This is a genomic window from Maricaulis alexandrii, from assembly GCF_005871165.1.
GTDB classification, from domain to species: Bacteria; Pseudomonadota; Alphaproteobacteria; order Caulobacterales; family Maricaulaceae; genus Maricaulis; species Maricaulis alexandrii.
This window is the reverse complement of the sequence record NZ_SWKP01000009.1, coordinates 166659-222439: the sequence shown is the minus strand read 5'-3', so window position 1 is coordinate 222439 and position 55781 is coordinate 166659. Positions and strand designations below refer to the sequence as shown.

The 55781-nt window shown below is 63.4% G+C and carries 55 protein-coding genes and 1 other RNA gene (2 of these 56 cut by a window edge); 32 read left to right on the top strand and 24 right to left on the bottom strand.

Going from position 1 to position 55781, the window contains the following annotated elements; genetic code table 11:
* Window positions 1-217, bottom strand: partial view of a hypothetical protein gene (locus FCS99_RS13940; protein ID WP_138513601.1) — the start only. The gene continues 812 nt to the left of window position 1, outside the view; the window shows 217 of its 1029 coding nt (coding positions 1-217); its start codon is at window positions 215-217; its stop codon lies beyond the left edge, outside the window.
* 190 nt (window positions 218-407) lie between these two features.
* Between FCS99_RS13940 and FCS99_RS13935 the strand changes: the two genes are divergently transcribed.
* Window positions 408-2168, top strand: a complete 1761-nt coding sequence (locus tag FCS99_RS13935) for a sensor histidine kinase (RefSeq protein ID WP_138513598.1) — start codon at window positions 408-410, stop codon at window positions 2166-2168.
* Here FCS99_RS13935 and FCS99_RS13930 read toward each other — a convergent pair whose 3' ends face one another.
* A complete protein-coding gene (locus tag FCS99_RS13930) occupies window positions 2169-3065 on the bottom strand; it encodes a hypothetical protein (protein WP_138513596.1) in 897 nt (298 codons plus the stop codon).
* A 95-nt stretch (window positions 3066-3160) separates the two neighbouring features.
* Window positions 3161-4795: a hypothetical protein gene (locus FCS99_RS13925; RefSeq protein WP_171036390.1), complete on the bottom strand. Its 1635-nt coding sequence runs from the start codon at window positions 4793-4795 to the stop codon at window positions 3161-3163.
* A gap of 105 nt (window positions 4796-4900) precedes the next feature.
* Between FCS99_RS13925 and FCS99_RS13920 the strand changes: the two genes are divergently transcribed.
* The 4 genes from FCS99_RS13920 to FCS99_RS13905 are packed head-to-tail and all read left to right on the top strand — an operon-like array spanning window position 4901 to window position 8538.
* Window positions 4901-5236, top strand: coding sequence for a DUF1491 family protein (locus FCS99_RS13920; protein ID WP_138513592.1), 336 nt, complete (start codon window positions 4901-4903; stop codon window positions 5234-5236).
* Between the two features lie 56 nt (window positions 5237-5292).
* Window positions 5293-5715: a hypothetical protein gene (locus tag FCS99_RS13915; RefSeq protein ID WP_138513590.1), complete on the top strand. Its 423-nt coding sequence runs from the start codon at window positions 5293-5295 to the stop codon at window positions 5713-5715.
* A gap of 31 nt (window positions 5716-5746) precedes the next feature.
* Window positions 5747-7351: a peptide chain release factor 3 gene (locus FCS99_RS13910; protein ID WP_138513588.1), complete on the top strand. Its 1605-nt coding sequence runs from the start codon at window positions 5747-5749 to the stop codon at window positions 7349-7351.
* Window positions 7348-8538 carry a mechanosensitive ion channel family protein gene (locus FCS99_RS13905; protein WP_138513586.1) on the top strand — a complete coding sequence of 397 codons (1191 nt, stop codon included), beginning with the start codon at window positions 7348-7350 and terminating at the stop codon, window positions 8536-8538. Before FCS99_RS13910 ends, FCS99_RS13905 begins: the two co-directional genes overlap by 4 nt.
* Here the strand turns inward: FCS99_RS13905 and FCS99_RS13900 are convergent.
* The 4 genes from FCS99_RS13900 to FCS99_RS13885 all read right to left on the bottom strand — a co-directional run bounded on the left by FCS99_RS13900 (window position 8535) and on the right by FCS99_RS13885 (window position 12566).
* Window positions 8535-8978 (bottom strand): hypothetical protein, encoded by a 444-nt coding sequence (locus FCS99_RS13900; protein WP_138513584.1) that lies wholly within the window; start codon window positions 8976-8978, stop codon window positions 8535-8537. The genes FCS99_RS13905 and FCS99_RS13900 overlap by 4 nt on opposite strands.
* Before the next feature lie 61 nt (window positions 8979-9039).
* Window positions 9040-10122, bottom strand: coding sequence for a DUF2336 domain-containing protein (locus FCS99_RS13895; RefSeq protein ID WP_138513583.1), 1083 nt, complete (start codon window positions 10120-10122; stop codon window positions 9040-9042).
* A 93-nt stretch (window positions 10123-10215) separates the two neighbouring features.
* Entirely contained in the window at window positions 10216-10602 is a 387-nt protein-coding gene (locus tag FCS99_RS13890; protein WP_138513581.1) for a PAN domain-containing protein, read from the bottom strand.
* Complete coding sequence (locus tag FCS99_RS13885) at window positions 10602-12566, bottom strand: putative bifunctional diguanylate cyclase/phosphodiesterase (RefSeq protein WP_138513579.1); 1965 nt, start codon at window positions 12564-12566, stop codon at window positions 10602-10604. The genes FCS99_RS13890 and FCS99_RS13885 overlap by 1 nt, the downstream gene beginning before the upstream one ends.
* A gap of 204 nt (window positions 12567-12770) precedes the next feature.
* On the opposite strand from FCS99_RS13885, the gene FCS99_RS13880 reads away from it, so the two are divergent.
* The gene (locus tag FCS99_RS13880; protein WP_138513577.1) at window positions 12771-13601 is read left to right on the top strand and encodes an ion transporter; all 831 of its coding nucleotides are present in this window, start codon (window positions 12771-12773) and stop codon (window positions 13599-13601) included.
* Here the strand turns inward: FCS99_RS13880 and FCS99_RS13875 are convergent.
* Entirely contained in the window at window positions 13541-15505 is a 1965-nt protein-coding gene (locus FCS99_RS13875) for a transglycosylase domain-containing protein (RefSeq protein WP_138513575.1), read from the bottom strand. The two genes, FCS99_RS13880 and FCS99_RS13875, sit on opposite strands and share 61 nt — an antisense overlap.
* A gap of 83 nt (window positions 15506-15588) precedes the next feature.
* Between FCS99_RS13875 and FCS99_RS13870 the strand changes: the two genes are divergently transcribed.
* Window positions 15589-16044: a YcgN family cysteine cluster protein gene (locus FCS99_RS13870; RefSeq protein ID WP_138513573.1), complete on the top strand. Its 456-nt coding sequence runs from the start codon at window positions 15589-15591 to the stop codon at window positions 16042-16044.
* On the opposite strand, the gene FCS99_RS13865 is transcribed toward FCS99_RS13870, so the two are convergent.
* The 6 genes from FCS99_RS13865 to FCS99_RS13840 all read right to left on the bottom strand — a co-directional run bounded on the left by FCS99_RS13865 (window position 16041) and on the right by FCS99_RS13840 (window position 20505).
* The gene (locus FCS99_RS13865; protein ID WP_138513571.1) at window positions 16041-17258 is read right to left on the bottom strand and encodes an MFS transporter; all 1218 of its coding nucleotides are present in this window, start codon (window positions 17256-17258) and stop codon (window positions 16041-16043) included. The genes FCS99_RS13870 and FCS99_RS13865 overlap by 4 nt on opposite strands.
* Window positions 17258-17731 carry a PaaI family thioesterase gene (locus FCS99_RS13860; RefSeq protein WP_138513569.1) on the bottom strand — a complete coding sequence of 158 codons (474 nt, stop codon included), beginning with the start codon at window positions 17729-17731 and terminating at the stop codon, window positions 17258-17260. Before FCS99_RS13860 ends, FCS99_RS13865 begins: the two co-directional genes overlap by 1 nt.
* Before the next feature lie 17 nt (window positions 17732-17748).
* A complete protein-coding gene (locus FCS99_RS13855; RefSeq protein ID WP_138513567.1) occupies window positions 17749-18249 on the bottom strand; it encodes an SspB family protein in 501 nt (166 codons plus the stop codon).
* A 125-nt stretch (window positions 18250-18374) separates the two neighbouring features.
* Window positions 18375-18920 (bottom strand): hypothetical protein, encoded by a 546-nt coding sequence (locus FCS99_RS13850; RefSeq protein ID WP_138513565.1) that lies wholly within the window; start codon window positions 18918-18920, stop codon window positions 18375-18377.
* A gap of 196 nt (window positions 18921-19116) precedes the next feature.
* Window positions 19117-19477, bottom strand: a transfer-messenger RNA (tmRNA) gene (gene ssrA / locus FCS99_RS13845).
* Between the two features lie 113 nt (window positions 19478-19590).
* On the bottom strand, window positions 19591-20505 hold the full coding sequence (locus FCS99_RS13840) for a LysR family transcriptional regulator (RefSeq protein WP_233352840.1): 915 nt from the start codon (window positions 20503-20505) through the stop codon (window positions 19591-19593).
* 104 nt (window positions 20506-20609) lie between these two features.
* Between FCS99_RS13840 and FCS99_RS13835 the strand changes: the two genes are divergently transcribed.
* Entirely contained in the window at window positions 20610-21284 is a 675-nt protein-coding gene (locus FCS99_RS13835) for a YceI family protein (RefSeq protein WP_138513562.1), read from the top strand.
* A 24-nt stretch (window positions 21285-21308) separates the two neighbouring features.
* A complete protein-coding gene (locus FCS99_RS13830) occupies window positions 21309-22082 on the top strand; it encodes an SDR family oxidoreductase (RefSeq protein WP_138513560.1) in 774 nt (257 codons plus the stop codon).
* 27 nt (window positions 22083-22109) lie between these two features.
* Here the strand turns inward: FCS99_RS13830 and FCS99_RS13825 are convergent, their stop codons facing one another.
* From FCS99_RS13825 to FCS99_RS13810, 4 genes are all read right to left on the bottom strand, one after another.
* A complete protein-coding gene (locus FCS99_RS13825; protein WP_138513558.1) occupies window positions 22110-23156 on the bottom strand; it encodes a DUF3667 domain-containing protein in 1047 nt (348 codons plus the stop codon).
* 101 nt (window positions 23157-23257) lie between these two features.
* The gene (locus FCS99_RS13820) at window positions 23258-24847 is read right to left on the bottom strand and encodes a hypothetical protein (protein ID WP_233352839.1); all 1590 of its coding nucleotides are present in this window, start codon (window positions 24845-24847) and stop codon (window positions 23258-23260) included.
* 174 nt (window positions 24848-25021) lie between these two features.
* Complete coding sequence (locus FCS99_RS13815; protein WP_138513556.1) at window positions 25022-25888, bottom strand: SDR family NAD(P)-dependent oxidoreductase; 867 nt, start codon at window positions 25886-25888, stop codon at window positions 25022-25024.
* Window positions 25889-25983: 95 nt separating this feature from the next.
* Window positions 25984-27447, bottom strand: coding sequence for a serine hydrolase domain-containing protein (locus FCS99_RS13810; protein ID WP_138513554.1), 1464 nt, complete (start codon window positions 27445-27447; stop codon window positions 25984-25986).
* Window positions 27448-27543: 96 nt separating this feature from the next.
* On the opposite strand from FCS99_RS13810, the gene FCS99_RS13805 reads away from it, so the two are divergent.
* Complete coding sequence (locus tag FCS99_RS13805; protein WP_138513552.1) at window positions 27544-28047, top strand: MarR family winged helix-turn-helix transcriptional regulator; 504 nt, start codon at window positions 27544-27546, stop codon at window positions 28045-28047.
* 7 nt (window positions 28048-28054) lie between these two features.
* On the opposite strand, the gene FCS99_RS13800 is transcribed toward FCS99_RS13805, so the two are convergent.
* The 3 genes from FCS99_RS13800 to FCS99_RS13790 all read right to left on the bottom strand — a co-directional run bounded on the left by FCS99_RS13800 (window position 28055) and on the right by FCS99_RS13790 (window position 32821).
* On the bottom strand, window positions 28055-30109 hold the full coding sequence (locus FCS99_RS13800; protein ID WP_233352838.1) for a DEAD/DEAH box helicase: 2055 nt from the start codon (window positions 30107-30109) through the stop codon (window positions 28055-28057).
* A gap of 399 nt (window positions 30110-30508) precedes the next feature.
* Window positions 30509-32092 (bottom strand): ABC-F family ATP-binding cassette domain-containing protein, encoded by a 1584-nt coding sequence (locus FCS99_RS13795; protein WP_138513550.1) that lies wholly within the window; start codon window positions 32090-32092, stop codon window positions 30509-30511.
* Between the two features lie 360 nt (window positions 32093-32452).
* Window positions 32453-32821, bottom strand: coding sequence for a VOC family protein (locus FCS99_RS13790; protein ID WP_138513548.1), 369 nt, complete (start codon window positions 32819-32821; stop codon window positions 32453-32455).
* Window positions 32822-34368: 1547 nt separating this feature from the next.
* On the opposite strand from FCS99_RS13790, the gene FCS99_RS13785 reads away from it, so the two are divergent.
* Entirely contained in the window at window positions 34369-35046 is a 678-nt protein-coding gene (locus FCS99_RS13785; protein WP_138513546.1) for a transposase, read from the top strand.
* Between the two features lie 58 nt (window positions 35047-35104).
* The gene (locus FCS99_RS13780; protein ID WP_138513544.1) at window positions 35105-35578 is read left to right on the top strand and encodes a hypothetical protein; all 474 of its coding nucleotides are present in this window, start codon (window positions 35105-35107) and stop codon (window positions 35576-35578) included.
* A gap of 391 nt (window positions 35579-35969) precedes the next feature.
* On the opposite strand, the gene FCS99_RS13775 is transcribed toward FCS99_RS13780, so the two are convergent.
* Window positions 35970-36206, bottom strand: coding sequence for a hypothetical protein (locus FCS99_RS13775; protein ID WP_138513542.1), 237 nt, complete (start codon window positions 36204-36206; stop codon window positions 35970-35972).
* A gap of 417 nt (window positions 36207-36623) precedes the next feature.
* Here FCS99_RS13775 and FCS99_RS13770 point away from each other — a divergent pair, with 417 nt between their 5' ends.
* Window positions 36624-37028: a hypothetical protein gene (locus FCS99_RS13770; RefSeq protein ID WP_138513540.1), complete on the top strand. Its 405-nt coding sequence runs from the start codon at window positions 36624-36626 to the stop codon at window positions 37026-37028.
* 284 nt (window positions 37029-37312) lie between these two features.
* On the opposite strand, the gene FCS99_RS13765 is transcribed toward FCS99_RS13770, so the two are convergent.
* Window positions 37313-37684, bottom strand: a complete 372-nt coding sequence (locus tag FCS99_RS13765; RefSeq protein ID WP_138513538.1) for a hypothetical protein — start codon at window positions 37682-37684, stop codon at window positions 37313-37315.
* Between the two features lie 269 nt (window positions 37685-37953).
* Here FCS99_RS13765 and FCS99_RS13760 point away from each other — a divergent pair, with 269 nt between their 5' ends.
* From FCS99_RS13760 to FCS99_RS13675, 18 genes are all read left to right on the top strand, one after another.
* Window positions 37954-38826 carry a thymidylate synthase gene (locus tag FCS99_RS13760; RefSeq protein WP_233352837.1) on the top strand — a complete coding sequence of 291 codons (873 nt, stop codon included), beginning with the start codon at window positions 37954-37956 and terminating at the stop codon, window positions 38824-38826.
* On the top strand, window positions 38823-39143 hold the full coding sequence (locus FCS99_RS13755; protein WP_138513536.1) for a nucleoside triphosphate pyrophosphohydrolase family protein: 321 nt from the start codon (window positions 38823-38825) through the stop codon (window positions 39141-39143). The genes FCS99_RS13760 and FCS99_RS13755 overlap by 4 nt, the downstream gene beginning before the upstream one ends.
* Window positions 39140-39673, top strand: coding sequence for a dihydrofolate reductase (locus FCS99_RS13750; protein WP_233352836.1), 534 nt, complete (start codon window positions 39140-39142; stop codon window positions 39671-39673). The genes FCS99_RS13755 and FCS99_RS13750 overlap by 4 nt, the downstream gene beginning before the upstream one ends.
* A gap of 113 nt (window positions 39674-39786) precedes the next feature.
* Window positions 39787-40956, top strand: coding sequence for an FtsH protease activity modulator HflK (gene hflK / locus FCS99_RS13745; RefSeq protein WP_138513534.1), 1170 nt, complete (start codon window positions 39787-39789; stop codon window positions 40954-40956).
* Window positions 40953-41831 carry a protease modulator HflC gene (hflC, locus tag FCS99_RS13740; RefSeq protein WP_138513532.1) on the top strand — a complete coding sequence of 293 codons (879 nt, stop codon included), beginning with the start codon at window positions 40953-40955 and terminating at the stop codon, window positions 41829-41831. The genes hflK and hflC overlap by 4 nt, the downstream gene beginning before the upstream one ends.
* A complete protein-coding gene (locus FCS99_RS13735; RefSeq protein ID WP_233352834.1) occupies window positions 41831-42019 on the top strand; it encodes a DUF2065 domain-containing protein in 189 nt (62 codons plus the stop codon). The genes hflC and FCS99_RS13735 overlap by 1 nt, the downstream gene beginning before the upstream one ends.
* An 89-nt stretch (window positions 42020-42108) precedes the next feature.
* Window positions 42109-43494: a Do family serine endopeptidase gene (locus FCS99_RS13730; protein WP_138513530.1), complete on the top strand. Its 1386-nt coding sequence runs from the start codon at window positions 42109-42111 to the stop codon at window positions 43492-43494.
* The gene (gene miaA / locus FCS99_RS13725) at window positions 43491-44417 is read left to right on the top strand and encodes a tRNA (adenosine(37)-N6)-dimethylallyltransferase MiaA (protein WP_138513528.1); all 927 of its coding nucleotides are present in this window, start codon (window positions 43491-43493) and stop codon (window positions 44415-44417) included. Before FCS99_RS13730 ends, miaA begins: the two co-directional genes overlap by 4 nt.
* Before the next feature lie 2 nt (window positions 44418-44419).
* On the top strand, window positions 44420-44929 hold the full coding sequence (locus FCS99_RS13720) for a YybH family protein (protein ID WP_171036389.1): 510 nt from the start codon (window positions 44420-44422) through the stop codon (window positions 44927-44929).
* The gene (gene ilvC / locus FCS99_RS13715; protein ID WP_233352833.1) at window positions 44922-45914 is read left to right on the top strand and encodes a ketol-acid reductoisomerase; all 993 of its coding nucleotides are present in this window, start codon (window positions 44922-44924) and stop codon (window positions 45912-45914) included. Before FCS99_RS13720 ends, ilvC begins: the two co-directional genes overlap by 8 nt.
* Before the next feature lie 60 nt (window positions 45915-45974).
* Window positions 45975-46493: a hypothetical protein gene (locus tag FCS99_RS13710; protein ID WP_138513523.1), complete on the top strand. Its 519-nt coding sequence runs from the start codon at window positions 45975-45977 to the stop codon at window positions 46491-46493.
* A 38-nt stretch (window positions 46494-46531) separates the two neighbouring features.
* The gene (locus tag FCS99_RS13705) at window positions 46532-47248 is read left to right on the top strand and encodes a TVP38/TMEM64 family protein (protein ID WP_138513521.1); all 717 of its coding nucleotides are present in this window, start codon (window positions 46532-46534) and stop codon (window positions 47246-47248) included.
* A 144-nt stretch (window positions 47249-47392) separates the two neighbouring features.
* A complete protein-coding gene (locus FCS99_RS13700; RefSeq protein ID WP_138513519.1) occupies window positions 47393-48433 on the top strand; it encodes a rod shape-determining protein in 1041 nt (346 codons plus the stop codon).
* Window positions 48434-48482: 49 nt separating this feature from the next.
* Window positions 48483-49499 carry a rod shape-determining protein MreC gene (mreC, locus tag FCS99_RS13695; protein ID WP_138513517.1) on the top strand — a complete coding sequence of 339 codons (1017 nt, stop codon included), beginning with the start codon at window positions 48483-48485 and terminating at the stop codon, window positions 49497-49499.
* On the top strand, window positions 49496-50017 hold the full coding sequence (gene mreD / locus FCS99_RS13690) for a rod shape-determining protein MreD (protein WP_138513515.1): 522 nt from the start codon (window positions 49496-49498) through the stop codon (window positions 50015-50017). The genes mreC and mreD overlap by 4 nt, the downstream gene beginning before the upstream one ends.
* A gap of 12 nt (window positions 50018-50029) precedes the next feature.
* On the top strand, window positions 50030-51904 hold the full coding sequence (gene mrdA, locus FCS99_RS13685; protein ID WP_138513513.1) for a penicillin-binding protein 2: 1875 nt from the start codon (window positions 50030-50032) through the stop codon (window positions 51902-51904).
* Window positions 51904-53061, top strand: coding sequence for a rod shape-determining protein RodA (gene rodA, locus FCS99_RS13680; RefSeq protein WP_138513511.1), 1158 nt, complete (start codon window positions 51904-51906; stop codon window positions 53059-53061). The genes mrdA and rodA overlap by 1 nt, the downstream gene beginning before the upstream one ends.
* Before the next feature lie 115 nt (window positions 53062-53176).
* Complete coding sequence (locus FCS99_RS13675; protein WP_138513509.1) at window positions 53177-54529, top strand: sodium-dependent transporter; 1353 nt, start codon at window positions 53177-53179, stop codon at window positions 54527-54529.
* Here FCS99_RS13675 and pip read toward each other — a convergent pair.
* Window positions 54526-55491: a prolyl aminopeptidase gene (pip, locus tag FCS99_RS13670; RefSeq protein ID WP_138513508.1), complete on the bottom strand. Its 966-nt coding sequence runs from the start codon at window positions 55489-55491 to the stop codon at window positions 54526-54528. The two genes, FCS99_RS13675 and pip, sit on opposite strands and share 4 nt — an antisense overlap.
* Before the next feature lie 109 nt (window positions 55492-55600).
* Between pip and FCS99_RS13665 the strand changes: the two genes are divergently transcribed.
* Window positions 55601-55781: the start of a hypothetical protein gene (locus tag FCS99_RS13665; protein WP_138513506.1), read on the top strand. It continues 488 nt past the right edge of the window; only the first 181 of its 669 coding nucleotides appear in the window; the start codon lies at window positions 55601-55603; the stop codon falls past the right edge of the window.

The window sequence follows — 55781 nt, the reverse complement described above, 5'->3', positions numbered from 1 at the left end:
CTTCCTGAAGACCGGAGACGGTGTGGTGGAAAGCGGCATAATCCCGTGCCGAGGTCAGCACCACGTCCGGCTCTTCGGCCGGAGCGGCGGGAAGCTGGAGTTGCGGGGTCGCGTCGGACGCGACCTCGGGAGCGGGGTCCGCCCCGTTGTCCGTTGCGACAGGATCCTGAACCTGCGCCGTTGTCAGCAAAAGCGCGGCAAGCCAACTCGTGAACATCGGATACTCCTTACCCCAAGGCCACCATATTGCCTTGTCGAGCGAACAGCTCCAAGTACTGAAATGCTATCATTTATTCGCAGGCTTTCTCGGAACCATCGGTAAATGAACAAAGTTTAAGATTCAGGATTTGTTAACGCCGTAGGCCAAGATTCCGGTAAGCAAACAAAGCGAGTCGCAACGCACGATCATGAGCCAGAAAAAGCGAGACATAACAGGCATGATTGCCCGTCGCGGTGGCGTCCTGGTCAACCTCGTCTGGTTGGGCACGCTGGGCGCGGCTGCGCCGCAGATCTGGCCGTTCCTTAACGGGCCGGACTGGATGCGTGTGCTCGGTCTCCTGGCCGTCGCGGCGCCGGCCCTGATCGGCTTTGTGCTCATGCCGCGCATGGACCGTCCGTTCGAACGATTTGCGCTGGCGATTGTCTGGACCGGTTTTGCGTCCGTGGTGGCCATTCTGGGCGGAGGCATCACCGGTATCGGCGTTCTCGCCTTCCTGCTGGCGCCCGCCGTGGCTGCCGCCGGTGGTGAACGCGATGGTGTCGTCAAGGGTGCGGCCCTGTCGGGCTTTGCCGCTGTGACCATAGCCATCCTGCAGGCGGGCGGTTTCATCCAGCCGGCACCGATGGCGGTCGAGATTTATCTGCCCTTCGTGACCGGGTGTGCCCTGATGATGGCGGCCGGTTTTGGCCTCGGGGCGCTGCGGGCCATGCGTGAAGGAGACAGGGTGCGTGAGGAAGCCGAGCGCGGTCGTATTCGCGTGCGGGCTTTCGATGCGGCCCCGGTGGCGCTTCTGGCCTGTGACCAGGACGGCAATATGCTGGCGGCGTCCCAAGGCCTGCGCGAGCTGTCGCCGGGCCTGCCGCGCGATCTGACCGGTCTGCCTGTGGCCGATCTCGGCTTTGGCGATGATGACCGGGCCGACCTGGCTTCCGCAGCCCGTCGCGCTGCCATCCGTCCCTTAAGCCAGGGCTTGACCCTGCGGGGGGATCGGGGCCGGGAGGAAGATGTCCGTCTCAACGCTCGCCCGATGCATGGCGGTTCCGTCGCCATTCTCTCCCATGATGCCGGCCCGGCCCTGGAAAACCGGGTTCGCGAAGCTGAAGCTGCCCGTGAACTGGCGGAAGAGGAATCCCGGGCCAAGTCTCAATTCCTGGCCTCCGTTAGCCATGAGCTCCGCACGCCGCTCAACGCGATCGTCGGTTTCTCCGACGTGATGAAGGCCCGCCTGTTCGGCCCGCTGCCGGCGCGCTACGCGGAATATGCCGATCTCATTCATGAGAGCGGCCAGCACTTGATGGAGCTGATCGGCGACGTGCTCGACATGTCCAAGATCGAGGCCGACCGTTACGAGCTCGTGCTCGAGCGCTTTGATATCGACGAAGCTGTCGGCCTGGCCGTGAAGATGATGCGCCTGCAGGCTGAAGAGTCTGGCATCACCCTGTCGGTGAAGCGCAATGACACGCCGGTTCCGGTGAAAGGGGATCGCAAGGCGCTGCGCCAGATCCTGCTCAACCTGCTGTCCAATGCCGTGAAGTTCACGCCGAAGGGCGGGGCAATCGTCGTGATGGCGCGTCCGTCCGGTGGTCAGCTGGTCCTAGCCGTTGGCGATAGCGGTGTCGGGATCGACCCGGAAGATGCCCGCCGTCTCGGCCAGCCCTACAGCCAGGCCTCCAATGCGCGTGATATCGAGAAGCGCGGCACCGGCTTGGGCCTGTCCCTGGTCCGGGCGCTGGCCGAGCTGCATGGCGGTCAGATGAATATCGCGTCCAGCAAGGGTGTCGGCACCACCGTGACCGTCTCCCTGCCCATTCTCGACAAGGGCGAGACCCAGGTCGAACCCCTGGCGGGTGGCGAGACCGTGTCGGCTGAACTCGATGTGCGTGGACAGATCGAGCGCGCCCAGGCCGCGTCCGAGAATATCAGCAAGGCCCAGTCCGGGGCGGCCTGATCAGCTGCGCGGCATCAGCGGAGCCCCGCCTTCAATGAAGGCCCGGGCCGCGGCAAAATCACCGACTTCAAAATAGAAATGTGCCAGCACGTCACCATTGCGTCCCAGGACTTCGATGATCGCGGCTTCGCGCGGGTCCAAGGCGGACAACTCATCGCTGGCGCGGTTGGAGAAGTGGAAGACCAGAGCGTCTTCCGAATGCGCCAGGCCACTGCGGTCCTTGCGGCTTCCCATGCCGGCCGCCCAGACCACCGAGCGTGCGAAACGCGGCGGTGTCCAGTCGGCCCACTCCGCACCGGACGGCGCAGCGAAATGGCCGTTCAGCGTCGGATCGTAGAGGTCCGGTTCACGGTCGGTGTCGCGCAGGACCAGAACCGCGCTGGCGGCGCCGGGAATGGCGGGCAGGGCGGCGGAGAACCGGTAATTGTCAGTGTCACGGCTCAGGCCGACGGTCATGTCACCCACGGTCTGGTGGATGGCCCAATGCGGCTCTCCGGGCATGATCGAGCGTGTGGCGTGCCAGTCGTAATGGCCGCCGGGAAAGGCCATGTCGCGGATATTCTGCCAGGCCAGGAAGGCCTCGCCGACGCGATAGCGCAAATCGGCCACTTCCGGCAGGTCACAGGCGGTCTGGCTGGCCTGGGCATCCAGCTCGCGGGAATAGTCATCCAGAGCGTGAACCGAGATACCCTGGCGCAGCAGAATGCCGCGTGCTTGCAGGCGGGCCGCGTCCAGCGCATTGCGCTCCCGGTCCGTAAAGAGCTCGCACCGGTCATCAATCGCCAGAGCCAGGGCCCGCTCGCCGAAGATTTCGTCGGCATTGCTGGCCTGCGCCGCCCCGGTCAGGGTCAACGCCAGAAGGCTCGCTTTGAGAATATGTCCGGTCTTGAAAGGCATGTGCGGTCCCGATCCCATGGTCGAAACCCTACACATCCGGCTTTTATGTCGCGTGAAGAAGGAGGGTTAATCCCCGGCTAACAGACTGATTAAAATCAGGCTTGTGCACGGCGGCGGGCGAAGCCGCGCAGCAGCATCAACAGGGCCGCGCCGAACAGGAGGAAGGCGGCGTCACGCGTGTGGTCGACAGCCAGTTCCCGGGCCCGGTCCATCAGCGTCGGGGCCGCGACCGAGAAATCCAGCGGCGTCACGCCGCGGGAGCTCCACACAGCGGCCCGGCCTTCCAGCGCCTGCCACAGATCCGAGCGGGCCAGGCTGCGGCCGGCATCCGCGAAGGACGCGACATCCGGCGTGGTCAGCGTACCGATCCAGCGTTGGTTGTTGTGACGGTCACGGAAGAGGGAGGCGACGCCGACGCCGGTCTCGCGCGGCTGGCTGCCCGGCGCCGAGGCGGCATGGTCACCGGCATCGGCATAGGCGGCTGCCGCCAGACGCATGAGACCCCGCTGGCCGCGCGACCGCTCGGCTGCGCGCATGGCGGCGCGGAGTTCTTCCGGGGCACTGCGGTCAACCGCGGACACTTGTGTCGAGTTGGGGCCGATGATCAGGAGATTATGGTCGGCCGGTGCCGTTTCGCTGGTGTCGCCATACCAGGCATAGAGCCAAGCCTGGTCACCGATCAGTGCGGCCCGGGCCAGCACGGACAGGGCGCCGTAGCGGTCCGCATCATGGCGGGTGGAGAACTGTACTGCCGTCCGGGCACCCTGGTCTGCGGAGAAGGGCAGGCCGGACGCTGCAAACGTGCGCAGGTCGGCATTGGTGGAGAAGGCGCGTGCATCGCGAACCTGTTCCCGTCCCAGACGGCGGGCACTGATCGCGTCGGCTGCCAGGAAGGAGCGGCCATAGCCCTCGAAGGAGCGGGCCCCCATCAGGCGGGCCGCGGCCGTCGCCTCGTCCAGATTGCGACCGGTCACGATCAGGTGCGGCACACCATCATGACGGAAGGCGACTTCCGGACCCTGGCTTTCGCCCCGGCGCAGCGCGGCGCGGTCAGTCTCATCCAGGCGTGAAAATTCGGCGATGCGTACCACCAGGTCAGCCTGGTCCGCGTCACCCGTGAAAAGCGGCACTTCACCGGCGCGCAGGGCGAGGCCCTGGGCGGTCAGCGCTTCCAGCGTGATACGCTCGCGTCCGGCATCCGTCACAAGGGCGATGCGGCGCGGGGCGGCGAAGTCGGAACCCAGGGCGTGTTCCAGTTCGCCCAGCGTTTCCAGCGGACGCACAGGCTCAAGGGTCAGGCGAAGCTGGGAACGGCGCGCGTCGACAATCCAGCCCGGGGCGGCTGTCTGGGTGGAATAGGCGATTTCGAGCGTGTTGCTGCCGGGGCGCATGTCGGCGGAGAACAGGGCGAAGCGGGCTTCCATGGCGCGCGCTTGCGGTCGGATAACGATCGGGTCGCCGCCATTGACGCGCACTTCGATCGTGCCGGCCGTTGCGTCGCTGGCCGGACGGGCCGCAAGGCGCAGCCAGGCTTCGGACGTCTGGACATTGGGCGGCAGGGTGAAATGAATGCGCGACCGCGGTTGCGAGGTCGAAAGCACGAAGGCATCACCGGCGCCATTCAGGTCGGCCAGGGCCCGCTCTTCGGTATTGGTGGTGATGTTCAGGGATTCGTCCGCCGCGCGCGCCTCGGGGGCGTCTTGCGCGATGGCATTGGAACCCGCGGCCATTCCTCCGAAAAGAATGGCTATGACAAATGACACGACCCGTACAAACATGAAACGCTCCCTCACCCGTTTACAGATTATTAAGCAATTGAGCGGCCATCAACGGTTATGAATGTGCTGAAGACAAAATTTTGGGTGGATGCCCTTGTCAGACGGGCTGAAACGGGATTCGCGTCGGCTTATGTGATTCGCCGGGGAGACGAAGATGCGGGTGCGGTTCTCGTCAAAGTGGTGTCTGCGGACAGATTGGCACGCCTCTATGTCCCGGCGCGGGACGAAAAGGGTGAACGGGTCTGGCAGCTCTTCCGGCAGTCACCGGTCCCGGAATCCGAAGCCGATGCCTATTGTGAAAAGCGGCGCGAAGACGATCCCGATCTTTGGGTCATTGAGATCGAGGACCGGGACGGCCGTCACTTCCTGACCGAGCCGGTAGAAAATCTTTAACGCCGAACCGCTATTCTGGGTCCCATCAAAGGCTCAAATCTGTTTCGAATGCTTCGATGTTGTTTCTGTTCAACGATATCGTCTTCGATCTGGGTGATCTGAAAACCATCCTCCGCAGCGAGGAGATGCCGCTTGATGTCACCCAGATTGACACTCTGACGCCCGGCCAGCTGACCACGCTGGCGCGCGAAGCTGTGTTCGCGGACCCGAATGTCGGACGCAACCGGCCCAATCATATCCGCTGCCTGGTGGCCCTGATGGCCTATGCGATACCCGGCTCCAACGCCATTCTGGTGGTCCGGCCCGAAGAGGCGAAAAGCTGGATCGAGGTCGGTGTCCGCTTCGCGCAGGTGCCCATCGAGACACTTGCCTATCTTTGGAGCCGGCAGCAGTCGGCTCCGCTGACGGCGGCGGATGTGAATACGGCTGTCTGGACCCGGAGTGCTGCCCCCTTGCCACCGGCTATGGGAACGGGGTAACCGAGCGGCCAGCCTTGACCGCGAGCCATTCATGACCGCCATTGATCCCGCTGCCCCCGAATGGGCACGCCGCCGTTCCTTCGCCATCATCTCTCACCCGGATGCGGGTAAGACGACCCTGACGGAAACCCTGCTCCTGTCGGCAGGCGCGATCCGTCTGGCCGGCCAGGTTCGGGCCCGGGGTGAAAACCGGCGGACGCAGTCGGACTGGATGAAGATCGAACAGGAGCGGGGAATTTCCGTTTCGGCCTCCGTCATGACGTTCGAACACCGGGGCCTTCTGTTCAACCTGCTCGATACGCCGGGGCACGAGGACTTCTCGGAAGACACCTATCGGACGCTGACCGCAGCCGACAGCGCCATCATGGTGCTCGACGCGGCCAAGGGTGTGGAGCCGCGGACGCTGAAGCTGGTGGAAGTGTGCCGCTTGCGCGACATCCCGATCGTCACCTTCATCAACAAGATGGACCGTGAAGCGCTGGACCCGGTCGACCTGTTGGAGGATATCCAGGAAAAGCTCGCCCTGGACACGAGCCCGATGCAATGGCCGTGCGGTTCGGGGAACCGTTTCAAGGGTGTGCTGGATATCGCGACGAATGATTTCCTGCCCTACCGGAAGTCGGTCGACACCGACCCCTCCCAGCCCAATCCGCGCATCGCCCTGGATGGCAACTCCATTTCCGATGCTCTGTCGGAAGAGGAAGTGGACGAACTGAAGGAAGGGGCCGAAGTGGCACAGGAGCTGTGCCCGCCTTTCGATCCGCAGAGCTTCTTGGAAGGCCATTTGACACCGGTCTTCTTCGGCTCCGCCCTGCGCCAGTTCGGTGTGCGCGAATTGCTGGAGGGCCTGGCCGACAAGATCCCGGGACCAGCGCCCATGGAGGCCATCAACAACGGCCAGACAGTCGAGGTCGAACCGGGCGGCAAGGAAGTCGCCGGCTTCGTCTTCAAGGTCCAGGCGAACATGGACCCCAATCACCGGGACCGGGTCGCCTTCGTACGCCTCTGCTCGGGCAAGTTCCGCCGTGGCATGAAGCTGAAGACCGAAGCCGGCAAGCAGCTGACTGTTTCCTCGCCCATCCTCTTCTTCGCCCAGGACCGCGAAATCGCGGATGAGGCCTGGGCCGGCGATGTGATGGGCGTGCCGAACCACGGCACACTGCGCGTCGGAGACAGCCTGTCCGAGAGCGGCAAGCTGCGCTTCTCCGGCATCCCCAATTTTGCGCCGGAAATCCTGCGCCGGGCCCGCTTGGCCGATCCGCTGAAGGCGAAACACCTCAAAAAGGCTCTGGAGAGCCTGGCCGAGGAGGGCGTCACCCAGCTCTTCCGTCCGGTCATGGGCGGCGATTTCATCGTCGGTGCGGTCGGGGCGCTGCAGATCGACGTGATGCGCGAGCGTGTGGCGGCGGAATACGGTCTGGACGTGGATTTCGAGCCGGCTCCCTACGAAACGGCGCGCTGGATCACGGGAGACCGGGCCAAGCTTGAGGCCTTTGCCGACCGGCATAAGTCAGCGATGGCAGAGGACATCAACGGGGACCCGGTTTTCCTAGCCAAGAGCGCCTGGGAAGTCTCCTATTCGGAAGAGAAATTCCCGGATGTCAGTTTCCACCGTGCCAAGGAGCGGTCTGCATGAGTGCGTCAACACCGGCCCGTGAGAGCCTGCCGGCGCAATGGCAGGAATTCTGGGGGATCGTTGTCGAGGTCTGGCAGACCTCCTTCCTCGGGATTGACGTCAGTCAGGGGCTGACGGCTGTCGGCATCGTTTTGCTCGGGCTCCTGGTGCGGGGCCTGATCGCGAAATGGTTGCTGGGAACCCTGCGCCGGCTTGCCGGACGGTCCGAAACCTCGCTGGATGATGCTGTGGTCGACGCGCTGCAGGGCCCCATGAAAATGGTGCCGGTGATCATCGCGCTCTTCTTCGCGCTCAATGTGTTGAGCCTTGGCGGGGATGGCGAGCTGCGCGGGCATCAACTGGTCCAGTCTTTGGTCGTGATTGCCCTTTTCTGGGCCCTTCACAATGCGGTCGGCCCGCTGGCCCATGCGCTTGAAAGCGTGCGCGCTGCCCTGACGCCGGTCATGATCGACTGGCTGACCAAGGCCCTGCGCATTGTCTTCATCATCGTGGGGGCGGCCGCCGTCCTTCAGGTCTGGGACATTCCGGTGGCGGGTATCGTTGCCGGTCTGGGCTTGTTCGGTGTTGCCATTGGCCTGGGTGCGCAGGATCTGTTCAAGAACCTGATTTCCGGCATCCTGATCCTGACCGAGAAGCGTTTCCTGCCCGGTGACTGGATCCTGGTGAGCGGTGTGGTCGAAGGCACGGTCGAGGAAATCAATTTTCGCTCCACCGTGGTGCGCCGGTTCGACAAGGGCCCGGTCTATGTCCCGAACTCGAAACTCTCCGACAATGCCGTCACGAATTTCTCGCGCATGACCCACCGCCGTATCAAATGGGCGATCGGCGTGCGCTATGACACGACGTCGGACCAATTGCGCGAGATCCGCGACAAGGTTCTGGCCTATCTGTCGGAAAGCCCCGATTTTGCCGACCCGCCGGAAGTGGCGACCTTCATGCGCGTGGATGCGTTCGGACCGTCCTCGATCGATTTCCTGCTCTACTGCTTCACTAAGACCACGAATTGGGGCGAATGGCTGCGGCTGAAGGAAGAGCTTGCGATCTTCCTGAAGGAGACGGTGGAAGCCGCCGGCACGGAGTTCGCCTTCCCGTCAACCTCGGTCTATCTGGAAGGTGGCGCGGAAGTATTCGAGCCGCCATCCGGGAGCGAGGCGCTGCTGGCCAATGAGGCCGGGCGTTCGGCCTAGCCTTCGGTGCTTTTGCGAGCCAGTTGCCGCAGTGTCTGGGCCGTGCCGGCATCGAGCTGCCAGTCCAGGTCGGAGACGACATCGGGCCAGGTTCCGAAATTGTCCAGCAAGGTGGCCTGCGTCCGACGATTACGCTCATAGGCGGTTCGAGCTGCAAGCGAGGCGTCGAGACTGTGTGCCTTGCGCCAGGCGTCAAAATCCTCGGCATCGGCGACTTCGCCCAGTTCTTGACTACACAGGACGCAGAGCAGGTGGCGATTGCCGGTTCGTGCGTCGCCATATTCGTCAAACACGGTCAGGCGAAGATCACCCGCAGCATCGGAAATGAGAATGTCGACCGCGTCAGGATCGTCCAGACCTGTATCGGTCGGCCTTACGGCCAACACCAGGGCATGGCTGTCGAGGAAGTCGTCCAGTTCGGCAATCGAAGGATTTGTCATGCGGCCAAGAGTATAGCCTTACGATAGCGCCGAGAGAATGCCGCAGGCGGTTGCCTTCGGATCAGGCCGCAACATCCCGGCGCATGCGCCAGAACCGCATCGCCCGTTCGGCATCATTCGGCGTGATCCGGTCGTAGAGCTGGCCCAACTCCTTGGCATCGCGGAAGGCTTCACTGTCTGCCGCGCCGCGCAGAACGGCGAGGGTGACGAACAGGGCCTTGTCGAAACCGGCCGACTTGCAGATCAGGGCCAGCGGGTCGATGCATTCCTGCTCGATCGCGCGCTTGGCGGTGGGATAGTCCACGCTGGCGAGTTCCGCGAAAGCCACGTTGAATTTCACGAATTCACGCTCGCGCAGAAGACGCGCCAGGAGGCTGCCATCCAGCTTCTTGCGGACCGCCATGGCGCGAACGAATTTCTCGGCCTCAACGATGGCCTTGTCTTCGGCCAGGCGCGAAGCGATCCGAGCCCGCGACGCGGCCATGGCCTGTTCCAGAGCGGCCGGGTCGACACCGTCAAAGCGTTCCATGATCCGGTCGCGCAGATGATTTCCGACGGTGACCATGAGGTCGGCGAGAAGATCATTCGGAGTATCGGCCCGGTCAACCAGGGGTGCCTGGAGGCGCGTTGATGTCTCAGCCCGTTCTGTGACCGCTTCAAAGGTTTCGCGCGACAGGCGGGCGCCGTCATTCTCGATCAGGCTGGCGACAGTGTCGTCATCACCATGGCGCACAATCGTGTCGGAAACGCGCTCGGAAACTTCGGGGCGTTGGGAAATGGCCCGCAATTGTTGCTGGCCGGCCTGTTCGGCGATCGACACCAGGTCATCCTCGGACAGGACCGAGGAGCGGCTCAGGATCGGCGCGGCGACCTCGATCGCGTCCTGGGCCAGCTGGAGAACCAGGCCGGAGGGGGCGAGCGGGCTGTCGGCAAAGCGTTCGGCCAGTTCCTCGCGCGCTTCCTGGGCCGTCTGTGCGGCCAGGGAGGAGAGCACCTCATCGAACTTGTTCGACATGGCACTGTCGCGCTCGGGCGGCTCCTCGAAGAAGAGGTCCGTCACTTCACGCAAAAGGGTCCTGCGGCGTTCCGAAGACTTCTCACGCGCCAGATCCACAAGATTGTTCAGCTTACTGATGACGGCCATTGCCCATCTCCGCACCACGCCCGGAAAACAACTCTGCCCCAAACGCGTAAAGAAAGCGTGCGCCCACTGTCGGCAGTTTTAGACGAAACCCGTCTAGTGCCCCGGCGCCGTGACCTCGTGCAGTGCCCGGCTTTCCCGGGATGAGGGAGCCCGGTCCATCGCCATGTCCAGGCGCTCCGCAATGCGAGGCGACAGGCCCGTCGCCTGACCGGGCGCCGGATAGGCTGTCGGAACCGAACTCAGCAGGGCACACATCTCGTAACTTCCCGTCAGGTCGGAGCGGGTCCAGACCCAGGACCGGCATTGCCCGTCCGCCCGGCAGAGGGCGGCGCAGGCCTGCGGTGTTCCGTCATCCATGTCGATGCGTTCATAGACCGATCCGCGCCGGGCCCAGCCGTTGAGGACATCCTCGGCCCCGGCCGGGGCGGCCAGGAGCAGGCCCAGCCCGGTCAGGGCGGCCAACCGGATGATGCGGGCCATCACTGGGCCAGCTTCTTGAGGCGGGACATGGGACGCGGCGAAAAATCGAACGTCGTGTCCAGTGCCGGCGGAATCCGGTCGGCCGGCATGGGTTGTCCGATCAGATAACCCTGTATGTGGCGCGCGCCCATGGTCCGCAGGATGTGCAATTGCGCTTCCGTTTCGACCCCTTCAATGACGCAGCCCAGATCCAGCGTCTGTGACAGCGACAAGAGGGTGCGTACGATCTTGTAGGAGGAGGAGTCTTCCAGAATGCTGGAGACAAAGGAGTGGTCGATCTTCAGCTTCGAAACCGGCAATTGCTGCAGGTATTGCAGCGAGGAATAACCGATGCCGAAATCATCCAGCGCCACGGAATGTCCGGCCCGGCTGATCTGGTCGATCGCCCGGCGCGCCTGGTTGAAATCGCTCATCATCGCGGTTTCGGTGATCTCGAATTCGATGCGGCCGGCGGGAATCCCGCTGTCGCGCACGGTGGCCAGTATGCCTTCAATCGCATTCGGGGACATCAGGTCATGGGTCGAGAGGTTGAACGACAGATTGATCGTGTCGGGCCAGTCCGCCATCGCATCGAGTGCCTTGCACAACAGCGTCCGCGTCAGGGGACGGATCAGGCCTGCCCGTTCGGCAGCGGGAATGAAAACGTCCGGCGTCACCGGCCCCAAGTCCGATGAATCCCAGCGTGCCAGGGCTTCGAACCCGGTAATTCGGGATTTGGTCAGGTCGAATTGCGGTTGAAAGACGACCTTGAACTCGGCGTCGTAGTCGGCCTTCCGCAAGGCCTTGTCGACCTGGCTCGACGTTGTCATTTCGCGTTCCAGCGCCGCGTTGAAGAGCACGGCGCGGCCCTGCAGGGCGCGCTTGGCGAAATACAGGGCATGGTCGGCGCGCTCCATCAGGTCATGCGCCGACAGGTCCGGGTCGTCGCAGATCAGCAAGCCGACCGAGCCGGATCCCTTGCAGGTATACTCACCCAGATCGTAGGGCTCGGACAGGCGGGACTCGATCCTGTGGCCGAGGGACAGGATGGCCTGGGCCGTTTTCGGGTTGGCCGGGGCCAGAATCGCAAACTCATCGCCTCCCAGTCGCGCCGGAAAGGCGGTGGAACCGCCTGCCTCTTCAAGCCGTCGCGCCACAATGCGCAGCATTTCGTCGCCGGCCGCATGCCCGTAGGTGTCATTGACCGGTTTGAAACTGTCCATGTCCACCAGGCCGAGGAAGAAGGCATCTCCGGTCTGCTTGAGGTGTTCGACATGCGTATTGAGTGCCAGGAAAAAGCTGCGACGATTGGGAAGACCTGTCAGGGCGTCACACTCGGCGAGATGGCGGGTCTCGCGGGCCAAGGCTTCAGCTTTCTCGCGGTCACGGACCGCGGCGAGCCGGGCTTTCACGGAATTCAGCACGGCCGTGCGGATGATCTCGGAAATGGCGACACCGGCCGCCACGCCGGACACGCCGACCCAGAAATAGTCGAACACCTGGTCGGGGATGTTGACCTGTAACTGCCAGATCAGGCTGACAAAGTTCAGGATGATCCCCGCTGCGATCGTGCGCCGGGTCGGCAGGATCGCCGCAAAGATCGGCATCATGAGGATGGCGTAGTTCAGGTTTTCGACCTCGAAATAGAGCGTTTGCTGCAGGTTCGAGTTGAAGAACAGGGTCAGGCAAAGAGCCGAGGCGCAGATTTCGAGATGCAGGACCTGGCGCGGGTGGCGCAGGGCGAAAATGATCCCGATGGTTGCCAGGGCACCAATGGCGACAGCGGCCAGCATCTCGCCGTGGTGAGCGTCGCCCGGGAAAAAGAAACGCGATATGAGGTCGAACAGGAAATAGCCCAGAACTGCGATGGCCGCACCGCGGACAATCGGCAGATAGGCGATCATCACTTCATCCTGACGCTGGCCCGGCTGGCTTTCCTGAGCCGGATCCATCATCGGATTTCTGGATTGGAACACTGAACGCATAAACCCACGCCACCCCTCGTTGGTCGTGTTATGCAATGAACCCTGTTAAATGCCGGATAAGCCTTCTTATAAAATTTGAATAATCTCCGGATTTTCTCCGCAGGCAGGTGACACGGACTGATTGAAATCACAGGCAGGCAAGGCTAGGAGCAGGCGTGTCGGATCGTCTGAAAAATCTGCCTGCCAGGGATCAAGGGGGACATTGTGACCGCAATCGTTGAAAGTGCGCTGTTCCGCAATTTCATCATGACGCTGATCGTCATCAATGCGGTGACGCTGGGTCTTGAGACCTATCCCTATGAAGGTGTCTGGTTCACGAACTGGATGCCGATCCTCGACCGGATCATTGTCGGTGTCTTCGTCATCGAGATCCTGATGAAGCTGGTCGCCTACCGGCACCGTTTCTTCCTGAATGGCTGGAACTGGTTCGACCTGGCCGTCATCGCCATCTCGATCGTGCCGTCGGCGGGCGGTTTCTCGGTATTGCGCGCCCTGCGGATCATCCGGGCCTTCCGTCTCTTTTCGGTCATGCCGGACCTCCGCAAGGTTGTGGAGGCCCTGTTGCGGGCCATTCCGGGAATGGGTGCCGTGATCGCGGTTCTGGGCCTGATGTTCTACGTCTCCGCCGTGATGGGGACGAAACTGTTCGGTGTCGATGAGCCGGAGCGTTTCGGGACGCTGGGGGACAGTGCCTTTGCGCTGTTCCAGGTCATGACGCTGGAGGGCTGGGCGACCGAAGTGGCAATGCCGGTGATGGACCATCAGCCCTGGGCCTGGATTTTCTTCGTCGTCTTCATCGTGCTGACCAGTTTCGCCGTGCTCAACCTGTTCATCGCGATCATCGTCGACAGCCTTCAGGCCAAGCATTTCGATGATGAAGAGGCGCGGGATGCGGAAGCCGATGCCGACCGCGATCTCCTGCACAGCGAGGTCAGCGCACTACGCCAGGAAATCGCCGAGCTGAAAGGGCTGGTTCAGCGGTCCGTTTCAGGCTCATCCAGCACCTCGGTGAAGGCTGACGACAAGTCGGAATAGAAGGCGGCCAGGCGTTCCTCCCGCTCCGAGCGGGTGCGCGGCGCCGGAGCTGACAGGGCGCGAGCCGGCAGGTCCTGATGGACTTGCTGCATGAAGTCCCGCCAGATCTGCGCGGGAAGGCCGCCGCCGGTGACATCCTCCATCGGCGTGTCATCATCATTGCCCACCCAGACACCGGCCGTGTAATCGGCCGTGAAGCCGACAAACCAGGCATCCCGGAAGGACTGGCTGGTTCCGGTCTTTCCGGCGGAAGGCCGGCCGGGCAGGGCGGCGCGGCGGCCGGTCCCGGTCAGCACCACATCCTGGAGCATGGTCGACATGGCATGGGCCTGGCTGGCCTGCAGGGCTCGCTGCGCACCGGGGTCGGTGTGCTCGTACAGCACATCACCACGCGAATTGGTGATGGAGGTGATGAAGTAGGGCGCGCGCAGGGCCCCGTCATTGTTGAACACCGAATAGGCCGTGGTGAGCTCGAGCAGATTGACCTCGGCCGCACCCAGGGCAATGGCCGGCAGTTCCGGCAGGTTGGAGCGGATGCCCAACCGGTGCCCCATCTCGACGATACGGTCGATCCCGATCTCGCTGGCCACTTGAGCCGCGACCGTGTTGATCGAGCGCTTCAGGGCTTCCTGCAGGGTCACGAGGCCGCGGTAATTGCCGCCGAAATTCTCGGGCGTCCAACCTTCCAGGTCGACCGGCTCGTCCCAGACGGCGGAGGACGGATCATAGCCGGCCTCCAGGGCGGCGGCGAAAACGATCGGCTTGAAGGCCGAGCCGGGTTGTCGCTGGGCCTGGATCGCCCGGTTGAACTGGCTGGTTTGGTAATCCCGCCCACCAGTGAAGGCCCGGATGGCGCCGTCCGGGGCCAGTAGCATGATGGCGGCTTCGCCGGCATGTTGCTGAGCGCCGTCCCCGTCCAGAACCCGGGTGACCGTGTCCTGGGCTGCACGGGTCAGTTCCGGATCGAGCGTGGTCCGGATCACCAGATCGGGCGCTTCCGAATCCAGCAGGCGGGCCGTTTCCGACAGCGCATAGTCAAACGCATGGCCCCAGTTCGAGGTCGCATTCGGATCGCTTGTATCGGAGACCGGAATGGCGGGATTGGCCAGGGCCGCATCGGCCTGGGTTTGGGTGATGTAGCCGGCCTCCACCATGGCGGCGAGAACCTGGGCGGCCCGTGCTTGGGCCGCGTCGAGATTCTGGGTCGGGTCGAGCCGGCTGGGTGCCTTGGGCAATGCAGCCAGCAGAGCCGCCTCAGCGAGGGTCAGCTCGGTCGCGGACTTGTCGAAATAGCGATGGGCTGCCGCTTCGATGCCGAAGGCCCGGGCCCCGAGATAGATCCGGTTGAGATAGAGTTCGAGAATCTCGGTCTTGGTGAGTTGTTGCTCCAGGGCGATGGCCAGGCGCATCTCCTGGAGCTTGCGCCGCAAATGCCGATCCGGCGTCAGGATGAGGTTCTTCACCAGCTGCATGGTGATGGTCGAACCGCCCTGGACCAGCTCACCGGCGGCGAGATTGCGCCAGCTGGCCCGGACCAGACCCCGCAGGTCGACACCATCATGCTCGTAGAAGCGCTGGTCCTCAATGGCGAGGAAGGCCTGCGGGACGTAGTCCGGCAGGGAGTCCAGTCCGACCGCCCGGGCATAAAGCGGGCCGCGGACGGCCAGAACCTGGCCATTGCGGTCCTGCAGGGTCACGGACGGTTCCCGGCGCACGGACCAGAGTTCAGCGGCGCTCTGCGGGGCGGAGGGAATGTCGTGGAAGGCCCAATACCATCCCGCCAGGATGCTGATCAGCGCGGCCAATAACAGGCCACCCGCCGTCGATCCGAAAATGATCCGGTTGCGGCGCTCGCGGCGGTCGCGTTCCATCATGTGATCCGCGCGAAACGGCTCCTGATACATGGTATAGCCACCCCCGATGGCTGGACCGGACGAAGAGGCCCAGTCTAAAGCCTCTTAATAACGGCGGAAATCAGGCGAGGATCATGACGCAGCCTTTCTGGAAGATGAAATCTTTGGCGCAGATGACCACGCGCGAGTGGGAATCCCTGTGCGACCATTGCGGAAAGTGCTGTCTCATCAAGCTGGAAGACGAAGATACCGGTCTGCTGCTGAACACGGATATCGCCTGCAAACTGTATGACTGCCAGAAGGGCGGCTGTCAGGATTATTTCCAGCGCAAGAAACAGGTGCCGGACTGTGTCGTCCTGACTGCGCAGAATGTGCTGGAACTGCCCTGGATCCCGAAGACCTGCGCCTACCGCCTGATCGCGGAAGGCAAGGATCTGTATGACTGGCACCCGCTGGTCACGGGAGATCCGGACAGTACGCACAAGGCGGGGATGAGTGTGCGCGGCATGGTGCAGCCGGAAACCCGTTTCCAGGATATCGACTGGGATCAGCACATCGTCGAATGGCCCGGCGAGGAAGATGACGGCTAGCGACGGCCATTGGCTAGTTTGACCGCCTCGGGCCGCTGCCGAAGGCGCAGCATGGCGGCGACGCCCAGGAAGGGCCCCAGGGCCAGGGGCGCAAACGCCCAGCTCCATCCGGCCCAGCCGATCCAGACCGGCAGGAGCTGGACGATGATGGCCGTCAGCGCAAAGCCCATGGCGGTTTGCAGGGTCAGCAGGGTGCCGGTCCATTCCGGCGGGCTGAGTTCTGTAATGGCTGCGGAAAACTGGGCACTGTCAGCGATGATCGACATGCCCCAGATCAGCAGAACCGGGATCAGGATCCAGGGCGGGGCCTGGAAGAGCAGGCCGGTCAGCAGAGCACAAGTGCCGGACACGGCCATGGCGAGACTGGTGACCCAGGTGCGGCCATAGCGGTCGGCCGCACGGCCCGCTACCAGACAGGCCACAGCGCCAATGGCGACGACCGAAAAGGCGGTCAGGTCGGCCAGGGCCGCGGAACCGGACCGGGTCTGCCAATAGGCGTGCGCGAAAGGCCCGATCCAGGCCCACATCGCATACAGCTCCCACATGTGACCGAGATAGCCCAGATTGGCGAGACGCAGGGACGGGTCCCGGAAGGCCAGGCTGGCAGCCGCCGAATTGAAGGTTGGCGCCGGTCTGAGGCCGGGCCCGCCCCGGGCCAGGAGTATGAGGCCGGCTGACAGGAGGGCCGCCGCCGCGGACGCGCCGAACGGCCAGGTCCAGGATACGCCCCAATCGCTGGCCGCAAAGGCAAAGGGCAGGGCCGAACCCAGCGTCAGCGCACCGACCAGAAGGCCGACCAGAAATCCGGCATCGCCGCGGGCCCAGCTGGCGGCGAGTTTCATGCCCACCGGATAGACCGCCGCCAGGGCGGCGCCCGCGATCAGACGCGTCGCGATCATGGCGATACTGCCCGGTTCTGTTGCCAGCGCGGCGAGATTGGCCAGGGCGGCCAGGATGGCGCCAGCCGCGAACAGGCGCCGGGGATCGACCCGGTCGGCCAGGCCGAGCAGCGCGCTGGCCACGGCTCCGGCGACAAAACCGATCTGCACCGCGCTGGTCAGGGCGGCCTGACGAAAGGGCGTCAGGGCGCTCGACATGATCATGTCGGGCAGGGCCGCTGCCGCCGAGAACCAGACCGAGAGGGCGGCGATCTGCGCCAGCGCGATGAAGGTGAGGGCGCGGGCCTTGCCGTTCAGGCGGGAGGCGCCGGGCATTAGCGTGCGGCGGGTTTGACCCGGCGGACCTGGCAGGTCGAGCTGGCCTTGGCGGCGATATCACCGGATGGGGTCCAGATCGTGCCTTCCATGAAGGCGACCCGGCCTCCGATCCGCATGGCCTGACCGCGGGCACGGCAGGGCTCCACCGGGAGCGGATTGTAGAAACTCGTCTTCATTTCCAGCGTGGGCACGCCGCAGGTGAAGCGTTCAGCGACCAGAACCGCCAGCGACATGACCTCGTCCAGCATCGCGGTGACGATGCCGCCCTGCACGCTGTCGCGCAGATTGGCCAATTGCTGGGTCGGGTGGAATTGGGCTTCCAGCCAACGTTCCTCGATCGAGAAGTCCAGCAGTCGGAAACCCAGCAATTGCGAGCAATGCGGATGGTCGGCACGCTGGCTGAGATGCGCCCGGATCTGGTCGGCGGTCATAGGCTCGGGCGGCGGGCCGCCGGCGAGATCTGGCGCCACCAATGACGGTTTTCCGGTCACTTCTTGCGGAAGCTGTCGAGCGAGACCACCTGGGCTCCGTCGCCGGACTTGGCGGTCTCGGACTTGGACGGCGACGACTTGCCACCGGCAGCGGCCTGGGGTTCGCTTGCGGGGTCGATCTCGGCGTCGTCGGCATCGCTATCTTGCTCGAATTGCAAGTGGAAACCGACGGACGGGTCATGGAAGCGGGAGATCGCCGAATAGGGCATTTTGAGGTATTTCGGGACGCCGGAGAATTTCAGCGTGACCTCGAATCCGGTCTCGGTGATGTTCAGATCCCAGAATTGATGTTCCAGGACGATCGTCATCTCTTCCGGGTATTTTTCCAGCAGGGTGGGATCGATATCCACGCCCGGAGCAGTCGTGCGGAAAGTGATGTAGAAATGATGCTGGCCCGGCAGGCCTTCAGGTCCTGCGGCCTTGCGCAATGCCTGGCGGACCACCCCGCGAAGGGCATCTTGCGCCATCAGGTCGTAGCGCATCAGGTCCTTGGCCATGTCTCATTCCCCCGGAATTTCCCTCTTGGAAAAGGGGTACTCCATGCCTAGGCAAGGTCAACGCATATCGGCGGTTCCACTGCACATGCGTGCAAATGGCGTGAATCGCCAATTAATTTATAGCCTTAGGCGGTCGGGCGTCCTGACATTCCGGGCATAGCCGGACGGGCGCCGGGGCCGACCTCCTGCCGGTGACTGATCGCGGGCTGCCGGCTGGCTATCGCCGGACAGGCCGAGGAATAGGCTTCCGGACAGTCCGGTCCGCAATGCAGGTCCCGTACGGCACACGGGGTGGGATTCTGGTCCAGCCAGGCCAGGGCCGCAGGGCGGGTGTCGAAATTCCCGATCCGGTAACCGGCTGCGCTCAGACGGACATGAAACTCGGCCTCGCAATCGCCAGGCGGTTGATCGACCGGGCGCAACAGGGCAATCGCCGTACGTGCCGGAATGAATTGAAGAAAAATCTCCGCCAGATTTTCCGCATCCGGACCGTGGCAGAAGCAGACCTGCCCCTTCAGCTCGATCAGGTAATTGATCGGACGGCCTGAAAGATTGGTCTCGGACAGGGCTTCGATGGCCGTGATCTGGTCGGTCCAGCTCATGGACGTGTCCAGAGTCAGGCTGGCCAGATCGTCATGAATCCAGTCGATATGGGGATTGGAAAACGGCATGCGTCATCCTGCGCGGGTGGAGCGGGGCAATATTCGCTATGGTAGTATATTAAAAGCAGGTGTGTGCCGAGACCAGCGGCCAGACATTTGTAATTTATGCTGAATGCGCATTAACCATCCCGCAGGGAATTGTCCCGGCACGCGCGCTGACGCCGCGAGCAGCCCAGCTCTTCAGGTGGCATATCGGGAGCGGGAAAGTGGAGGCTTCTGTTGCCAGGTGCCTCCGAACCCCGCCTGACTCGGCTAAAGGAATCAGGACTTTAAGGCGAGATTACCCGCACTGCATTACGCAGCGAGAGCGACCTCTTCAGCAAAGTTGTCGTTGGCAACTTTCATAAGCGAGCCTGTAACGGGCCTCACCCGGGCGAAAGCAATCCCCTTTACCCGTCTGTCAATCCTGTTTCGGCCCCAAGCATGTCTGCCAACGCAGAGCAGTTATGGTGGAGCCGCCGGGTACTGCCCCCGGGTCCAGTCCGGTTATTACGAGCGCGTTTATCGCCATAGCCGGCAAGCCGGCACCCATAAATATAGGGGATCGGGACGGGGATATGAAGGGGTGGCCGCAGGATGGGCTGTGGGGGACACGCATTGCCGGATCCGGCGGGAATGCAGAGCCCTGTCCATCGTCACACGCCAATGCCGCACTGCGCAAACACCGCGCATTTTAATGTCAGACGCCACGAATTGGGTCGTCAGGCGTTTCCTGGCGCAGCATGTCGCGAAGGAAACTGATCATGGAGCCCACCTTTCGGGGCAGGAAGCTGCGGCTGGGATAGAGCGCCCACGCGCCGGTATCAAACTCTGTCGCGGTGCACTCATGGTCGGGAAACAGATCGACGAGCCGACCGGCAGTGATGTCGCGGTCGACCAGCCAGTCCGCCAACATGACCGGACCATTTCCATCCAGTGCGGCACGGCGCAGGGAGAGGGCGTTGGCAATGATGATGTGTCCGCTTACCGGAACGTCGAAAGCCTGTTCTCCCGGTTTGCGAAACCGCCAGCGTGTCCGGAATTCGGGCAGGGCGAAGCGAAGACAGGCATGGTCCTGCAGGTCCCGGGGAGAGGTGATCTCCGGGTGGCGGGCCAGATAGTCCGGCGCGGCGCATATCCTGTAGCGGGTCGCCAGAATTCGCGTGCTGATCAGATCGCCCGTGGGGCGTGAGGCGAGGCGGATGGCGAGATCGATCCCGTTTGCCGTAATGTCGAGTTGGGCATCGGTGGGGATGAGTTCCACGCTCAGGTCCGGATGCCGGTCGTGAAATTCCCGCAAGTGCGGCACGATGCATTCATGGGCGAAGGCGACGGAAGCCGTCATTTTGAGCGTGCCGGAGACGGTCCGCAATGATCGGGACGCGATTTCGCGAGCGGCATCGAGTTCGTCCAGCAGGGGTTCGATCCGGCGCAGATAGGTCTCGCCTTCCTCGGTCATGCGCAGGGTGCGGGTTGTTCGTTGGAAAAGGCGGAAACCCAGCCGGGCCTCGGCGGCTGCGACGGCTCGCGAGATGGAAGACGGGTCGACATTTTCAACGCGGGCTGCGGCTGCGAAGCTGCCCTGTTGTGCGACAAGCGCGACTGTCTTGAGCAAATCTGTATCCATTCATGCAATTTTTGCATGACTGACCTGAACGCGGAAGCGTTTTTCCCGGCAGGCGGCGTCGGTAGTCAGGGGGCTCACAAAGGGAGACCACCATGAAACACGCCTTGATACCCCTTGCCCTGCTGGGGCTGGCGGCCACCGCCGCACCTGCCATCGCCGAGACGCGCGAATGGACGCTGGATCTCGGACACGCCTATATCGGGTGGGAGGTCGACCATCTTGGCTTGTCGAGCACCCGCGGACAGTTTCGTGACTTTGACGGTCGCTTCCTGATCGACGAACAGGACCCGACCCGATCGGAAATCAGCTTCACGGTTCGCACGGCTTCGATCGACTCCAACCATGTCGGCCGGGACAATCATCTCAGGAATGCCGATTTTCTGGATGTCGAGACCTTTCCGGAGATGCGTTTTGTCTCGACACGCATTGTGATGCAGTCCGAAATCCGGGGGCAGGTGACGGGCGATCTGACCCTGCATGGCGTCACGGCACCATTGACCCTGGACTTCCGGCTTGTCGGAGACCGGCCCTTTCCCGGTTTTCTGCCGAACTATGACGAGCTGCGCGCCATCGGGTTCGAAGCAGAGGGTGTCATCGACCGCACCCGCCACGGCATGACAAATGTGTCCTTCCCCGGCTCACCGGTTCCGGACCTCGTCCGCGTGGACCTTCACTTTGACCTGGTGGACTGCCAGTCGGCCGCGGACACTAATATTCCCTGTCATTGGGGTCGTGTGGCCGGGTTTACGGGGCCGAACGAGCCTTGATCAGGCAGGACGAAGGAGACAGCCATGACAGAATTCGCTGGAAAGACCGTGGTGATCACCGGGGCCAGCCGCGGTATCGGCGAGGCGACAGCCCGCCATTTTGCGGCCCGCGGCGCGTGCGTCGTGCTGGGCGCCCGAGATGAGGCCCGGGTGCAGGAGATCGCCGGAGAGCTTCGGAAGGCCGGAGCCGGGCATGCGTTGGGCCGGGCATGCGATGTCAGCCGTTCGGATGATGTGAAGGCGTTGATCGACCTGGCCCTGGAGGCGGGCGGACGCCTCGATGTTCTCGTCAACAATGCGGGCCTGATCGAGCCAATTGCGAAACTGGCTGACAGCGCGGTGGAGGATTGGGGGCGGGTCGTCGATGTGAACCTGAAAGGGGTTTATCACGGCATGCGTCATGCCATCCCGGAATTGGTCCGGCAGGGCGAAGGCACAATCATCAATCTCAGCTCCGGTGCTGCGACCAGTGCCCTGGAAGGGTGGAGCCATTACTGCGCCACAAAGGCCGCTGTGCTGTCCCTGACGCGGGTGGCTGACAAGGAATACCGGGACGAGGGCGTGCGAGTCATCGGACTGAGCCCGGGCACTGTGGCGACGGACATGCAGGAGCAAATCCGGGCCAGCGGCATCAATCCGGTGAGTCAGCTTTCGCCGGACGCCCATATCCCGGCAGACTGGGTGGCTCGCGCCATTGCCTGGCTGACACGGGGCGAGGCCGATGACCATCTGGGCACGGACTTCTCGTTGAAGACCGATGCCGGGCGCGAGGCCGTCGGCCTGCCGCCCCTGGCGTAGGCTGGGTTCGGCATAGCCCGGTTCGGATTACAGCACGGCCAGCAGGATGAGGCCCATGGCCGTGAAGCCGAGGGCAGAAAGATAACCGGTCAGAAGAAGGGGGAGCCGAAGAACAGCCCCATACCAGCTGGAGCGATAGAAGGTGCGATCACCGCGCCAAGCCTGGATCAGGATCACAATCAGGGCGATGGCCGCGATCAGCGCGGCTGAGACCGGCGTGCTTGGCAGGACCTGTCCGGCGCTCAGCGCCAAGGCGACAACCGGCAGGAAGACGGCGTGGAAATAGAGGCTGTAGATGACATGCTCGATCACCCGTGTGCGCGGGTGAAGAATGAGATTGAGCAGCGCGAAAAAGCCGACCATCAAGACGAGGGCCTGGCCCGTGGCGGCGGATGTGCGCGCTTCGAAGCCGGCGGGATTACTGAGCGCGGCAATTTCAAGCTCCGTGAAAATCGGGTGCAGTCCGCTGGCTTCGGTGAGGGCTGCCATGCAGCGCCGGTCTTCGCTTGTGAGGTGTCGCGGTTTGGGTGAATCACCGGCCTGGAACAGGGTGATGATGATGCCAGTATCCTGGGAGAGACGCAGTGTGCCATCCGGCATGATCTCCTGCGGGCCCGGCGGCACACCGCATAGATCCAGCTGAAGCCCACTTTCCTGCAGGTTTCGATTGGCATTTTCCAAGTCCATCTGGCGCTCGGCGATGCGCGCGGCATCCTGTGACCTGATCACCGTCTCGGTGGGCTGGATCTGTGCGGCCAGAACCCGCACGCCGCCCAGGCTCATGGTCGCGAAAAAGGCCAGGCTGACAAGGAGGTAGAGCCGGATTGGCGGGGTCCAGCGGGCGCGTTGGCCATCGGTATAGCGCCGCGCCAGCTCGCCCGGATTGAGGAATAATTGCTTGAGCGTGCGCCAGAGGCGGCCATCCCAGACAAAGGTGTCGCCGATGAAGTCCGTCACCAGGGTCCGCACCGGCCGGCGGATATCAGCGGCGGACTGGCCGCACTGGGCGCAATAGGGGCCGGAGAGCGGATGCCCGCAATCCGCGCATGACGGCGTGTCCGTGTGCGTCTCCATGGCCGAGTCCCCCTTGAGTCGCGACGACTATAGCCTTGCGGACAAAAAAAGGGGCGCACCGATCGGCGCGCCCCTGTTTCGTGCCTGTGTCCGGCCGGACCCTAGAAGGTGGCCTGGACACCCACCGCAATGATGTCGGTGGTGGCGTCGCGTTCCGACCAAGTCGAGCCGTCCGGGAAATTGCCGCCGGACAGGAAGTTGAGCGGCACCCAACCCTCGGTGTGGATGAACTCGCCAAACAGGCTGACCGACGGGGCGACCATCCGGTTGAGGCCGAACACCCACTGGTCCTGACGTTCCCAGGGGGCGCCGTCATCACCCGCGCGGAAGCGCGAGAATTCCAGGGAGATGTCGACCGGGGCGCCTTCCGGCATGGCGTAGGCATAGCGGCCACCCAGGGTGAAGGCGACAGTCTCCTGAGCTTCAAAGACGCTGAGCGGATTGGTCGGATCCGGCACGGCCGAGCCCGGCCAGACTTCGGTCGTGCTGGCAAATTCGCCCAGCAGGGTGAAGTTGCCGATCTCGCCGACCGAGTAGACAGACCAGCCCGGATTGTTGTCCTGGCAGGCCGTGAAGTGGAAGACCGGATAGGGCTGGCAATAGGCGGTGGCGTGGATGTAGCTGGCGCCGACCATGACGCTGTCTTCGCCCTGGCCCAGCGGCATTGTGTAATTGGCGTCGATCGCGAAATTGTTGACCCGCGACGGAACTTCCGTGTCCTGAACCGGCGAATTGGCGGAGCGGAACTGGGCCCCGCCCTGAACCGCCATGCCGCGCAGGTGGAAATTGCCGTTGTAGTAGCCAACCATGCCGCCATAGGCGAGCGGCGCGAAGGCGTGCCAGCTGGTGGAATTGGTGAAGGGGCTCACCGTGTCCTGCAGGCCGAAGGGCACGTCCATCTTGCCGACGGCGGCGTAGATCGGGCTCTCATCGAGATTGCCGAACAGGACGTAGCCCTTGCGCAGTTGCAGCTGGTTGCGGGTCAGTGCGGTGATCGTGCCGGAACCGAAACTCTGCTCCGGATCGTAGAGGATTTCGGCATAGGCCGTGATCCAGTCGCTCATGCGCGCCGTGAAGGCGAGCTGGGCGTTGTGGACGACGAGTTCCGACACGTCCTCACCGATCTGGTTGGACGAGGTCGGGTGGCGCATCAGCCAGCCGAACTTGGTGTCCGAATTGGAGCGCTGCATATTGCCCAGAACCGTGATGCCGCCCGACAGGGTGACCCGGTTGGGCAGTTCGCCATTCTGGATGGCCTGGAGCTGGATGAGCTGGCGGGTATTCACGCCCTCGGCATGGTCCAGCATGCGATAGCTGTATTCCGGGCTGATCCCGACGAGGCCGTCGGAAATGCGCGAAACCATGTCGGCATGATGGTCGGCCATCGGCGCCTGGGCGGGCGCACCATGATGCTGGGCCATCTGCTCGTGATGCGGGGCGTGATGCTGTGCCATCTGGTCATGGTGCGGGCCGTGATGCGGGGCCGGTGCCGCTTCACCGCTCTCGCCGTCGACATTGACGCCCTGGGCAGCGAGGTATTCCAGCAGGAGCCGGTTGGTCTCTTCGAGCTGTTCGATCCGCGATTCCAGCGCTTCGATCCGCTCGGCCTCGTCATCGGCCAGGGCGGGTGCACCCCACACGGCCATCGCCATGGCGACGCTTGCCGCGCCGCGCATAAGATTGGTTTTCACTTTGATTTCCCCCTCGGGGCTGCCTCTCCGGAGCGCCTGTCCCGCGCTTTCGGGCCGGTTGGTAGTGAGATGCGCCGTTCAGGGCAAGCGGAGAGTGCGATATTCCCATAAATAAATGCGTGTTATTGAGCCACGTGGTGAACAAAGCACACAGATCGCAGGGAAAATGTGGGGCTAACCGTCGGCGGGCTCGTTGATCCGGCGCAATTCCAGCGGTTCGCCAGACCCGGCAGACGCGGCCAGTTCCGCTCCTTGTGCAGCCAGCATGGCGAACAGGGTTTCCGCGTCCTGACGGCGCAGGTCGAGCGCGGCTTTCTCCATGCCTTCCGCAACCACGATTTCCCGTTCGCCCGCGGCGATCTGGTCGAGAATGCGGGTGGCCGCCTCGGCCGGGTCCATGCCGGCCTCGATATTCGCATCGGACACGCCGCGTGCGGCACCGGTGCCAGTCAGGGCATTGCGGGACACACCAGTTTTCACCGAGCCGGGCAGTATGACGGAGACGCTGATCCCGTAGGCCTTCTCCACTTCGGCGCGCAGCGAGTCGTAAAAACCGACACAGGCATGCTTGGCGGCGCAATAGCCCGAGCGGACCGGCGTGCCGATCTTGCCGGCCAGTGAGGAGATGATGGAGATGTGACCGGAGCCGGCCGCGATCATGTGCGGCAGGACCAGCTTGGTCAGGGTCGCCGGGGCGAAGAAGTCCACCTCCATGATGCGTCGATAGACATCCATATCCGTGTCGACGATCAAACTGCGCTGGGAGATGCCGGCATTGTTGATCAAACCGTCAATGCGGCCCTGCCAGGCCAGCGCCTGCTCCACGAGCCCGGGAAGGGCGTCGTAATCCGTCGTGTCGAAGGCGAGGATGAGCGCCTCAGTCGAGAGCGCCTTGCGGGTCTCCTCCAGCGCGTCCGTATTGCGACCGGACAGGATGAGTTTGGCACCGCGTTTCGAAAGCGAGATGGCCAGCGCCTGTCCTATGCCGGACGAGGCGCCGGTGACCCAGTAAATCTTGTCTGCGTAAAACCCGTCGCTCACCTGATCTCTCCCCGGTTGGTGTGAGGCGTCTTCGCCGTCTTGGGGCAGAGACTAGGTGAGCGGGTCAGGTTTGGGTAGGCGGGAACGCCGGGAACTCAGTCCGGTGCCGGGGCCAGCTCGGCCAGATGCGCCAGCGCTTCCGCATCACCGGGCACCTGGTCCAGATAGGCCCGGTACCGGGTGATCGCGTCTTCGTGCCGCCCGGTGACGCGCAGCCCTTCAGCCAGAGCGTACAGCGTTTCAGGCGAGTCCGGATTGATGGCGCAATTGAGCCGCAACAGGTCCAGGCCGGCCCGGTCCTGATGACGGTGAATATACTTGAAGGCTGAGAGTTCGATCACGGCGGTCCGCGCTGTCGTGCCCGCTGGCGCCGCCTGGAAGCGGATCAGTCCGGCTTCATGTCCGTGCATCACGGTGTCCGATATGAGGTCACGCGTGAACCCGTAATTGCGGGTTTCGGCGGTCGGGCCCGCGATCAGCGCATGGGCGAACATTTCCATGTCCCAATAGGCATCGACATCCCCGTTTGTCAGCACGATGAAAACCGTTCCGTCGTCGGGGAAGATCATGAGTTCGACCGCGACCCCGTAATGGCCGCCGGAATGTCCCAGGACGCGGCGGCCGTTCAGTCGCTGTTCGATGACGCCGTAACCGTAATGCCCGACCGGGGTTTCCAGCCGGCCCTGCAGGAGCGTATCCGTCATCCGGGCGCTCAGCAGACGGTGCCCGGTCAGGGCGCGCGCAAACCGGTGCAGGTCGCCCACGGTGGAGAAGGCACCGCCGGCGGCGCTGCCCCGGCGTTCCCAGCGCGGCGTGCAATCCTCCCACTCGCCCGGGTGTTCACGCGAGCGCATATAGCCGACGGCGCGGTCGGGATTGGGCGTCTCCATCCGCTCGAATGCGGTATTGGGCATGCCTGCCGGATCCAGCACGGCAGTCTGCACATGATCAAAATAGTCGGTGCCGGTGATCGCTTCGATGATCAGGCCCAGAACAATGTAGCCGCCATTGGAATAGGCGAAATCGGTGCCTGGCGTGTGGGCCAGGGGAATATCGGCGAACAGGGGCAGGTAGTCAGAATGGGTGTCCGGCCAATCGCCGGCAAGCGCATCCAGGCCCTCCCAGTAATTGCCGATACCGGATGTGTGCATGAGCAGGTGTTCCACGGTCACCTGCTCGGCTGCGACCGAGTCGGGATAATCCGGCAGATAAGTGCCGATCGGGGCGTGCAGCGAAATCCGTCCCTCATCAGCCAGCTGAAGAATGCAGATCGCGGTGAACATCTTCGACAGGGATGCCAGATTGAAGCGGGTGTCGAGCGTATTGGGGCGACCGGTCCCGCGATTGGCGAGTCCGTAAGCCGCTTGGAATTCGACCGTGTCCTGCTGCGCCAGCAAGAGGGTGCCGCTGAAGTCAATCGCCGTGGGAAGTCCGCCGGCATAATCTTCCAGCCGGACGGCGCGAGACGATGACGTGGTGAGGCCCGAGAGGCCGGCTGAGGCGATCAGGGCAGATCCCAGTCCGAGAGCGTGGCGGCGGGTCAGTCGTGGCATGGACATGGACAGGTTTCACTTTCATTTTGGCCCCAGCCCCGCTATTTATGTAATCGGTTACAGATATGTCAAGCGCAGCGGGTTTGTGCGAAGGAAGTTGGGATGCCAGAGGAACGTCATGATCCGGGCGCTGCCGCTTTGGGCGGTCGCCTGCGGCGGTTGAGTGATCGGATCGACCGCGAAGCCAAGACGCTCTATGAGGCCTATGACACGCCGTTCGAGCAGCGTTGGCTGCCGACCTTCAATGCCCTGCGTGGCGGGGACGCCCTGTCCGTGCAGGACCTCGCCGACAGGCTGGGCGTTTCGCATGTCTCCGTCAGTGTCACCCGGACAGCGCTGGAGAAGGCGGGCCTGATCCAGTCGGCACCGGATGGCAAGGATGGCCGCCGCCGGGTCCTGACGCTGACAGATCAGGGCAAAGCCTTGTCGCAACAGCTCGCCCCGCTCTTTGATGCCCTGAACGAGGCGGCGATTGCGCTGAATGCCGAAGCCGGGGATGCGATCGCCACGCTCGCGCGATTGGAAGCGGCCCTGGACCGCGAATCCCTGTCACAACGCGTCACCGCAATCCTTCAGGCCGGCGAGACAGAGAAGGACCAGGACTGAACGGCGGTCAGGGCTTTGGCGGTTTGGCCTTGCGCGGCGGCTTGCCACCGGACTTTCCGCCCGGCTTGCCGTCGGGCTTGGGTTTGCGAGGCTTGCGCTTCAGCGGGACATCGCCGCTGTCCAAGGGTGAGCTGGCGCGGTCCGCGTGCGGTTTCGGCTTGGCCTTGTAGGGACGATCGCCGTCGTCGGTTCTGGCAAAGGGTTTCTTGTCCCCGAAATCCGTCTTGCCGCCCTTCGGCTTCTTGTCGGTATAGGGCTTCTTGTCGCCATGGGGCTTCTTCTCGAAGGACTTCTTCTTGAAGCGCGGCTTGTCCTCGCCGTCCTGCTTCCAGTCATCGCGCTTGCGGTCGAGCGGATAGCCGTCGCTGTCGGTCTGCTCCTGGCGGCGCGGACCCTTGCGGTGACGCATTTTCGGCGTGCGACCATCGGTCGGCCCGTCATTGCGACCGGCGCGCTGCAGTTCCGATCCGTCGCACGGGGTGACGCGGATATTCTTCTCGCCACCGCCATTCTCGGCCAGGGCGGCCGTGAAGCGCTCGGCATGCTGAGCATCAATTTCGAAGCGGGTCTCGGTCTCGCCGATCTGGATGGAGCCGATCTCGCGCTTGGTGACATGGCCCAGGCGGCAGATCAGCGGCAGCAGCCAGCGCGGCTCGGCCTTGGCGCGGCGGCCGGCAGAGAGGCGGAACCAGACACTCTCCTTGAAATTCTCGCGAGGCTTGCGTTCCGGCCGGTCATTCTGGGCGGCCGGGCCGGAGAGGAGATCCTCGGCGGAGGGCAGATTGGCCAGGCGGGCCCGCAGGAAGGCAGCGGCCAGCTGTTCGGCGGAGAAGGCCTCCATCAGCGCGTCGACATCGCTCTTCAGCTCCTCGTCGACGGCCTCGGTGAGGACCGGATCGGCCATCAGGCGTTCGCGGTCCTTCGCGCGGACATCATCGGCGCCGGGGGCGTCGGCCCATTCCACCTGCAGGCGGGCATCGCGCAGAAGGCGCTGGGCGCGGCTGCGGCGAGTGAAGGGCACGATGATGGCGCAGACACCCTTGGCGCCGGCCCGGCCGGTGCGGCCGGAACGGTGCAGGAGGACATCGGCATTGGTCGGCAGATCGGCGTGGATGACGAGTTCCAGACCCGGCAGGTCAATACCGCGGGCGGCGACATCGGTCGCCACACAGACGCGGGCCCGGCCGTCGCGCAGGGCCTGCAGCGCATGGGTGCGCTCATTCTGGGTCAACTCGCCGGACAGGGCGACGGTGGCAAAGCCGCGATTGCCGAAACGGGCCGCCAGACGGTTCACCGCTTCGCGCGTGGCGCAGAAAATGATGGCGCGCTCGGCGTCGTAATAGCGCAGCACATTGATGATCGCATTCTCGCGGTCGGACGGGGCGACGGTCAGGGCGCGGTATTCGATATCGGCGTGCTGACCGCGTTCGGACACCGTGGTGATGCGCAGCGCATCCTTCTGGAACCGGCGGGCAATATCGGCAATGGCGCGCGGCACGGTGGCCGAGAACAAGAGAGTGCGGCGGCTCGCCGGGGCGGCGTCCAGAATGTATTCCAGATCCTCACGGAAGCCGAAATCGAGCATCTCGTCGGCTTCGTCCAGCACGACGGCCTTGAGCTGGGACATGTCCAGCGCACCGCGCTCGATATGGTCGCGCAGACGGCCCGGCGTGCCGACCACGATGTGACAGCCGCGCTCGAGCACGCGCCGCTCGGCGCGCGGATCCATGCCGCCGACACAGGAGGCGATGCGGCCACCGGCCTCGCCATAGAGCCAGGTCAGCTCCTTCTGGACCTGCAGGGCCAGTTCGCGCGTCGGCGCAACGACCAGGGCCATGGGCAGGTCCGGCGCGTTGAAATTGGTGTCATCGCCCAACAGGGTCGGGGCGATCGACAGGCCGAAGGCGACGGTCTTGCCCGAACCGGTCTGGGCGGAGACGAGGAGGTCGCGCCCCTCGGTCTCTTCCGCGATCACGGCGGACTGGACTTCGGTGAGGGCGGCATAGCCCTTTTTCTCAAGCGCAGCGGCAAGGGCCGGCGCAATGCGGTTATTCTCGGTCATATAAAGCTGTTTCCAGTGCCAAAATGCCGGCCACACCCATCACGGGCCGGGTTCCATCAGTGTCCCGGTAAGGACGCCGATGAGTGGCGACTGGCCGGAATAGGGCAGCGTGTAGCACAGGTTTCGGGAAATGCACGCATCAGCGGCGGCAGGACGGGTATGCAGTTGTGGGGGTGAGGTTTGGCTGGCTGATCTAACCCTTGTCATCCCGGATGGATGCCCGGCGAAAGCCGGGCGCAAGTCCGGGACCCATAATCCCGGTGTGGGTTCCATCAGGCTGCAATGGCGGAGCCTGCTTTCGGGCTTGTTCCGCGGATATGGGTCCCGGCTCTGCAGCCTGCTTTCGCAGGCTATTCGGCCGGGATGACAATTTTGGGATTTGGAGGGGTGTGAACCCGCCTACCGCTTGTCCGCCTGCAGGATCAGTTTCCGGTAGTCATTCAGATCGCCGTCATAGCGGCTGGCGCGACCGTCCTTGACGAGCCAGAGCTGGTCGGCGGTGCCTTCGGCGAGATAGACGTCGTGGGTGATGAGGACGACGGCGCCATTGTATTCATTGAGCGCGTAGATCAGGGCTTCGCGGCTGTCGATGTCGAGGTGGGAGGTCGGTTCGTCGAGGATGAGGATGTGCGGCTTGTCCAGGGACATGAGCCCCAGGAGGAGGCGCACCTTTTCGCCGCCTGAGAGTTTCTCGATATTGGTCTCGACCTTCTCGTGCGGGAAGCCCATGCCGGCGGCGACGGCGCGGCAGCGGGCCGGCGTGGTGCCGTGGGGCAGGGCGTCGCGGACATGGTCCAGCACGGTCTCGCCCTCATTGAGCTCGTCCATCTGGTCCTGGGAGAAATAGCCGATGCGCAGGGAGCGGGCCGCAGTGCGTTCGCCGCCCATCAGCTCCAGGCGCTGGGCGATGGATTTCACCAGCGTGGTCTTGCCCTGGCCATTGGCACCGACAATGGCGATGCGGTCATCGGGATCCAGGCGCAGGTCGACGCGGTCGAGGATTTTCGCGCCCTCGCCATACCCCACGGTCGCATCCCGCAATTGCAGGAGCGGCGCGTTCAGCTTGTCGGTCGAGGTGGGGAAGGAGAAGGGCGTGGTGCGCTCGGCGATCGGGATTGAGATGTCCTGCATCTTCTCCAGCATTTTCACGCGCGACTGGGCCTGGCTGGCCTTGGAGGCCTTGGCGCCGAAGCGGTCGACGAAGGCCTGCAGCCGGGCGCGGTCGGCATCCTGCTTGGCGCGCTGGGCTTCCAGCAGGGCGGTCTTGGCGGCACGCAGTTTCAGCCAGGCATCATAGCCGCCCGGCGTGATGGAGAGTTGTTTGTGCTCCAGCGCCAGGGTGTGGGTGACGCAGCGGTTCAGCATTTCCCGGTCGTGCGAGACGATCAGCACGGTGTGAGGATATTTCTTGAGATAGGTCTCCAGCCAGGCCGCGCCCTCCAGGTCGAGATAGTTTGTCGGCTCGTCCAGGAGGAGAAGATCGGGCTCGGAGAAGAGCACGCCGGCAATGGCGGCGCGCATGCGCCAGCCGCCGGAAAATTCCCGCGTCGGGCGGGAGAGGTCGGCATCGGTGAAGCCCAGCCCCATCAGGACTTCCGCGGCACGGGCCTCGGCGGTCCAGGCGTCGATATCGGCGAGGCGGGTGAAGATTTCCGCGATCCGGTCGGGATCGGTGGCGGTCTCCGATTCCTGCATCAGGGCATGGCGTTCCGCATCGGTGGAGAGGACGACTTCGAGGATCGTCCGGTCGGAGGGCTGCACCTCCTGGGCAACCCAGCCGATGCGGGCACCGCGCTGCAGGCGGACCGGCGTGTCGGAGGAGGGTTTCTCGATCTCCTCGCGGATGATGCGCAAGAGGGTCGACTTGCCGGTGCCATTGCGGCCGACCAGGCCGACCTTCCAGCCGCCGGAAATCTGCGCCGAGGCATTCTCGAACAGGGAACGCTCGCCGATGCGGTAATCAAGATTGGAAATGGTCAGCATCGGTCGGTCAGGCTTTCGCGGCAGGTGGGGCGATCAGGTCGCGTGATCAGGGGCGCCTCTTACCTGCTGCGCTGCAACAAGCCCAGTCTTGTCTGCGGTGGGGGCTTTCTTTCCCATTTGATGGGGAAGTGGGCCGATGCACAGCATCGGGTCGAAGGGGCGGCGCGTCAGCGCCGGGCATCTGTACTGATTTCCGGCTCCGCCGGCCCCTCCGTCCCTGCGGGACACCTCCCCATAGAATGGGGAGGAAAGGCGCGCGCGGCGTCAGCCGCACCGGGGAAGATCCTGCCGGCCGCTGGCGCACCACCCCTCATCTGGCTTTTCAGGCCAACTTCTCCCCGGTGGGGGAGACCGGTCTTCCTACATGTGGAAGATGGCGAGCTTGTTGCCGTCCGGGTCGCGGAAATAGCCGGCATAGAAGCCTTCATCGCCACGCGGACCGGCTGCGCCCTCGTCCGGAGCGCCGAGCTCCATGGCGAGCTTGTAGATTTCGTCGACCTGGGCGCGGTCCTTGGCCTGCAGGGCCACCATGACGCCATTGCCGACCGTGGCCGGCTGTCCGTCAAAGGGTTGGGTCAGCGCAACGCCGGCCCCGCCGCCCGGCTGGCCCCAGGCGATGAAAGTGTCGAAATCCATCATGCGGCCAACGCCCAGCGCGCCACAGATCTTGTCATAGAAGGGCGCATTCTTCTGCAGGTCATTCGTGCCCAGGGTCACATAGCCAATCATGATTTCCTCCTCCGTTGGCCGGATATTTCCGAAATGTTCGTGAAATGTTCCACCCGGTAAATTATCCGAACCGGTGGCGAAGGCAAACAGTTTTTCGGGGTGATTGGTGTGGGGGGGCTCCTGAACTTTCTTCCCCATTGCATGGGGAAGTGGGCCGATGCGCAGCATCGGGTCGATGGGGCGGCGCGTCAGCGCCGATTTCCGGCTTCGCCGGCCCCTCCGTCCCTGCGGGACACCTCCCCATGGGATGGGGAGGAAAGGCGTTCAGCGCCACGGCGTTTCCGCCTGGCGGTATGAGAGGTGTGCGGGAGACCTGACGGGTCGGATTTTGCTATGAGTGTGAGTGACCTGACCGGTCTCCCGCACGCGGAGATTTGCTCGTCTTCCCTTGCGGGCGACGCACCGAAACCGCCTGGGTGCCAGCACGGTCGTGACCTTGTGCCGTGTGGCCCGGGCGATGGCCCTGCCGGAGCTCAGGCTGTCACCCCCTCGCGCGGACAGGCTCCGCAAACCTCCGGGCACAAGGGACTGAGCTCGTGCCTCTCTTCCCGGAAGTCGAGACAAGTCTGTCACAGGTTTTCAGGGTGGGGATAAGTTTTCCTCCCCCGGCTCGCGGGGGAGGTGCCGAGCCTGCGAGGCGGAGGGGCGTCGCGCAATGCGCGGCGGTGCAGGCGCCAGGCTCGATCCACGCCCGCCTGAGGCGGGCGCCCCCTTCGTCCCGAAGCGCTGCTCCGGGCCACTTCCCCCCGCAAGCGGGGGCAGAAAGAATACACCCTCTCCCTGGGGAGAGGGTGGCGCGCAGGCGCCGGGAGAGGGGGGAATCCCGGTGTCGTCGGGATAGGCCTCGCTCTCCGTCACGGGGGAGGGGGTATAAAAAAATTGGGACAGACACATTTGGTATAAAAAAATTGGGACAGACACATTTTATCTCGTATCTCCCCGTCGGAAACGCTGGGATTAAATGTGTCTGTCCCGTTTTTTCCTCTGAAGATTTCTGACGGGGAGATATGAGAAAAAGGTGTCTGTCCCGGTTTTTGCGAGGAAGCGATATGAAGTTGATCATATGGGGTGCTTTTGTTGCCGCGTTGTTGGGGTTAGCGCTGTTCATGCTAAATCCCCTAAACCGTCTTGTCCTGACTAGTCGAACTGGTCAAACGCCACAGGCTAGCTTCCCAATCGATGTGGTCGGGCAAGACTTCCAGAGCGCTCGTGACGCTTTGGAGGGGGCGGGTATCCGCTATAGCCGAGAGGTTACGAGCGGTAGGTGCGCGAATGTTGAAATCGGTGAAAACTACCGAGCATTTATGTTCCGTGATACAAGTTGGCGACGTGGCGTCGTATGTCTGCTCGAACAAGACGGTGTGGTGGAATCTGTTGCGTGGTGGTTCAGCCCCGGGGCGCCTTAGACGTCCGGCGTTCGCAACCGTTATCAACCTTCGGGCCCAACCCGTAGTCGCGGGTCTTATAGAAAAACGGGACAGACACATTTAATCCCCAAAATACACCCATAAATTGCATTCACGCATCTTGTTTGCCATTGTTGGCGCATGCCCCGCTCTGCCCGATTTGTCCTGCCCGGTTATCCCCACCACGTGGTCCAGCGTGGCAACCGGCGTCAGCAGACATTCTTCGAGCCGGATGACTACGCTTTCTACATCGATCTGCTGGGCAAGGCCTGTTGCGACTTCCGGGTGAAGTGTTGGGCCTGGTGTCTGATGCCCAATCACGTTCATCTTGTCCTGGAGCCGTCCCAGGCACAGGACCTGGCCCTGGCGCTCAAGCGGACGCATCAGGTTTATGCCCGCCATATCAATGCCCGGATGGGGTGGGCGGGATGCCTTTGGCAAGGCCGGTTCGGCGCGAGCGTCATGGACGAAGGGCATGCACTCGCAGCGGTTCGCTATATTGAACTCAACCCGGTCCGCGCGCGGCTGGTCGGTCGGGCAGAAGACTGGGCCTGGTCGAGTGCGAGGGGGCATGTCTGGGGAGATGCCGATCCGCTTGTGTCAGACATCCCGTTTCTCCGGCGCATTCCGGACTGGCGCACCTATCTTTCAGAGGGCGTGGATCCGGAGATCGAGGCCCGGATCGGGTATTTCACAGAGACGGGGCATCCGATGGGGGAGGAGGACTGGGTTGGCGCGCTGGAGGTCAAGTCAGGGCGCGTCCTCAGACCCAGGCCGCGGGGCCGGCCGGCGTCGAAGGTGCCCGACGGGGAGATATGAGAAAAAAGGTGTCTGTTCCGGTTTTTTGCCCGGCGTCGAAGGCCCCCGACGGGGAAACATGAGGAAAAAAATGTGTCTGTCCCGGTTTTCACTTGCCGAGATGATTTTCGACGAAAGAAAGTTGCGCTCGAAAGTCGATGAGGACGCCATCCCAAGTGTCGTTGTTTTGAACTTTAACTTCATTCCAAAGAGGGATGAAATTGGCTCCCTAACAGAGAATTGGCTCTCAAAAGGTGCCGTTCATTTTGCATTGACGGGCAGTGAGTTTGGGGAAATTGAAGATGAGGTTGATTGGATCATTGTTGATAACGATGACTTAAACGTCGTCACAACCTCACACGAGAACGAGACTCCAGCGGAAATTCTGGAATTCGTGCTGAAGTTCATGCGTACCAGGTACGACGTTTTCAAATTGGTTGTCGTTTCTGACGTCGATGAGGGTTCCACCGGGGTATGGAAAAAGCTCATCGAGGAGCGAGAAATGATCTCGGAATCCACATCTCCGACGGGGTCGCCTAAGGCTACGACCTAACCATTTGGCGTGCGTGAGCGCGCGCTTTCCTTTGCGCCAAACTTTTATGCGTGTGTGGCGAAAAACTCGCTGAATGAAGCGGATCTGATGGGGCGACAGTGCTGTTGCTCGCAGCGTGCGGGAAGCTATGGGCTCGGAGCACTAGAAGGATTCTGGGTCAACGATGGGGATGAGGTTGTTCGCGAAGCAGCCATTGAGACTACCCTGGCCGCTTTTATATCACTCTGATTATAATTGACGTTGCGGATGGTCCCACCCCAGACTTGGGAGCGATTGCCTTCATCCGGAGGTTTGGTGACGATGTAGTTGAAGGTGGAGAGGCCACTGTTGGCGGATTCGTCAGTGCTGTTTCGGTCGGAGCGACACCGGAAAACCGGGGACACGTACCGATTTAATCATCCGGCGGCTTTCCGCTCCGCCGTTTCGGGCGTCCGGATTGGCCCGGTCTGAGTCGGCGGCCTGATTTGGTTTCCAGCGCATCGATCCAGGCGTCCGATCCCAGCGGGTATCCCGACTGTGCGAAATCGCCCAGCAGGGCCTCCTGCCTCGCGCTTGTGCCCTCGGCCAGATAGCGCGGCCAGTCGGCGATCCGGTCGAGCCAGGGCGCGAGAAAAATTGGGACAGACACATTTTTGGATGAGAACTAAAAATATATGAGGATGTAAGCATGTTGTGGAGTGATAGAAAATCTTGGAGTGTGATATTCTATCTAATGTCGGCATTTATGGTTTATGTAAATATTCAAGGGATTTTTTTTGATCCTGATTTTGTCATTAATAGGGACAATGTCTTCTACATGATTCTGACTTCCATTTTAGGTATTCTTTTTTTGTGGCTGGGTCACAAGACTTGGCCTTCAAGCTGATAGGTGCCCTATTTGGAAAGTGTTAGAGTTCCAAGACTGACATGGGCGCACTATTTTCGACTTGCAGGAGCGGAAAGTGCTGGAAAAATTGGGACAGACACATTTTTTCTCGTAACTCCCCGTCGGAGATCTTGGGATTAAATGTGTCTGTCCCGTTTTTTCCGTGACTAGGAGCTGAACATGATTTCACCCGGCAGTTGGGTTCTTCAACAAGTGGGCGATATACGGGCCATCTTAGAAGTAAATAGCTCTACTGGTTACGTGTATATTTGGGATCCAGATCGGGGAGTTTTGTCTCATGTGTGGTTGTACAATTGTGAAGGCGTTGTCGATGGTCACGCTTGTTCGGAAGCTGACGACGCGCCAATAATGAGAGTGGATAATATTAAATTGGATTTCTATAGAATCCCCAATTCTCTGACGGAAGTAGAGTGTATATTTGATGAAATTTCTTCGACATGGACAGTTTCTATTTGCGGTCAATCAATTGCATGTTTGAAAATTGGTAGTCGCCCAGGGAAATCAATTTTTGCGAAACGCCCCACTGAAATGGCTGCGCCATGGAATTATCGTGAAGGACTTTGATGAACGTGGGAAGCACTGGGACAGAAACATATAATCCCAAGCGAAGAAGTGCTAAAGCTAGAACGCGGTGCCCAGCGACGCGAGGTGTCAAGGTATCATATAGATACGGAGGTGCCCCTGTAGTTAGGCAGCCACTGCGCCGCTGCGGTGCTTTGTCATAGTGGAGATTATGCGCGGAGTTAGGGCCATTCGCGGCGGGCACTTAACGCGTGATGCCCGCCTGATTTCGTTAAACGACACTCCGTTCGTCCAACGCAGGCTCTGCCCTGAATGCATGCAGCCAATCAACCCGCAAATCCCCGACACCAGGCCACGGCCTCAGCCTCATCCGTGAAAATCTCCACCCGCAATTCATGCCGGTCGGTGATGCGTTTCATGAGGGCGGCGCGTTCGGCGCCGTAGCCGGGCGGGGGGAGGTAGGCGATGGGGAAATGGTTGGGGAAGATGAAGCTGGCATCCTCCCAGGTTTCCATGGCGAGGCTCTCGCTGGGGAGAACGCGCAGGTCGAGCGCATGGATGAAGGCGGACCGCGCGCCGGGGGTCCGCACGCATTTCTCGACCTCGCGAAACAAGGCGGCATAATCCGTGTGGGCCGGATCTCCGGTCAGTCGGATGCGGACGATTCCGTCCGTGTCGGGCATTTCTGCGGTCAGCAAGACGTGCCTCCAGATCGGCGTTGGTGGTAGCAGACTAGCACAAGCAAAGCCCGGCTTCATTCCGATGCGACGAAATGCGCCTGATCCGGGCCCGGAGCGGCGAAGCCCTTGGCTTCACTGGCACATCACGACTCGCCAACATATGGCCGCAGACAGCCCCCTCCGCAATTCCGTCCGTCGCGCTAGGATGAATGATTGAAGAATCAGGGCTGTTTGGGCGACATGAATTCCGACGCCGGACAGACACGAGCTCCACAGGGATATGCGCCATGGCCGATGCGGCTTTCACCTCGATCGACGGACTGAAACCCCGCCCGGATGCGTCTGGTGAGGCGGGCTCGTCGGTGGAACACGCCTATCTCGACCTGCTGCGCGACATTCTGGAAAACGGCGCGGAACAGCATGACCGCACCGGTGTCGGCACGCTCTCCGTCTTCGGGCGCCAGCTGCGCTGTGATCTGTCGGAAGGCTTTCCGCTGTTGACCACGAAGAAGGTGCATTTCAAGTCGATCGCGATCGAGCTTCTCTGGTTCCTGCGCGGCGAGACGAACGTGCGCTGGCTGCAGGAGCGCGGCGTGTCGATCTGGGATGAGTGGGCCGATGAAAACGGCGATCTCGGCCCGGTCTATGGCAAGCAATGGCGCCGCTGGGAGGGCCCGGACGGCACCGAGATCGACCAGCTCTCCAACATCCTGGAGCAGATCAAGTCGAACCCGTCCTCGCGCCGGCTGATCGTGTCGGGCTGGAACCCGGCGGATGTGCCGAACATGGCGCTGCCGCCCTGTCACACGCTCTACCAGTTCAATATCGCCAACGGGAAACTCTCCTGCCAGCTCTATCAGCGATCGGCGGACATGTTCCTGGGCGTGCCGTTCAACATTGCCTCCTATGCGCTGCTGACGGCGATGGTGGCGCAGGTGTGCGGGCTGGAGCCGGGCGAGTACATCCACACCTTCGGCGACGCCCATATCTATTCCAACCATATGGACCAGGTGCGCGAACAATTGTCCCGCACGCCGAAAGCCCTGCCCAAGCTGCACCTCAATCCGGACGCGAAGGATCTCTTCGCCTTTGAATATGAGGACATCACGCTGGAGGGCTATGACCCGCTGCCGCGCATTGCCGCCCCGGTGGCGGTGTGACCGGACAGCTCGGCACGCTCGCGGACAAGATCGCGCAGGTTTCCGATATCTATGCCGCGCATTTCAAGATCGACCGGTCGGGGGACTGGTATCTGCTGAAATTGCAGGAAGAAATCGGCGAGCTGACGCAGGCCTATCTCACCGCGACCGGCCGCACCCGCAAACCGTCCGGCGAAGCGGCGAAGGCGCAATTGGCGCTGGAAATGGCCGATGCGCTGGGCATGCTCCTGCTGCTGGCCCGCGATGAGGGTATCGATCTGGACGCCGCCGTGCAGGAAAAATGGCTGAGCTGGCTGGAACGGGACACACCGGAATGAGCGCGATCCAATCTCCCAAGCTTTGCCTGATCGCCGCGCGGGGCCGCAATGGCGTGATCGGGGCCGAGGGGGATCTGCCCTGGCGGCTGTCCTCGGACCTCAAGCATTTCAAGGCGACCACCAAGGGCAAGCCGGTGATCATGGGGCGCAAGACCTGGGAGAGCCTGCCCTTCAAACCCCTGCCGGGGCGGACCAATATCGTGGTGACGCGCCAGACCGGCTATGCCGCGCAGGGCGCACAGGTCTTTACCGCGCTGGATGCGGCGCTGGATGCCGCGGTCCAGGCGGCCCTGCTGGACGGGGCCGACGAGATTTTCGTGATCGGCGGGGCGCAGATCTATGCAGAGACCCTGCACAGGGCGGACCGGCTTTACCTGACCGATGTCGAGGCCGAGCCGGAGGGCGAGGCGGTCTTCCCGGTCTTCGAGGAAAGCGCCTGGCATGAAATCCACCGCGAGGCCTTTCCGGCCGGCGAGGGGGATGATCATGCCTTCATCGTGCGCTGCCTGGAAAAGCCGCCCCACCCCTAGCCGGCAGGGATAGCGGGACTGTGTACCTGCCGGTTCCCCTCCACTAACCCTTGAACCCGGTCGCGCTTGCGTTCATGTAAGGCGTCGAAATAGCGAGAGGATCAATCCAACCCATGCCGTGGAACGACAATCAGGGTAGCGGCGGCGGGGGCCCTTGGGGCTCCGGCGGCGGCGGAAATAACCAGAATCCGTGGGGCCAGCGGCCCAATGGCGGCGGTGGCGGGGGCGACCAGGGCCCCGATCTGGATGAAGTTGTTCGCGACCTGCAACGCAAGCTCGGCGGCCTGTTTGGCGGCAAGGGCGGCGGTAATGGCGGCGGCGGCAAGAAGGGTGGCGGTGGCGCCAGTGCCTTCGGTCTCGGCTTCATCGTCGCGGTCATCGCGGTCATCTGGTTCCTGATGCCGGGCTCCGGCTGGTACCAGGTCGGCCCGAACCAGGCCGGCGTCGTGATGCGCTTCGGTGAATACTCCCGCACCTCCTCGCCGGGCTTCCATTTCAAGCTTCCCTCTCCGATCGAGACGGTGCAGCTGCCGGAAGTCACGACGACGAATGAAATGACGATCGGTCAGGGCTCCGAAGGCCAGATGCTGACCCGCGACGAGAATATCGTCGACATCGATTTCGCCGTGCAATGGCGCGTTGACCTGACCTATCCGGATGGTGTGCGCGACTTCCTGTTCAATGTGCGTGATCCGGAAGGCACGGTCCGTGCGATCGCCGAAAGCGCCATGCGTGAAGTCGTCGGCACCTCGGACCTGCAATTCATCATCACCGAAGGCCGGTCGGAAGTGTCCCGCCGGACCCGTGAACTGTTGCAGGAAACCCTGAACGAGTACGAGGCCGGTATCGAGATCCTGCAGGTGAACCTGCGAAACGCCCAGCCGCCGGAGCGGGTCATTGACGCCTTCCGCGGTGTGGATGTGGCCCAGCAGGAAGCCGAACGCGCCCAGCTGAATGCCACCGCGCACGCCAACTCGGTCATCCCGGCTGCCCGCGGTGAAGCCGCCCAGCTGACCCAGGCGGCCCAAGCCTATCGCGACTCCGTGATTGCCCAGGCCCAGGGTGATGCCGACCGCTTCATCTCGATCTATAACGAGTACGCCCAGGCACCCGATGTCACGCGTCGCCGCATGTATCTGGAAACGCTGGAACAGGTGATCGGCCGCTCCGACATCATCGTTCTGGACGGCGAGGCCGGGGCGATGCCCTACCTGCCGCTCGACCAGCTCGGCCGTAACCGGGTTCGCAACCCCGTCCGCAATGCGCAAGGAGGCGACCAATGATCCGCACTCTGGGAATTGTTGTCCTGGTGGCCGCGCTCTTTGTCGGCCTCCAGAGTGTCTACACCGTCTCGGAAACCGAGCAGGCGCTGATCCTGCGACTGGGTGAGCCGGTGGATGCGGTCAATGAATCGGCAGAGCCCGATCCGGGCCTGCACTTCAAGACGCCCTTCATCATGGACGTCCTGATCTTCGACAAGCGCAATCTGGAACTGGATCTGGATGCCGAGGAAATCCTCGCCTCCGACCAGGAACGCCTGATCGTGGACGCCTTCCTGCGCTACCGGATCACCGATCCGCTGCGCTTCTACCAGGCCTTCACGGAAGAGCGCCGCGCGCGCATTCGCCTGCAGCAGATCATGGAAGACAGCCTGCGTGGCGTGATCGCCTCCATTCCGTCCTCCGACGTCATCTCAGGCCAGCGCGCCGAGCTGATGGACCGGGTGCAGGCCGCGGTGGAAGCCCAGGTGGAAACCGGCAATTTCGGTATCGAAGTGATCGATGTGCGCATCCTGCGCGCCGACCTGCCGCAACAGATCGCGGACAATGTGTTCCAGCGCATGCGCTCGGAACGCGACCAGGAAGCGGCCCGCATCCGCGCCGAGGGTGAACAGCGTGCCACGGAAATCCGCGCCGATGCGGATCGCCAGGCCACGATCATCCGCGCTGAAGCCCGGGCAGAAGCCGAGCGGATCCGCGGTGAGGGCGATGCCCGCCGGAACGCGATCTACGCCCAGGCCTATGGCCAGGATCCGGAGTTCTTCGCCTTCTACCGGTCGATGCAGGCCTATGAGAGTGCGATCATCGAGGGCACGCCGATCGTGATCCCGCCGGACTCCGAATTCTTCCGCTACTTCCAGTCTGAAACCGGACAATAGTGGCGTCCTATCTTCTTGTCGGGCTGGGCGTGGCGATGGTGCTGGAAGGCCTCCTCTACGCGCTCATGCCCGGTGGGATGAAAAGATTTCTGAGCCAGATCAATGAAATGAGCCCGGACCAGCTCAGGCTGGCCGGGCTTGTTGCTGTCGGGGCCGGGGTTGGCCTGGTCTGGTGGGTGCTGAACTGACAGCCTGCAGCGCAATGCTTGCGGGCTAGCCCCGTGAAGCGGTATCACGTTAACGATTGTTCGGCGTTCACTATAAAGCGGCTTATCTGATGCGGCGTTTTCTGGCTTTCCTGTGTTTCCTGGTGCTGACACCGGCCGCGATGGCCCATCCGGCACCGGACGGGTTTGCCGATCTGGCCGAGCGTCTTTCGCCCGCCGTGGTGAATATCTCCGCCGCCCAGCGCCTGGACAGCGGCGATGGCCTGCCGGAGTTTCCCGAAGGCTCCCCGCTGGAGCGCTTCAATGATATTTTCGGAGATGCCCCGCGCATCGCGAACTCGCTGGGCTCCGGCTTCATCATCGACAGTGAAGGCCTGGTGGTCACCAATAACCACGTCATCGACGGGGCCGATGAGGTCGAGGTCGCCCTGCCGGACGGTCGTGTCTTTCCGGCCGAAGTGGTCGGCATCGATCCGGTGACGGACCTGGCCGTGCTGCGCATGCAGGTGAACGAACCCCTGCCGTCCGTGTCCTTCGGCGACAGCGACACCGCCCGCGTCGGGGATTGGGTGATCGCGATCGGCAATCCGTTTGGCCTGGGTGGCACGCTGACGGCGGGTGTCGTCTCGGCGCGGGGCCGTGAGGCCGGCGGTCGCTATGACGACTATATCCAGACCGATGTGGCCATCAATACGGGCAATTCCGGGGGGCCGCTGTTCGACATGGACGGCAATGTGGTGGGCGTGAACACGCTGATCCTGTCGCCGACCGGGGCCAGTGTCGGCATCTCCCTGTCCATCCCGTCCAATATCGCCACGCGCGTGGTCGACCAGCTGATCGAATATGGCGAAACCCGCCGCGGCTGGCTGGGCGTGAGTGTGATCCGCGTGACCCCGGAGCTGGCCGAAAGCTATGAGCTGGATGTTCCCTATGGTGCCATTGTCTCGCGCGTCGAGGCGGATGGTCCGGCCCAGGAAGGTGGGCTGCGCCAGGGCGATCTGGTCCTGCGCTTCGACAATCGCCGGGTCCGCGACAGCCAGAGCTTCCCGCGCATGGTGGCCGAGAGCGAAATTGGCCGCACGGTGGATGTCGAAATCATCCGGCGTGACCGTCCCATGACCCTGCGCGTCGAGATCGGCCAGCTGCAGGAAGAGGGCAGTGAGACCAGCGCCGCATCCGAGAGCGATGGTGTGCTGGATCCCACCGTGCCGGACAGCAATGTCGTTCTGGGCATGACGCTGGGGGCACTGGATGCTCCGTCACGCCGCCGCTACCGCGTCGATCCGGACGCAGAGGGCGTGCTGGTGACCGATGTCGATGCGAACTCGGATGCGGCCGGCAAGGTGCGGCCGGGCGATGTCATCGAAGAGGTGGAGTTCACGCGCGTGGAGACCATCGCCGACATTCGCGAGATCATCGCCAATCATGGCGGCGGACCGGTCCGTTTCCAGATCAATCGTGGCGGCCAATACGTGCTGCAATCCATCCGGCCGTGAGCCCGGCCTGGCTGATCGCGGGGCCGACAGCGGCCGGCAAGACAGCCCTCGCCATCGCCGCCGCACACCGCCTTAACGGTGAAATCATCAATGCTGACAGCATGCAGGTCTATGACGGTCTGCATCTGATCACCGCACGTCCCTCCGCCGAGGAAGAGGCGCAGGTGCCGCACCATCTGTTCGGCGTCGCCGATCCGGCCGAGCGCTGGTCCGTCGGGCGCTGGAGCGAGGCCGCGCTGGCGTTGGTGGCGGACATTCGCGCGCGTGGCCGTACGCCCATCCTGGTCGGCGGGACCGGCCTCTACTTCCATGCCCTGACGGTCGGTCTGGCGCCGGTGCCGGAGATCGGCGGGGCGGCGCGCACACAGACCGCTGCCATCGAGGCGGAGGGCGGGCTGGCGGCGCTGCGCCAAAAGGCCGAAGCCCTGGACCCCGTCGCCACGGCGCGGGTCCAGCCCGGCGACCGCCAGCGCCTGATCCGGATCGTCGAGGTCGGGCTGGAAACGGGAAAGGCCCTGAGCGAATTCCAGGCGGATACCGTACCGCTTCTGGCCGAAGGCCACTGGCGCGGCCTGGTCATCGAGCCGGAGCGCGAGGCGCTCTATGCCCGTATTGACCGGCGGTTCGACCAGATGCTGGACCAGGGCGCGCTCGAGGAAGTCCGCGCCTTCGGTGAGCGCGGTCTGGACCCGGACCTGCCCGCCATGAAGGCGCTGGGTGTGCCGCCCCTGCTGGCCTATCTGCGCGGGGAGACGGGATTTGACGCGGCGGTGGAACTCGCCAAACGCGACAGCCGCCGATACGCCAAGCGTCAACTGACATGGTTCCGTAATCAAACCGCCAGCTGGCCGCGGATAGGCTCGCTGGAGCCGGGGACCGCGCAGGCCGCGCTGGAGACCCTGCTGGCTGACGGGGAGACATGATCATGCGTGGTTGGATGACGGGACTGCTTCTGGCTGGTGCGATAACCGGTCCGGCGCTGGCGCAGGGCAATCCGGATGTAATCGAGGCCATTCTTCAGGCCGACCGGGACTTTGCTGCGCTCGCCGCCGAAGCGGATATCGAGACTGCTTTTGCGACCTGGATGGACCCGCGCGAGGGCCGTCTGGTGCGTGGAACCGCGACACCGCTGAGGGGCGAGGCGGAGATCCGGGCGCTTTTTGCCGGTGTGCCGGATGGCACGCTGCTGCACTGGGAGCCGCTGGAAGGTCTGGCCGGATCCGGAGATGATTTCGGCGTGACCTGGGGTGTCTGGGAATTGCATCCGGATGGGGATCGCACCACGCCGCCGGCCGGGCGCGGGACCTATGTCACGGTCTGGCAGCGGAATGCAGACGGGAATTGGCGCGGTGTACTGGACATGGGCACGGATGATCCGTCCTATCAGCCCCCGCAAGCTGATACCGATTCGCAAAGTGCGCCTGAGGATGACTGAACCACTTTATTCCAAGGATATCGATCTCGCCCCGATCCGCCAGACCCGTCTGGCGATTGTCGGCTATGGCAATCACGGACGCTCCCACGCGTTGTGCCTGCGGGATAGCGGGGTGGAGGAAATCCGCATCGCCCTTCGCCCCGGCTCGCCCTCGCGGGGCAAGGCGGAGGCGGACGGATTTGCCGTGGTGACGCTGGACGAGGCCGCGGCCTGGGCCGATGCCATTGCGCTGCTGGCCGCCGACGAGGCGCACCGGCAGATCTGGGAGCAGTCCATTGCGCCCCACCGAAAGCCGGGACAGGCGCTGATCCTGTGTCACGGTTTTTCCATCCACTACAAGCTGATCGACCCGCCTGCCGATTGCGACGTCATCCTGGCGGCCGCGAAAGGGCCGGGCGGGGCGGTGCGCCAGGAATTCGAGAAAGGCTCCGGCCTGATCGGTTTCTGGGCGGTGGAGCAGGATGCCAGCGGGCAGGCCCGGGAGCTGGCGCTGGCCTATCTGGCCGGGATCGGCTCCGGCAATGTCGGGATCTTCCCGACGACCTTCCGCGAGGAGACCGTGTCCGACCTGTTCGGCGAACAGGTTGTGCTGGTGGGCGGCATGGTGGCCCTGGCGCGCGCCAGTTTCGACCGTCTGGTCCAGGCCGGTGTGTCACCGCGCATGGCCTATATCGACTGCGTCCACGAGATCAAATACCTGGCCGACCTGATCCAGGCGCGCGGCATTGCCGGCATGTATGAGGCGATTTCCGACACGGCGGAGTTCGGGGCCCGCGAGATCGAGGACGAGATTGCCGGACCGGAACTCCAGGCTGTTTTCGACAAGGCCATGGCCGCGATCGAGGATGGCAGCTTCGCGAAAAAATGGGTGGAGACCTATGAGGCCGGCGATGCGATGAAGGCGGACCGTGAGCATGATCACAGCCTTCCTGTGGAGGCTGCGGGCAAAGAATTGCGCAGCCGTATCTACGGTGCCACGAAATAGCCAACAAGATCATCACCCTGTATGAGGTGATTTGAAGTTTTAATCTGCGTGGGGGCAGCAATGGCGTTCAATCCCGTCAAGATCCGCCGATATGGTGAACCCAAGGAAGTCGTGGCTCGTCTGTTCGAGGAAGTCGGCGGCATTCCGAAAGTCATGGAATTGCTCGATCTGAGCCGGACGCGCGTGTATGCGCTGGCCGATCCGGATTCGACCAATGAGATCTCCTATACCCGCGTCGCGACACTGACCGAAGCCGGTGCCCAGTCTGCGGCCCAGCACCTGGCAGCCCTGGCCGGCGGCATTTTCCTGCCGATCGAAAAGGCCGATGACGCCAACTGGCTGGCCCTGGCTGGAGATGCCAGCCGCTCCAATGCCCGCAATATTTCGGCCCTGATGGAATCGCTCAGCGAAACCGAGAAATCGCCGGGCCGGGTCGACCAGGACGAGGCGCGTGAAATCCTCAAAGTGCTGGACGAGCAATTGGCCATTCTCGCGATCCAGCGGGCCAAGCTGTCGGCGATCGCCTCGGGGGAAATGGTCGACACGGACGGCGAATTGCCGGACGGTGAGGACAAGTAGGCCTTCGGGCCCGGTCCGCGCCTTTCGGTCGACACGCTATGAAACCCATTCTGGACTTCATCCTGCGCATGGATGCCCGCGCGGCGCGCGCGATCGGCGTGTCGATCGCGCTGTTTGCCGTTGTCGGAATCGTCTTCCTGTTGGGCCGGTTCGTGCTGGACGTGGAGCCGGGAGCGGCGAGCGCCTGGTTCGCCGACATGGCGGGTCGCTGGTACGCCCTGCCGGTCACCATTCTCATCTTCACCCTTCTGTCTTTCCTGGGTGCGCCACAATTCGGCTTGATGGCGGCGGCCATCGTCGCCTTCGGTCCGGTTCAGGGTTCGCTCTATGCCTGGATCGCCACCCTGTTCGCCGCCTCGGTGAATTTCTTCATGGGCCGGCTGTTCGGCGCGCGCGTGCTGAAACGCTATGGCGGCGACTGGGCGAACCGGATTTCCAGCTTCATCGGACGCAACGGGCTGCTCGCGGCGATGCTGGTGCGATGGGTGCCGTCCGGACCCTTCATCGTCGTCAATATGGGTTTCGGAATTGCGCGCACGCCTTTCTGGGCCTTTTTTCTGGGCACGGCGTTGGGAACCGGACCGAAGATCATCGTGGTGGGCCTGGCCGGCCAGAGCATTCTGGCGATGCTGTCGGAAGGCCAGCTCATGCTGGGAATCGCGCTTCTGGTGGCGGTGGCCGGCTGGATCGGCGTTATGCTGATGGCCCGGAAATGGCTGCGCCGGCATCGCGGCTCACCCGCTGACGACGCCTGATTTCGGACATAACCCCGCCTTAAATCTTTTGCTTACATGTGCGGGCATGCGGTGTGCGCCCCTTGCAATATCGGGCGGAGCATCGCACAAGAAAAACATGTTGCACCGCGGCTTTGCCGCCACACACCCGAATTTTGCACGCTCATGCTCAATAGCCTTTTCGGTTTGCTCTCCGCGGATATCGCGATCGACCTTGGAACTGCCAACACGCTGGTCTACGTCAAGGGCCGCGGTGTGGTCCTGAATGAACCTTCTGTCGTGGCCTACAAGGTCGAGAAGGGTCGTAAGCAGGTCCAGGCCGTCGGGGCCGAGGCCAAGCTCATGCTCGGCAAGACGCCGGGCAATGTCGAAGCCATCCGCCCGATGCGCGACGGCGTGATCGCCGATTTCGATGTCGCCGAGGAAATGATCAAGCACTTCATCCAGAAAGTGCACAATCGCCGCGCCATGGTGTCGCCGCAGGTCGTGATCTGCGTGCCGTCCGGTGCGACGGCCGTGGAACGCCGCGCGATCCATGAGAGTGCGCTGGGTGCCGGTGCCCGTAAGGTCTATCTGATCGACGAACCGATGGCGGCCGCTGTCGGTGCCGGTCTGCCGATCGACGAGCCGACCGGGTCCATGATCGTGGACATTGGCGGCGGTACGACGGAAGTCGCCGTGATGTCCCTGTCCGGCATCGTCTATTCGCGCTCTGTACGCGTCGGCGGTGACAAGATGGACGAGGCGATCATCAACTATATCCGCCGTTCGGCGAACCTGCTGATCGGTGAGACCTCCGCCGAGCGGATCAAGAAGGAAATCGGGTCGGCCATGCCGCCGGTGAAGGGCGAAGGCCTGTCGCTGGACATCAAGGGCCGCGACCTGATGAATGGCGTGCCGCGCGAGATCGCCGTCACCGAAGCCATGATTGCAGACAGCCTGTCCGAACCGGTCGAGCAGATCGTCGAGGCCGTCAAGCAGGCGCTGGAAGCCACGCCGCCGGAACTGGCTGCGGATATCGTCGACAAGGGCATCGTGCTGACGGGCGGGGGCGCACTGCTGCGCAATCTCGATACCGAGCTGCGCGAACGCACCGGCCTGCCGGTCAGCCTGGCCGACGAAGCCCTGTCCTGCGTGGTGTTGGGCTGTGGCAAGGCGGTTGAAGACCTGCGTGTCTGGCGGCCCATCCTGTCTGAAGCTGTCTAGGCAGACTTTCCGGGAGTAATCTTGCACCGGGAGTAGAAGGAGTGAGTCGGTGGCGTCCAGGCGATCGACACGAAATGACAATGATCAGCGTGTCACGTTTTCGCGGCCGCTCTTCATCGCCCTTCTGGTCGTATCCGGAGCCCTGATTGCCTTTGATCGCCCGGCCTCGCGTTCCGATGCTTTCGGCGCATTCCGGGCCGGTTTCACCGATCTCGCCGCCCCGCTTCTGGAGCTTGGCGCCCAGCCCATCCGCTCGGTGAAGGGGATTGGTCCCTATTTCCGCCGCCAGGGCGCTCTCGCCGAAGAGAATGCGCAATTGCGCCAGCAATTGATCGAGGCGCGCTACTGGGAAGACCTGGCCTATCGCCAGCGCGACCGGATCGAAATCTATGAAGACGCGCTGGATGTCGAAACCCCGATGATCCAGGACCGGATCGGCGCCTGGACGGTGGCTGACCCGCAAGGCCCCTTCGTACAGGCGCGCCTGATCGGGCGGGGCCTGGAAGCGGGCATTCGCGACGGTTATCCGGTGATCAATCTCTACGGGCTGGTCGGCCGGGTGTATGAGACGGGCCGGCGGTCCGCGCGGGTCCTGCTGCTGACCGACCTCAATTCGCGCATCCCGGTGATGGCCGACCGGTCCAATGCCCGGGCCATCCTGATCGGCGACAATTCGGATTATCCGCGACTGGAATATGTCGGGCGTGTGCCGGACCTCCAGGAGGGCGACCGGATCGTGTCGTCTGGCGATGGCGGCATCCTGCCGCGCGGCCTGCCCGTCGGCGAAGCCATCCGGACCCGCTCGGGTGAATGGCGTGTGCGGCTCTATTCGGACCAGGCACCGGTCGATTTCGTCTGGGTCTGGCCCTATCAGCGCATCGTGCCGCCGGACCAGGAACCGGACGAGGCCGATCTGGAATTGCCGCCGGCCGAATTGCCGCTGATCGTGGATACTCCGGACGGCGAGACCGATGCGGAGCCTGAAGCTGCACCCGATGCCGGTGCTGATGACGGTACAGCGCCGGACGATGCGTCCGGCGACGCCAGCCCGGAGGAGCAGCCATGAGGAAGCCCACCGATCGTCAATCGCCCTGGCTGGCGGCTCTGGGCTGCGTGCTGTCGGTTCTGCTCGCCCTGGTGATGCAGGCCGCGCCGACGCGCCTTGTCGATGGCGTGAACATCATGCCGACCTGGCCGCTGGTGGCGATCTTCCTGTGGTCCGGTGTGCGTCCGCAATTCATGCCGCCGATCGCCGTTTTCGCCATCGGCCTGACCCAGGATTTGCTGACCGGGGCGCCGATGGGCGTGTGGGCGCTGTCCTATCTCATTGCGATTGCCGCCTTCCGCTTCCGCGGCGAGGACGGCATGCCGCGGGATCTTCCGCCGGTGCTCCTGCGCTTTGCCGGCACGCTTTTGCTGGCCCATGGCATCGCCTTCACGGCGGGCAGTTTCGCCCTGGAGCAGATGGCCGACCTTCAGCCGCTCATCATCGAGATCGTGGCGACCCTGTTGATGTTCCCGCTGGTGGCCTATCTTGTCCTGCGCCGCCGCCGGAGCGGGCGCAGCGGCTTCATCGGAGGGTGATCGCGAACTCTCATGCGTGCTGACCGCCAGGAACAGGATCTGAAATTCACCCGACGGGCGCTGATCATGTCAGGCCTGGGCGGAGTTGCCCTGACGGGCCTGGCCGGACGTCTGTACGCGCTCCAGGTGCTCGAGAATGAGCGGTATCGCCTCCTGTCCGAGGACAACCAGTTCAACTATTACCTCCTGCCGCCTTCGCGGGGCCGGATCCTGGACCGGTTCGGCGTGCCGATCGCGGAAAACCGGGACAGCTACCGGGCGCTTCTGGTGCCGGAGCAGGCCGGTGATCTGGAAGAGGCGCTCGACAGGCTCGCGCAATACATGCCGCTGAGCGATTACACGCGGGCGCGCATCCTGCGCACGGCGCGCCAGCAGGAACGCTTCCGGGCCATCACGATCGAGGATGACCTGGACTGGCAAACCTTCTCGGCGATCAATCTCAATGCGCCGGACCTGGCCGGCATCACGCCGGATGTCGGCGAGGTGCGCGCCTATCCCTATGGCGCGGCCTTCGCGCATGTCGTGGGCTATGTGCAATCGCCCAATGACGAGGACATCCTCAATAATCCACGCGAGGCGGAACGCCTGCTGCGTCACCCTGGTTTCCGGATCGGCAAGACCGGGATTGAGAGCGCGCGCGAAATGGATCTGCGCGGCTCGGCCGGTGCGCTCAAGACCGAGGTGAATGCCCGCGGCCGTGTGATCCGGGAATTGCCTGACCAGTCCGAACCGCCGCAGGCCGGCCAGGATGTGGTGATGACGCTGGATGCCGATATCCAGCGCTTTGCCCATGAGCGTCTGGGCCAGGAAGCGGCCTCGGCGGTGGTGATGGACGTGAATACGGGCGAGCTGATCGCCCTGGTGTCGACGCCGAGCTTTGATCCCAATCTGTTTGTTGGCGGCATTTCCGTGCGCGATTATTCGGCGCTGCGCGAGAATGACCACAATCCGCTGTTCCACAAATCCATCCAGGGCACTTATCCGCCCGGATCGACCTTCAAGGCCGTGGTCGCGGCGGCGGCCCTGGAACACGGGCTGGTGGATCCGGACGAGACCATCCGCTGCACCGGTTCGACCCGTCTGGGCCCGCGCGAATTCCACTGCTGGCGCCGTCAGGGCCATGGACCCGTCAATCTGCATGAGGCGGTGAAGACCTCCTGCGATATCTTCTTCTACGAAATGGCGGACCGGCTGGGCATCGACCGGCTTTACGACATGGCGGTCCGGTTCGGGGTCGGCCAGCAATTCGATATCGGCATTTCCGGCGTGCGTTCCGGCCTGATGCCCAATCCGGCCTGGCTGCGCGGCCGTTACAACGAACCCTGGACGACGGGCCATACCTACAATGCCGGGATCGGGCAGGGGGCCGTCTCCATGTCGCCGCTGCAGCTGGCCGTGATGACGGCGCGCGTGGCGTCCGGGCGGGCGGTCGAGCCGACCCTGTACCGAAATGCCCTGGCCCGGCCGGCGCCCTATATCGGCCTGTCCGAGGAAGCCCTGACCCGCGTGCGGGCCGGCCTGCGCGGCGTCGTCCACGAGCCGGGCGGGACCTCCTATTCGCTCGGCGGACTGGGTATTGAAGGCGTCGAGATGGCGGGCAAGACCGGCACAGCGCAGGTCTACTCCATTACCGCCGAGGAACGCGCCTCCGGCGTCCGTGACCAGGAAGATCTGCCCTGGCGCCTGCGCGACCATGGCCTGTTCATGTGCTACGCCCCGGCCGACCGGCCCAAATATGCCTGTGTCGTCGTGGTCGAGCATGGCGGCGGGTCCAGTGCGGCGACGCGTCCGGCGCGGGACATCCTGCGCCGCGTGGTGGCCCGCGACCCGTCGAGCCGGCCCGGCGTGTTTGCCGACCTGTCCCGCAATGATCGGGGCGGTGCCTGATGGCTGTTTTCCGCGAGACCGTGCCCCGCGATCTGCAGGGCAAGCTGATGGAGCTGAACTGGACCCTGGTCCTGCTCCTCGTCCTGCTCGGCCTGGCCGGGATCGGCATGCTCTATTCCGTGGCCGGTGGCAGCTGGTCCCCCTGGGCCTTCAACCATGCCACCCGTCTGGGCGTCGGCCTGGTGGCCATGGTGGTCATCGCCATGTTCCCGCCGCGCTTCTGGATGGGCGTGTCCTATCCGGCCTATGTGGTGGCACTCCTGCTCCTCGTCCTGGTCGAGGTGATGGGCGTTTCGATCAATGGCGCCCAGCGCTGGGTCGATCTGGGGCCGATCCGGGTCCAGCCTTCGGAGATCATGAAGCTGGCCATCGTCTTTGCCCTGGCGCGCTATTACCACGATCTGCCGACGGAGAAGGTGACGTCCATTTCCGGACTCCTGCCGCCGCTCATGCTGATCGGGGCGCCGGCCATTCTCGTGCTGGGCCAGCCGGATCTGGGCACGACCCTTCTTCTGGGCGCCACCGGTGTTGCGGTGATCTTCATGGCCGGGCTGAGCTGGTGGTTTATCCTGGTGGTCGGCGGGATCGGCCTGTTCGGAATGATCGGGGTGGGCCTGTACGGGCTGGAGAACATCCTGGCGGACTATCAGATGGACCGGGTGAGGGCCTTCACCAATCCGGACTTCGACCCGTTGGGAATCAATTATCACCCCAACCAGGCGGTCATCACGCTCGGTTCGGGCGGGATGACCGGGAAGGGCTTTCTGGAGGGTACCCAGTCCCAGCTGGGTTATCTGCCGGAAATGCAGACCGACTACATCTTCACGGCGCTGGGCGAGGAGTTCGGCTTTGTCGGCGGGATTGCCATCCTGGCCATCAATGCGCTGATCATGGCGCAGGCCGTGGCGATCGCGATCTCCTGCAAGTCGCCTTTCCTCCGCCTGCTGACGATCGGCATCACCACGACCTATGCCTCCTATGTCTTCATCAATGTGGCCATGGTGTCCCGGCTTCTGCCGGTGGTCGGCGTGCCGCTGCCGCTGATTTCCTATGGGGGGACTGTGGTGCTGGCGGTGCTCGCCGGTTTCGGCCTCATCCTGGGCGCCCACATCCACCGCAATGCGGAACCGCCGCGCGGCGCCGGACTGTTCGGCTAGGCTTGCCGCGCTGGCGAAGCCAGCTTGACCAAACCTGACGCTTGAGGAAGTGTGCCCGGCAATTGTGTAAGGGGTGCGCGCCGTTTCCGGGCGCGCTTTTTCAGGGGAGAATTCCATGGCGGCAACACCGGCCGGCCAGCACGCGCACTGGTCTTCGCGATTTGCATTCATTCTCGCCGCGGTTGGCTCCGCGGTCGGGCTGGGCAATCTCTGGCGATTCCCGTTCATGACGGGACAGAATGGCGGCTCCGCCTTCGTCCTGATCTATATCGGCTGCGTGATCCTGTTTGCGATTCCGGTCCTGATGGCAGAGATCGCCATCGGCCGCCACGCCCAGCAATCGGCCATTTCGTCCACGCGGAAGATGGCCCAGGAAGCGGGCAAGTCCGCCAAATGGGCGATTGTCGGCTGGGTTTGTACTGCCGGCGGTTTCCTGATCCTGACCACGTATTCCGTCATCGCCGGCCAGGTCATGGCCTATTCGGCTGCGGGCTTCCTGGGCGGGTTCTCCGAGCCGGGCGGCGCCGAGATGTTTTACGGCAATAGCGGCTGGCAGCTGGGCTGGCACGTGATCTTCATGGTCATCACCGTGATGATCGTGGCGCGCGGCCTGAAAGGCGGGATCGAAAAGGTCGCAACCTTCCTGATGCCGCTCTTCTTCATCGTGCTGATCGGCCTGACCATCTACTCGCTGGCCAGCGGCAATGCCTCCGAAGCCATCGCCTACCTGTTCCGGCCGGACTTCTCGGTGGTGAATGGCAGCACTTTCGTGGCGGCACTGGGCCAAGCCTTCTTCTCGGTCTCGGTCGCCTCGGCCATCATGATCACCTATGGCTCCTACCTGTCCAAGGACACCAATATCGGCTCGTCCTCGATCATGATTGCCTCGGCCGATACGCTGGTCGCCCTGGTGGCCGGCCTGATGATCTTCCCGATCGTCTTCATGGTGGGCATGGACCCGGCCGAAGGCCTGGGCCTGATCTTCACGGCACTGCCGGCCGTCTTCGCCGACATGCCGGCGGGCAATATCATCGGCGGTGCTTTCTTCGCGCTGGCCTTCATCGCGGCTGTGACTTCGTCGATCTCCCTGCTGGAGGGTACGGTGGCCTTCATCGAGGAGCACTCCGACTTCTCGCGTCCGACCGCCGCGACCCTGCTGGGCTTCTTCGCCTTCATGATCGGCGCCGGGGCTGTCTACTCTTCGACCTTCGCGGGCGAGTTTGTGGATTGGCTGTCCGGTTCCTTCCTGCTGCCGCTGGGCGGTCTGCTGGTGGCCGTGTTCGCCGGTTGGGTGATCCCGAAATCGCTGATGCGCGAGGAGCTGAGCCATGCCTCCAACGGGCTGTTCGCCTTCTTCCACTTCTGCGTGAAGTTCGTGGTGCCGCCGGCCATCGGAGTCATCTTGCTGCTGGGCCTGGATGCCAAGTTCAACAGTGGTGCCATCGGCACCCTGCTGGGACTGGGCTAGGTCAGACGGGTCGCGAAGGCGTCGGTGGCGCGGACCAGCGCGTCCACCACGCCCGGCTCGCCTGCGGCATGACCGGCATCGCCGATCATTTGCAGGCGGGCGCGAGGCCAGGCCCGGGCCAGAGCCCAGGCTGAGCGGGGCGGAGTGACGACGTCATACCGCCCCTGCACGATCACACCGGGCAGGTGATTATAGCGGTCGGCATCCTCCAGCAGGATGCCGTCACGCTCGAAAAAGCCCTTGTGCAGGAAGTAGTGGGTTTCCAGCCGCGCCAGCGCGTCGGCCCGGATCGGATCGGCGAGCGGCGCCGAGGGGTCCCCGGCCATGGAAATCAGTGCACTCTCCCAGCGCGCCCAGGCCAGGGCATCGGGACGCCGGCGAACCAGATCGGGTTCGGCCAGGCGTTCGTAATAGGCCTTGATGATGTCATCACGTTCTTCCGGCGCGAGCGGATCAACCAGGCGCTCCCAAGCGTCCGGGAAGAGCATGTTGGCCCCCTGGCGATAGAACCAGTCCAGCTCGATCTGGGTGCACAGGAAGACGCCGCGCAGGACCAGGCCCAGGCAACGGTCCGGATGCGCCCGCGCATAGGCCAGGGACAGGGTCGCCCCCCAGGAGCCGCCAAAGACGAGCCATTGGTCCACCCCCATGTGGACGCGGATCTTTTCGATATCCTCGATCAGCTTCTGGGTCGTGTTGTTCTCCAGCGAGCCGTGCGGCGTGGACCGGCCGCAGCCGCGCTGGTCGAACAGGATGATCCGGTAGCGCCGCGGGTCGAAGAAGCGCCGCAGGGCGGGTGAAACGCCGCCTCCGGGCCCGCCATGGAGGGTCACGACCGGGATGCCGTCAGGCCGTCCGCATTCCTCGACATAGAGTTCATGTCCGTCGCCGACCGGCAGGTGGAAGCTCTGCAAGGGACGGATCGGCGGATAGAGCAGGCGTCGTGTGTAGGAAGCGTCCATGGGGTCAGTGTGATGTTAGCGGCTCGTAAACGCAATAAACGATAGCCTAAGGCCAATGATCCCGATATCCTCGCCGAGGATTGGGGCAAATCTACGATAACGGGACAAAATGACCGCTTTTCGGTTCGTATGTGTGGCTGCTGCTGCGACTTTCATGATCGCCGGCTGCGCCAGTGCGCCGATTTCCGTTTCGGCCCGCTCCGACAGCGATATCAGCCAGATGACACCGGCCCATGGTGACCTGGCTCGCGCCGCCAATCATCTGGACGAAACCGCCCGCGAACTGGGCT

Excerpts from the sequence above, each read along its gene's own strand:
- FCS99_RS13935 (WP_138513598.1), top strand. The coding sequence starts at position 408 with ATGAGCCAGAAAAAGCGAGACATAACAGGCATGATTGCCCGTCGCGGT.
- FCS99_RS13930 (WP_138513596.1), bottom strand. The coding sequence starts at position 3,065 with ATGCCTTTCAAGACCGGACATATTCTCAAAGCGAGCCTTCTGGCGTTG.
- FCS99_RS13925 (WP_171036390.1), bottom strand. The coding sequence starts at position 4,795 with ATGGCCGCGGGTTCCAATGCCATCGCGCAAGACGCCCCCGAGGCGCGC.
- FCS99_RS13920 (WP_138513592.1), top strand. The coding sequence starts at position 4,901 with ATGAATGTGCTGAAGACAAAATTTTGGGTGGATGCCCTTGTCAGACGG.
- FCS99_RS13915 (WP_138513590.1), top strand. The coding sequence starts at position 5,293 with ATGTTGTTTCTGTTCAACGATATCGTCTTCGATCTGGGTGATCTGAAA.
- FCS99_RS13910 (WP_138513588.1), top strand. The coding sequence starts at position 5,747 with ATGACCGCCATTGATCCCGCTGCCCCCGAATGGGCACGCCGCCGTTCC.
- FCS99_RS13905 (WP_138513586.1), top strand. The coding sequence starts at position 7,348 with ATGAGTGCGTCAACACCGGCCCGTGAGAGCCTGCCGGCGCAATGGCAG.
- FCS99_RS13900 (WP_138513584.1), bottom strand. The coding sequence starts at position 8,978 with ATGACAAATCCTTCGATTGCCGAACTGGACGACTTCCTCGACAGCCAT.
- FCS99_RS13895 (WP_138513583.1), bottom strand. The coding sequence starts at position 10,122 with ATGGCCGTCATCAGTAAGCTGAACAATCTTGTGGATCTGGCGCGTGAG.
- FCS99_RS13890 (WP_138513581.1), bottom strand. The coding sequence starts at position 10,602 with ATGGCCCGCATCATCCGGTTGGCCGCCCTGACCGGGCTGGGCCTGCTC.
- FCS99_RS13885 (WP_138513579.1), bottom strand. The coding sequence starts at position 12,566 with ATGCGTTCAGTGTTCCAATCCAGAAATCCGATGATGGATCCGGCTCAG.
- FCS99_RS13875 (WP_138513575.1), bottom strand. The coding sequence starts at position 15,505 with ATGTATCAGGAGCCGTTTCGCGCGGATCACATGATGGAACGCGACCGC.
- FCS99_RS13870 (WP_138513573.1), top strand. The coding sequence starts at position 15,589 with ATGACGCAGCCTTTCTGGAAGATGAAATCTTTGGCGCAGATGACCACG.
- FCS99_RS13865 (WP_138513571.1), bottom strand. The coding sequence starts at position 17,258 with ATGCCCGGCGCCTCCCGCCTGAACGGCAAGGCCCGCGCCCTCACCTTC.
- FCS99_RS13855 (WP_138513567.1), bottom strand. The coding sequence starts at position 18,249 with ATGGCCAAGGACCTGATGCGCTACGACCTGATGGCGCAAGATGCCCTT.
- FCS99_RS13850 (WP_138513565.1), bottom strand. The coding sequence starts at position 18,920 with ATGCCGTTTTCCAATCCCCATATCGACTGGATTCATGACGATCTGGCC.
- FCS99_RS13835 (WP_138513562.1), top strand. The coding sequence starts at position 20,610 with ATGAAACACGCCTTGATACCCCTTGCCCTGCTGGGGCTGGCGGCCACC.
- FCS99_RS13830 (WP_138513560.1), top strand. The coding sequence starts at position 21,309 with ATGACAGAATTCGCTGGAAAGACCGTGGTGATCACCGGGGCCAGCCGC.
- FCS99_RS13825 (WP_138513558.1), bottom strand. The coding sequence starts at position 23,156 with ATGGAGACGCACACGGACACGCCGTCATGCGCGGATTGCGGGCATCCG.
- FCS99_RS13810 (WP_138513554.1), bottom strand. The coding sequence starts at position 27,447 with ATGTCCATGCCACGACTGACCCGCCGCCACGCTCTCGGACTGGGATCT.
- FCS99_RS13805 (WP_138513552.1), top strand. The coding sequence starts at position 27,544 with ATGCCAGAGGAACGTCATGATCCGGGCGCTGCCGCTTTGGGCGGTCGC.
- FCS99_RS13800 (WP_233352838.1), bottom strand. The coding sequence starts at position 30,109 with ATGACCGAGAATAACCGCATTGCGCCGGCCCTTGCCGCTGCGCTTGAG.
- FCS99_RS13795 (WP_138513550.1), bottom strand. The coding sequence starts at position 32,092 with ATGCTGACCATTTCCAATCTTGATTACCGCATCGGCGAGCGTTCCCTG.
- FCS99_RS13790 (WP_138513548.1), bottom strand. The coding sequence starts at position 32,821 with ATGATTGGCTATGTGACCCTGGGCACGAATGACCTGCAGAAGAATGCG.
- FCS99_RS13785 (WP_138513546.1), top strand. The coding sequence starts at position 34,369 with ATGCCCCGCTCTGCCCGATTTGTCCTGCCCGGTTATCCCCACCACGTG.
- FCS99_RS13780 (WP_138513544.1), top strand. The coding sequence starts at position 35,105 with ATGAGGAAAAAAATGTGTCTGTCCCGGTTTTCACTTGCCGAGATGATT.
- FCS99_RS13770 (WP_138513540.1), top strand. The coding sequence starts at position 36,624 with ATGATTTCACCCGGCAGTTGGGTTCTTCAACAAGTGGGCGATATACGG.
- FCS99_RS13760 (WP_233352837.1), top strand. The coding sequence starts at position 37,954 with ATGGCCGATGCGGCTTTCACCTCGATCGACGGACTGAAACCCCGCCCG.
- FCS99_RS13750 (WP_233352836.1), top strand. The coding sequence starts at position 39,140 with ATGAGCGCGATCCAATCTCCCAAGCTTTGCCTGATCGCCGCGCGGGGC.
- hflK (WP_138513534.1), top strand. The coding sequence starts at position 39,787 with ATGCCGTGGAACGACAATCAGGGTAGCGGCGGCGGGGGCCCTTGGGGC.
- hflC (WP_138513532.1), top strand. The coding sequence starts at position 40,953 with ATGATCCGCACTCTGGGAATTGTTGTCCTGGTGGCCGCGCTCTTTGTC.
- FCS99_RS13730 (WP_138513530.1), top strand. The coding sequence starts at position 42,109 with ATGCGGCGTTTTCTGGCTTTCCTGTGTTTCCTGGTGCTGACACCGGCC.
- FCS99_RS13720 (WP_171036389.1), top strand. The coding sequence starts at position 44,420 with ATGCGTGGTTGGATGACGGGACTGCTTCTGGCTGGTGCGATAACCGGT.
- ilvC (WP_233352833.1), top strand. The coding sequence starts at position 44,922 with ATGACTGAACCACTTTATTCCAAGGATATCGATCTCGCCCCGATCCGC.
- FCS99_RS13710 (WP_138513523.1), top strand. The coding sequence starts at position 45,975 with ATGGCGTTCAATCCCGTCAAGATCCGCCGATATGGTGAACCCAAGGAA.
- FCS99_RS13705 (WP_138513521.1), top strand. The coding sequence starts at position 46,532 with ATGAAACCCATTCTGGACTTCATCCTGCGCATGGATGCCCGCGCGGCG.
- FCS99_RS13700 (WP_138513519.1), top strand. The coding sequence starts at position 47,393 with ATGCTCAATAGCCTTTTCGGTTTGCTCTCCGCGGATATCGCGATCGAC.
- mreD (WP_138513515.1), top strand. The coding sequence starts at position 49,496 with ATGAGGAAGCCCACCGATCGTCAATCGCCCTGGCTGGCGGCTCTGGGC.
- mrdA (WP_138513513.1), top strand. The coding sequence starts at position 50,030 with ATGCGTGCTGACCGCCAGGAACAGGATCTGAAATTCACCCGACGGGCG.
- rodA (WP_138513511.1), top strand. The coding sequence starts at position 51,904 with ATGGCTGTTTTCCGCGAGACCGTGCCCCGCGATCTGCAGGGCAAGCTG.
- FCS99_RS13675 (WP_138513509.1), top strand. The coding sequence starts at position 53,177 with ATGGCGGCAACACCGGCCGGCCAGCACGCGCACTGGTCTTCGCGATTT.
- pip (WP_138513508.1), bottom strand. The coding sequence starts at position 55,491 with ATGGACGCTTCCTACACACGACGCCTGCTCTATCCGCCGATCCGTCCC.